The organism is Pseudomonas sp. CFBP 8771, assembly GCF_014841695.1.
Lineage (GTDB): Bacteria > Pseudomonadota > Gammaproteobacteria > Pseudomonadales > Pseudomonadaceae > Aquipseudomonas > Aquipseudomonas baltica.
Genome location: NZ_JACYUJ010000007.1, coordinates 342,068 through 385,204, shown reverse-complemented (window position 1 = coordinate 385,204; position 43,137 = coordinate 342,068). Strand labels below are relative to the sequence as shown.

34 protein-coding genes and 1 pseudogene (1 of these 35 running past the window's edge) are annotated in these 43,137 nt (G+C 57.0%); 24 read left to right on the top strand and 11 right to left on the bottom strand.

The features are described from left to right. Positions 1-46: 46 nt before the first annotated feature. The 3 genes from IFT80_RS18310 to IFT80_RS18300 all read right to left on the bottom strand — a co-directional run bounded on the left by IFT80_RS18310 (position 47) and on the right by IFT80_RS18300 (position 3,593). Positions 47-895: a DUF4123 domain-containing protein gene (locus tag IFT80_RS18310; protein ID WP_192138037.1), complete on the bottom strand. Its 849-nt coding sequence runs from the start codon at positions 893-895 to the stop codon at positions 47-49. Beyond that, the gene (locus tag IFT80_RS18305; protein ID WP_192138036.1) at positions 892-2,967 is read right to left on the bottom strand and encodes a type VI secretion system Vgr family protein; all 2,076 of its coding nucleotides are present in this window, start codon (positions 2,965-2,967) and stop codon (positions 892-894) included. The genes IFT80_RS18310 and IFT80_RS18305 overlap by 4 nt, the downstream gene beginning before the upstream one ends. Before the next feature lie 107 nt (positions 2,968-3,074). Next, a complete protein-coding gene (locus IFT80_RS18300) occupies positions 3,075-3,593 on the bottom strand; it encodes an Hcp family type VI secretion system effector (protein WP_192138035.1) in 519 nt (172 codons plus the stop codon). Between the two features lie 709 nt (positions 3,594-4,302). On the opposite strand from IFT80_RS18300, the gene tssA reads away from it, so the two are divergent. The 16 genes from tssA to IFT80_RS18220 all read left to right on the top strand — a co-directional run bounded on the left by tssA (position 4,303) and on the right by IFT80_RS18220 (position 24,788). Further along, positions 4,303-5,859 carry a type VI secretion system protein TssA gene (gene tssA / locus IFT80_RS18295; protein ID WP_192138034.1) on the top strand — a complete coding sequence of 519 codons (1,557 nt, stop codon included), beginning with the start codon at positions 4,303-4,305 and terminating at the stop codon, positions 5,857-5,859. 32 nt (positions 5,860-5,891) lie between these two features. Further along, positions 5,892-6,395, top strand: a complete 504-nt coding sequence (gene tssB, locus IFT80_RS18290; protein ID WP_192138033.1) for a type VI secretion system contractile sheath small subunit — start codon at positions 5,892-5,894, stop codon at positions 6,393-6,395. A 28-nt stretch (positions 6,396-6,423) separates the two neighbouring features. Next, positions 6,424-7,899, top strand: coding sequence for a type VI secretion system contractile sheath large subunit (tssC, locus tag IFT80_RS18285; protein WP_192138046.1), 1,476 nt, complete (start codon positions 6,424-6,426; stop codon positions 7,897-7,899). Positions 7,900-7,911: 12 nt separating this feature from the next. Further along, entirely contained in the window at positions 7,912-8,319 is a 408-nt protein-coding gene (gene tssE / locus IFT80_RS18280) for a type VI secretion system baseplate subunit TssE (RefSeq protein ID WP_192138032.1), read from the top strand. Between the two features lie 117 nt (positions 8,320-8,436). Then, positions 8,437-10,224, top strand: a complete 1,788-nt coding sequence (gene tssF, locus IFT80_RS18275) for a type VI secretion system baseplate subunit TssF (protein WP_192138031.1) — start codon at positions 8,437-8,439, stop codon at positions 10,222-10,224. Next, positions 10,188-11,195, top strand: coding sequence for a type VI secretion system baseplate subunit TssG (tssG, locus tag IFT80_RS18270; protein ID WP_192138030.1), 1,008 nt, complete (start codon positions 10,188-10,190; stop codon positions 11,193-11,195). The genes tssF and tssG overlap by 37 nt, the downstream gene beginning before the upstream one ends. A gap of 13 nt (positions 11,196-11,208) precedes the next feature. Next, positions 11,209-13,821, top strand: a complete 2,613-nt coding sequence (tssH, locus tag IFT80_RS18265) for a type VI secretion system ATPase TssH (protein ID WP_192138029.1) — start codon at positions 11,209-11,211, stop codon at positions 13,819-13,821. A 10-nt stretch (positions 13,822-13,831) separates the two neighbouring features. Beyond that, a complete protein-coding gene (locus IFT80_RS18260) occupies positions 13,832-15,352 on the top strand; it encodes a sigma-54 interaction domain-containing protein (protein ID WP_192138028.1) in 1,521 nt (506 codons plus the stop codon). Positions 15,353-15,439: 87 nt separating this feature from the next. After that, a complete protein-coding gene (locus tag IFT80_RS18255) occupies positions 15,440-15,580 on the top strand; it encodes a type VI secretion protein (RefSeq protein WP_159994257.1) in 141 nt (46 codons plus the stop codon). A 17-nt stretch (positions 15,581-15,597) separates the two neighbouring features. After that, positions 15,598-16,794 (top strand): type VI secretion system-associated FHA domain protein TagH, encoded by a 1,197-nt coding sequence (gene tagH, locus IFT80_RS18250; RefSeq protein ID WP_192138027.1) that lies wholly within the window; start codon positions 15,598-15,600, stop codon positions 16,792-16,794. Between the two features lie 5 nt (positions 16,795-16,799). Then, a complete protein-coding gene (gene tssJ / locus IFT80_RS18245; protein ID WP_192138026.1) occupies positions 16,800-17,300 on the top strand; it encodes a type VI secretion system lipoprotein TssJ in 501 nt (166 codons plus the stop codon). A 2-nt stretch (positions 17,301-17,302) separates the two neighbouring features. Next, positions 17,303-18,634: a type VI secretion system baseplate subunit TssK gene (gene tssK, locus IFT80_RS18240; protein ID WP_192138025.1), complete on the top strand. Its 1,332-nt coding sequence runs from the start codon at positions 17,303-17,305 to the stop codon at positions 18,632-18,634. A 5-nt stretch (positions 18,635-18,639) separates the two neighbouring features. Then, positions 18,640-19,515: a type IVB secretion system protein IcmH/DotU gene (gene icmH, locus IFT80_RS18235; RefSeq protein WP_192138024.1), complete on the top strand. Its 876-nt coding sequence runs from the start codon at positions 18,640-18,642 to the stop codon at positions 19,513-19,515. 13 nt (positions 19,516-19,528) lie between these two features. Continuing rightward, a complete protein-coding gene (gene tssM, locus IFT80_RS18230) occupies positions 19,529-23,056 on the top strand; it encodes a type VI secretion system membrane subunit TssM (RefSeq protein WP_192138023.1) in 3,528 nt (1,175 codons plus the stop codon). Then, positions 23,056-23,784 carry a PP2C family protein-serine/threonine phosphatase gene (locus IFT80_RS18225; protein ID WP_192138022.1) on the top strand — a complete coding sequence of 243 codons (729 nt, stop codon included), beginning with the start codon at positions 23,056-23,058 and terminating at the stop codon, positions 23,782-23,784. The genes tssM and IFT80_RS18225 overlap by 1 nt, the downstream gene beginning before the upstream one ends. After that, complete coding sequence (locus IFT80_RS18220) at positions 23,781-24,788, top strand: serine/threonine-protein kinase (RefSeq protein WP_192138021.1); 1,008 nt, start codon at positions 23,781-23,783, stop codon at positions 24,786-24,788. The genes IFT80_RS18225 and IFT80_RS18220 overlap by 4 nt, the downstream gene beginning before the upstream one ends. A 260-nt stretch (positions 24,789-25,048) precedes the next feature. Here the strand turns inward: IFT80_RS18220 and IFT80_RS18215 are convergent. The 3 genes and pseudogenes from IFT80_RS18215 to IFT80_RS18205 all read right to left on the bottom strand — a co-directional run. Next, positions 25,049-25,270: pseudogene (locus tag IFT80_RS18215) on the bottom strand (integrase core domain-containing protein); the annotation flags it as partial. Positions 25,271-25,284: 14 nt separating this feature from the next. Continuing rightward, positions 25,285-25,656 (bottom strand): type II toxin-antitoxin system VapC family toxin, encoded by a 372-nt coding sequence (locus tag IFT80_RS18210; protein WP_192138020.1) that lies wholly within the window; start codon positions 25,654-25,656, stop codon positions 25,285-25,287. Next, positions 25,650-25,877, bottom strand: coding sequence for a ribbon-helix-helix protein, CopG family (locus IFT80_RS18205; RefSeq protein ID WP_192138019.1), 228 nt, complete (start codon positions 25,875-25,877; stop codon positions 25,650-25,652). The genes IFT80_RS18210 and IFT80_RS18205 overlap by 7 nt, the downstream gene beginning before the upstream one ends. A 176-nt stretch (positions 25,878-26,053) precedes the next feature. Between IFT80_RS18205 and IFT80_RS18200 the strand changes: the two genes are divergently transcribed. Continuing rightward, positions 26,054-26,614: an MFS transporter gene (locus IFT80_RS18200; RefSeq protein ID WP_192138045.1), complete on the top strand. Its 561-nt coding sequence runs from the start codon at positions 26,054-26,056 to the stop codon at positions 26,612-26,614. 158 nt (positions 26,615-26,772) lie between these two features. Here IFT80_RS18200 and IFT80_RS18195 read toward each other — a convergent pair whose 3' ends face one another. The 3 genes from IFT80_RS18195 to prpF form a co-directional block, all read right to left on the bottom strand. Continuing rightward, positions 26,773-28,416 (bottom strand): acetolactate synthase large subunit, encoded by a 1,644-nt coding sequence (locus IFT80_RS18195; protein WP_192138018.1) that lies wholly within the window; start codon positions 28,414-28,416, stop codon positions 26,773-26,775. A 173-nt stretch (positions 28,417-28,589) separates the two neighbouring features. Beyond that, positions 28,590-29,318: a transporter substrate-binding domain-containing protein gene (locus tag IFT80_RS18190; protein ID WP_192138017.1), complete on the bottom strand. Its 729-nt coding sequence runs from the start codon at positions 29,316-29,318 to the stop codon at positions 28,590-28,592. Continuing rightward, complete coding sequence (prpF, locus tag IFT80_RS18185; protein ID WP_192138044.1) at positions 29,315-30,487, bottom strand: 2-methylaconitate cis-trans isomerase PrpF; 1,173 nt, start codon at positions 30,485-30,487, stop codon at positions 29,315-29,317. Before prpF ends, IFT80_RS18190 begins: the two co-directional genes overlap by 4 nt. A 157-nt stretch (positions 30,488-30,644) precedes the next feature. Between prpF and IFT80_RS18180 the strand changes: the two genes are divergently transcribed. From IFT80_RS18180 to IFT80_RS18170, 3 genes are all read left to right on the top strand, one after another. Then, positions 30,645-31,574, top strand: a complete 930-nt coding sequence (locus tag IFT80_RS18180) for a GntR family transcriptional regulator (protein ID WP_192138016.1) — start codon at positions 30,645-30,647, stop codon at positions 31,572-31,574. Between the two features lie 225 nt (positions 31,575-31,799). Next, positions 31,800-34,571 carry an aconitate hydratase AcnA gene (acnA, locus tag IFT80_RS18175; RefSeq protein WP_192138015.1) on the top strand — a complete coding sequence of 924 codons (2,772 nt, stop codon included), beginning with the start codon at positions 31,800-31,802 and terminating at the stop codon, positions 34,569-34,571. 315 nt (positions 34,572-34,886) lie between these two features. Continuing rightward, complete coding sequence (locus tag IFT80_RS18170) at positions 34,887-36,203, top strand: CitMHS family transporter (protein ID WP_192057964.1); 1,317 nt, start codon at positions 34,887-34,889, stop codon at positions 36,201-36,203. Positions 36,204-36,448: 245 nt separating this feature from the next. On the opposite strand, the gene IFT80_RS18165 is transcribed toward IFT80_RS18170, so the two are convergent. Together IFT80_RS18165 and IFT80_RS18160 are read right to left on the bottom strand one after the other, a co-directional pair. Then, positions 36,449-37,975 carry a CoA-acylating methylmalonate-semialdehyde dehydrogenase gene (locus IFT80_RS18165; protein ID WP_192138014.1) on the bottom strand — a complete coding sequence of 509 codons (1,527 nt, stop codon included), beginning with the start codon at positions 37,973-37,975 and terminating at the stop codon, positions 36,449-36,451. Positions 37,976-38,009: 34 nt separating this feature from the next. Further along, the gene (locus tag IFT80_RS18160) at positions 38,010-39,641 is read right to left on the bottom strand and encodes an MFS transporter (RefSeq protein ID WP_192057968.1); all 1,632 of its coding nucleotides are present in this window, start codon (positions 39,639-39,641) and stop codon (positions 38,010-38,012) included. A gap of 576 nt (positions 39,642-40,217) precedes the next feature. Between IFT80_RS18160 and IFT80_RS18155 the strand changes: the two genes are divergently transcribed. The 4 genes from IFT80_RS18155 to prpB form a co-directional block, all read left to right on the top strand. Next, positions 40,218-41,120, top strand: coding sequence for a LysR family transcriptional regulator (locus tag IFT80_RS18155; RefSeq protein ID WP_192057970.1), 903 nt, complete (start codon positions 40,218-40,220; stop codon positions 41,118-41,120). Between the two features lie 166 nt (positions 41,121-41,286). Then, positions 41,287-41,571 (top strand): YciI family protein, encoded by a 285-nt coding sequence (locus tag IFT80_RS18150; protein WP_192057971.1) that lies wholly within the window; start codon positions 41,287-41,289, stop codon positions 41,569-41,571. Positions 41,572-41,666: 95 nt separating this feature from the next. Continuing rightward, a complete protein-coding gene (locus tag IFT80_RS18145) occupies positions 41,667-42,587 on the top strand; it encodes an NAD(P)-dependent oxidoreductase (protein WP_192057973.1) in 921 nt (306 codons plus the stop codon). A 204-nt stretch (positions 42,588-42,791) separates the two neighbouring features. Next, on the top strand, positions 42,792-43,137 hold the 5' portion of the coding sequence (gene prpB, locus IFT80_RS18140) for a methylisocitrate lyase (protein ID WP_192138013.1). Its footprint extends 542 nt past the window's final position; only the first 346 of its 888 coding nucleotides appear in the window; it begins with the start codon at positions 42,792-42,794; the stop codon falls past the right edge of the window.

Below are 43,137 nucleotides of genomic sequence, written 5' to 3'. Positions count from 1 at the left end.
ATTAGGGCAAGGCAACTGCCGATAATCAAACTGTGAATGACGCGTTTCATACCGGGGCGTCTCCCTGCCAATACAGCGCTTCCTGATAAACCCGGTCAAAGTGCATCGTTGGAGTTTCGTTTGGCTGGGGTAGCCAGGTCTTGGGTGGGGTGTAACCCGACGCCTGCAAGCTTTGCGTCATCAAAAAATGAATGCTGTCAGGTTCTTGCCAGCCCCAGGAGTGCGCCAGGTCGAGTTGGCCGCGTAACCAGGTATCAATGTCTTGCTGCTGGGCCAGATCGAGCAACTTATCGGTGTGTTCGCGGACCAGGTAACGGCGCGTATTGTCGAACTGAATGCTCTTGAATGTGGCTTCTGGCGTAGGGGTATGACTCCAGGCGGGGTCTGTCGGCAGGGGATGAACACCAGGATTAGGGTTATCGGTGACCGTCCAATGCTCAGCCTGCCAGTAACACACGCTGGTCATGAGGCCGAGGTAGTCCGCACGCTGCTCGGGTTGCAGATAGGCCAGTGCACGCCCCAGTACGCGGTTGTCGTGAAACCGATAAAGCGCTTGATTCGGGCGCTCACCCGTCACTAGACGGTTCTGCCAATGCGTGGTCAACGCATCAAGGTCGGAGCTTGCAGCGCTCGCAAGCCAACCCCAGTGACGGTCTGGGGTATTGAGCAGGGCCCGAAGGACCGGATGTTCTGCTGCGCCTAAGTGAAATAGGTAGGGTGCAACGTTCGCCAATGAGTCAGCAGGTGTACCCGTATATAAGTTGCGGTACCGGTCAACTCCAACTTCGCTGACCAGCGTATTGCGTTCCTCGAGTTGGCCATCAGAGTCCAGTACCAAGTAAAGGTGTCGTCCCTGCTTGGTTTGCTCCTGTAGCCATTGTTCAAGGGTATTCATGCACTTTCTCCAATGCTGCATAGGCCGTCGTGACAGGCCTCGCAGAGCGGGCAGTAGTCGGCTGCTTGCTGCTTGGCGGCGATCGAGAGGGACAGTGGATTAGCGATAGTCGCCTGTGGTGCGCCGGCCAGCGCCTGTGCGGCTTGAAGCGAAGGAATACCTGCTACGGGCGCACCTCCCTGGACGATGGGCACGCTACTGAAAATCCCTCCTGCGGTGATGAGGATGTGCTGGCCACCGGCCTGCAGCGTCAAGCTCATTCCGGCATTGATTACCACGTTGGCGGCGGAGACATGGGCTTGTGTACCGGCCTGAATTACCAGCGTACCGTCTGCCGTAGTGCTGCTGTTACCGGTGATGCTGATCAGTTCGTTACCACCGATCACCGTGTTACGCAGACCTTGGGTGGTGTGCAGTTCGTCACCCTTGATCAAGCTGGAACTGTTGTTGTCCACTTGCTCAAAGCGGTCATGCCTGATCAGGCTGTGACTGTTGCGAGTAATTTGCTCGCTACGGTCGTTACCGATCTTGGTGTCGCTGTCGTTGAGGATCACCTGTTCCATGTCGCGCTGAGCACGCAGGTAGATCAACTCCTGGCCACTGCGGTCTTCAATTGATAACTCGTTGTAGCCACCACTGGCGGGCGAGCTTTGGCTACGCAGGACCGTTTTGGTTTTGTTCGCGGGCAACGGGTAGGGCACAGGCGTGACTTTGCTGGGCACGCAACCGGTAATCAACGGATTGTCGGGGTTACCTTCCAGGTAGGTCACCACCACTTCCATGCCGATGCGCGGGATGGTCACCGCACCGAAACCGTCTCCCGCCCAACTGGATGACACCCGTAGCCAGCAACTGCTCTTGTCGCTGCCCAGTTCGGCGCGGTCCCAATGGAACTCGACCTTAACCCGCCCGTACTCATCGCAATAGATTTCTTCCCCTGCAGGGCCGGTGACTCGGGCAGTCTGACTGACCAATATCGACTTACGCGTGACCAATGGGGGGCGGTAGAACACGTCCCAAGGAATTGCGCTGAAGCTATTGCGGTAACCTTGAGTGAAGCCGTCTTCGGATTTGACGTCGCTGGTGATCGCCTCCTCCAGTGACTGGGGCTGCTTGCCTGCGTGCGTCACACTAAGCAGCAGCCACAACGCGTTGCACTGCTGACGCGGGTGTTCAATCAGGTCGAAGAAGTGGCCACTGCGCAGAATTGGCTGGTCGCTTTTACCCTCGGCCAACTGATAGTCGGCGCGGTGCCGCTCCAGGGCCTGCCGGGCAATCTGTTTGCCGAGCTTTTCATTTTCGATCAGCGCCGGGTAACGGTAGTCTTCGAGAGCAGGGCTGAACTCGGCAGTGAATTGGCTTTCCAGCAACTGGCTTGGGCGTTTTAAATCATAGCCCCGGCGCGTGGTTGTGCTGGTCCGGGTGCTGAAGCGCATGGAGAACTGGCTGACGACCGGGTGATCCGCAGCCAGGCCAGAACCTTGCTGATACGAAGTTTCACCCAGCCTGGGGAAATAGGTCTGATCATCAGTGAATACCAACAGATGGCCATCCTGGCTGTGTTGGTGGTGCCACGAAATCCCATCTTCACTGCACAACCTCTGCAGGAACTCGAAGTCGTTTTCCCCATATTGAGTGCAGTATTCGCGCTCAGGGCTGGTGCTGACATTAAAGGTAAACGCATCGGCTTGGATGCCATGTTTGTTGAGTACCTGGGCGATGATTTGCGGCACCGTCAGGTGCTGGAAGATCCGCTGGTTGTGGCTGAACTGCAAATAGTGCAGAGCAGGCACCAAAGTCAGGTGATACCGGGTCAGACGTTTACCGGCCTCGCCGACGAACACATCTTCGATGCGCCCATGTATACCTTCGCCATTCAGGCCGAACTGGAGAAAAGCCAGCTGACTGAGCAGGCTCTCCAGATCGAAATCTGGGGATTCACTGACGAGTTCAACCTGAATCGCATACAAGCTGCTGATGGATTCGGTGCCCTTGAAGGCCAGCACTTTGAAATCGTTGCGAACAGAGGGAATCAGCAACGTGAAGTGTGCAGCATTGGCCGGCGCGAACATACGCTTATCCTTAGCTGAGAGAGGAGGCACAACGCGACGCCCACCTTAGACATAATGAACGGCATCAACCGTTAGAACGGTCGATGCCGCGAAACAGCTCGTTAGTTTCAGCCTGCGACGGGGATGCGCCAGTCATCAGAACCCGAGGTGCCAGACACTTCGTGGGTCCAGGTGATTTTCCTGTAGGTGAACTCAACGTCTTCCAGATGCGTGAAGTGCGAATTCGACGGGTCCTGGCAGTTATGCATGTAATCCCTGATGTCGACGACGATCGCGTCTTCGAGTTTGGTGGTGAAGTAGTGCTCTTGGGTACCCGCTGCCGAGGTGCGATACCACTGGATAGTAATCTCGGTCAGACGCTCGCCGGAAGTCAGTGCTGCCAGCAGCAGTGGCGAGGACTTGTCGAACACCTTGGTGATTTTGACCGGTTTGTGAACGCGTTGACCGGTCGGTTGACCTGATTGCGGATCGCGGGGAATGATCACTTCGTGGCTGAAGCCCTGAACCATGACCTGGTCTTCATGACCTTCCTGGTAGGTGTTGCCGACCGAATCGGCGGTGAAAGCACCGGCGGTGATTAGACCTTGCTTGGCGCCCGTGATGGACATATACGCTGGTGTAGCCATGAATGCTCTCCTTGCTGAAAATAATATAGGGGCCTGCAGGCATGTTTACGCTGCAGGTTCCAAAACGCTGATCAAGATCTATGCCAATAAGATTGAATTCATTATTTATCAACGATATGAGTCTTAATCTGTAGATTTGGCCAGCGTCTAACACAGGGATTATCAATAAAAGTGCGCAAGAAGTTGCGCAATGCTGCGCAACTTCTTGCGCACTTGCCTGTGAGTGCTTAAGTGCGCGCCATGCAGCGGTTTGTTCACAGGGTTATCCACAATTTAGTGCGCAACTCTTGGCGCATAGTGGCGATACGATGCCGCGAAAGACGCATCCATAACGCATTAGATTTTTTTTAGGAATTTTGGTGCATTCTCAGAAACGTCCTACATATTTACCCATCGCGATGGGTGTAGGGTATCCGAAGAAAAGGGGGGCGCGTTTGTTTTCGAGAGACTCTCGAGTCGCCAGAAAGATAAGAGGAGCGTTACAGAATGTATCTATATTTCATTTTATTAGATCCGGCTGGTGAGTGCTAGAGCATCAACGCGACGGCTCGGATTTTATAAATAAACTGGTTGACGTATGCGTTTTCGATGATTGCGCTGTGCGCACATAAATCGCGCGTGCGTAGTGCCGAATCTAAAGCCTCATTGGCTGTCCAGCACCGTTACCACTCCAATCGAGTGTGGTGTGGAACTTAATTAAAGGTCGTGGATGTCCTACTCCAGCAAACTTTCTGCTCATTATCTTGAACTCGCGAAAGCCGCTGTTTCTAAAGAGAGTTTCGCGGGCGAGGACGTTCGCTTTTCGAGCGAATATGAGGCACTGGAAACCGAGCTGAGTAAAGCCTCGTCCATGCACGAAAGCGGTCAGATCGATTGGCTGAAAATCTGCGAAAACAGCGAAGCCCTCCTGCGCAGCCTGTCCAAAGATTTACGAGTCGGGGCTTGGCTCACTTGGAGTCTGTACCAGCGCGAATCTTTCCAGGGGCTATTGGCTGGCCTCGGACTTCTGCAACATCTGTGTGAGAACCATTGGGCTGAGATTCACCCGAGCAAGGCTCGCACCCGCGCAGCTGCCCTCAGTTGGTTGGTGCCGCGTCTTGAGCAGGTGCTGAACGAAAATATCGCGCTCAAAGAGCAACTGCCGCTGTTTCGCCGGATGGTCGAACACCTTGAAGGCCTCGATACGGCCTGCACCGAACATTTGGGCGATGACGCGCCACTGCTACTGCCGATTTCCCGCCGCCTGAAAAACATGGTCCAGCGTGCCGCTGATAACCAGCCGGAGCCTGGCGTGGTGGGTACTGCGGTTGCGCAGGTCAAGCAGGCCACCACGCAGCTGTTCACTCCCGGCGCGCCGATCGATAACGAGAAGGAAGCCCACAAAGCCCTGCGTGCCCAGCAGGAAAACGCCCGTCCATTGTGCGCCTGGTGGCTCAAGCAGAAAGCCACCGACCTGCGCGCGCTGCGCCTCAATCGCACGCTGTTGTGGCTGCCCATCGACACGGTTCCTGAGCGCAACACCGAGCAGATCACCGCGTTACGCGGTTTGCCGGTCGACAAACTGAAGACCTATCAGGATCGCTATGATCAAGCCAAATACGCAGACCTGATAGTGGAGCTGGAGGCGAGTTTGGCGAAGTCGCCATTCTGGTTCGATGGTCAGCGAATGGTCTGGGAATGCTTGCAAGGGCTGAACGCTGAGGTGGCGATGCGCGAAGTGGAGATTCACTTCGCGCTATTTATTCAGCGCCTGCCCGGCATCATCGAACTGCGCTTCTACAACGGCACCCCTTTCGCAGATCCGGCCACTCGCGCCTGGATCAGTGCCAACGTCACGCCGCATCTGCAAACCTCCAGTGCACCACGCAAGGTTGAAGCAACCGACACCCAATTGGCTTGGGAGTTGGCCCTGGAGGAAGTCCTGCCGATCTTGCGCAAAGACGGCTTGAAGGCTGCCGTGCAGATACTCAAGCAGGGCCTGCAAAATGCTCACGGCGGGCGAGTTAGATTTTTTTGGCAACTTGCTCTGGCCCGGCTGTGCTTTGCAGCCAAGAAGTACGAGCTGGCCAAGACCCAGCTCGAAACCCTCGACCAAACATTATACGACTCGGGTCTGCAAGCCTGGGAGCCTGATCTTGTGCTCGAAGTGCTGGATTTACTGCATAGCTGCTGCGAGTTATTACCGCAGAACCATGCTGTGCGAGAGCGTAAAGAAGAGATTTATCGCAGGTTGTGCCACCTCGATCTCGAAGTGGTACTCGAATAGGCCTCAGGGCCACAACCGCAAGGAGAAAAGCCATGGCCAAAGAAGGCTCGGTAGCCCCCAAAGAACGCATCAACGTCACCTTCAAACCCTCCACTGGCGGTGCTCAGGAAGAGATTGAATTGCCGCTGAAGCTGCTGGCAATCGGTGACTACACCCACCGCAAGGACGAACGCAAAGTCGAAGATCGCAAGCCGATCAGCATCGACAAAATAACCTTCGACGAAGTGCTGGCCAAGCAAGAGCTGGAGCTGACACTGAGCGTACCGAACCGTCTTCAGGAAGAAGGCGACACTGAAGAGCTGTCAGTGAAAGTGCGCGTCAGCTCGATGAAGGACTTCAACCCGGCCTCGCTGGTCGAGCAAGTGCCTGAGCTGAAAAAACTGATGGAGTTGCGCGATGCGCTGGTGGCCCTCAAAGGCCCGCTGGGTAATGCGCCTGCGTTCCGCAAAGCTATCGAAGGCGTTCTCGCCGACGACCAATCCCGCGGTCGCGTACTGGGTGAGCTGGGCTTGAATGCCGCAGCCCATGACGCCTGAGTCTCTATCAGCCAAGGAAGCCAACACAATGAGCACTAGCGCAGCACAGCGAAAGAGCACGGAAAACGGCGAATACAGCATTCTCGACAGCATCATTGCCGAAACCCGTCTGACGCCGGACGACGAAGCCTACGACATTGCCAAACGTGGTGTGTCGGCCTTCATCGAAGAACTGCTCAAGCCGCAAAATAACGGTGAGCCGGTCAAGAAAGCCATGGTTGATCGCATGATCGCCGAGATCGATGCCAAGCTCAGTCGTCAGATGGATGAAATCCTCCACCACCCAGACTTCCAGTCCCTGGAGTCATCGTGGCGTGGCCTGCAGTTGCTGGTCGATCGTACTAACTTCCGTGAAAACATCAAAATCGAAATCCTCAACGTCTCCAAAGAAGACTTGCTGGATGACTTCGAAGACTCGCCGGAAGTGATGCAGGCTGGCTTGTACAAGCACATTTACACCGCTGAATACGGTCAGTTTGGTGGTCAGCCTGTGGGCGCGATCATCGCCAACTACTTTCTGTCACCAAGCTCGCCGGATGTGAAGCTGATGCAGTACGTGTCCAGCGTTGCCTGTATGTCTCACGCGCCGTTCATTGCTGCGGCTGGCCCGAAGTTCTTCGGCCTGGAAAGCTTCACCGGTCTGCCGGACCTGAAGGATCTAAAAGATCACTTCGAAGGCCCGCAATTCGCCAAATGGCAGAGCTTCCGCCAGTCCGAAGATTCGCGTTACATCGGCCTGACCGTGCCACGGTTCCTCCTACGTAATCCGTACGATCCGGAAGAAAATCCGGTCAAATCGTTCGTCTACAAAGAAACCGTCGCCAATAGCCACGAGCACTACCTGTGGGGCAACACCGCCTACGCATTCGGTACCAAGCTGACCGACAGTTTCGCCAAGTTCCGCTGGTGCCCGAACATCATCGGTCCGCAGAGCGGTGGCGCGGTTGAAGACCTGCCGTTGCACCATTTCGAAAGCATGGGCGAAATCGAAACCAAGATTCCTACCGAGGTTCTGGTTAGCGACCGTAGGGAATACGAATTGGCCGAGGAAGGCTTCATTTCCCTAACCATGCGAAAAGGCTCCGATAACGCCGCGTTTTTCTCTGCGAGCTCGGTGCAGAAGCCGAAGTTCTTCGGCATCAGTGCAGAAGGCAAGGCAGCAGAACTGAACTACAAGCTCGGCACCCAACTGCCGTACATGATGATCGTCAACCGCCTGGCTCATTATTTGAAAGTGCTGCAGCGCGAGCAACTCGGTTCGTGGAAGGAGCGCACCGACCTGGAGCTTGAACTCAACAAGTGGATCCGCCAGTACGTTGCCGACCAGGAAAACCCAAGTGCCGAAGTCCGTGGCCGCCGTCCCCTGCGTGCTGCCCAGATCATCGTCAGTGATGTTGAAGGCGAGCCCGGCTGGTACCGCGTTAGCCTGAATGTGCGTCCGCATTTCAAGTACATGGGCGCCGACTTCACCTTGTCGCTGGTTGGCAAGCTGGACAAAGAGTAAGCGGAGCGACTCATGACTGGATACGGCAGCCTTTTCGAACGCCTGGGTGGCGACACGGACAAACGCGTCGGCTGGAGCCGCGAGTTTTCCGCCATGGCGTCCGTGGCTGCCCATCTGACCAAGATGCTCAGCACCCGTGCGGGCAGCGTGCAAACGCTGTCCGATTACGGGCTACCCGATCTCAATGACATGCGTCTGAGCCTGCACGACTCCCTGAGTCAGGCCCGTCTGGCCATCGAGAATTTCATCGAAGCCTACGAGCCACGCCTGAGCAATGTGCGTGTCATCTCCCTGCCGCGTGATCACGATCAGCTTCGCCTGTCCTTCAACATTGAAGGCCTGCTGGAAGTTGATGGTTTCAAGCGTCAGGTCAGTTTTTCCGTGTGCCTGGATGGTAGCGGTCAAGTCAAGGTCAGCTAATGAGGCTCGTAGGCACCGACGTCCAAACAGGCAGGACGCGAATAATCATGGACACGGTTGATGCGCACGGCTACCTCGACGGTTTGTTCATGAACTCGAATACCAGGCAGGTACCCCGTGTCCTTTAACCACTACTACCAAAGCGAGCTCACTGCACTTCGTCAGTTAGGTCGTCGTTTCTCCGAGCGTAGCCCGGCGTTGGCGCCTTTCCTCGGCCAGGCCGGGCGGGATCCGGACGTGGAACGGTTGCTGGAGGGTTTTGCGTTCCTGACCGGGCGTCTGCGCCAGAAGCTCGATGACGAGTTACCGGAGCTCAGCCATTCGCTGATGCAACTGCTGTGGCCCAACTACATGCGGCCGCTGCCATCGTTCAGTATTTTGCAGTTCGATCCGTTGAAACGCTCTGGTCCGGCATTGATGGTCGAACGCGATACAGCAGTGGAAAGCGTTCCGATTGATGACGTGCGTTGCCGGTTTCGCACCTGCTATCCGACTGAAGTCCTGCCGTTGGACCTGACTGCGCTGAACTACTCGGTGAAGGGCGACGGCTCGCTGTTGAGCCTGCGCCTGGAAATGAGCGCCGACGGTCACCTCGGTGAGCTGGAGTTGAGCCGCTTGCGACTGCACTTTGCCGGTGAGCGCTACATCAGCCAGATGCTGTACCTGAGCTTGTTGCGTAACCTGGAAGGCATCGAGCTGATCCCGCTGGACGGCGCCGGCAACCCCGTTAATGGCGTCAACGGCACGCGAATGGCGTTCAAAATGCCCGGCGACCGCGTGCAGCCGGTGGGTTTTGCTGAAGAAGAAGCGTTGATCCCTTATCCGCTGAACACCTTCCGCGGTTATCGCTACCTACAAGAGTATTTTGCTTTTCAGGACAAATTCCTGTTTGTCGATATCAACGGCCTGGACCTACTCAAGGCTTTGCCGCCAGATATTCTCAAGCAGGTACGCGGTGTGGAGTTGCGTTTCGACATTCGCAAGAGTGGAGTCCTGCGCATGCGTCCGACCCTGGACAACGTGAAGCTTCACTGTACGCCCATCGTTAATCTGTTCACGCACGATGCACTGCCGATCCGCCTTGACGGTAAGCAAGACGAGTACCTGCTGCTACCCGCCGAGTACGACCTGGAAAACTGCGGTGTGTTCTCGGTGGAAACCGTGACTGGCTGGAAACCTGGTGGCCTCGGTTATCAGGAGTATGTTCCGTTCGAATCCTTTGAACATGACCCCAGTTTCGACGTACCTACTAGCCGTCCCCACTACAGCATTCGCCAGCGTTCTTCCTCCCTGCACAACGGCCTCGATACTTACCTGAGCTTCGGTATTCGCCACACCGAAGCCCAGGAAACCCTATCGGTCGAGCTGATGTGCACCAACCAAAACCTGCCGCGTAAGCTCAAGCTTGGCGACATCAGCCTGGCCTGCGAAGAAACGCCGGAGTTCCTGAGTTTCCGCAACATTACCCCCGCCACTTCGAGTTTCGCGCCACCGCTGAATCATGACTTCCTTTGGAAGCTGATTAGCAATATGTCGCTTAATTATCTGTCGCTGGCCGACGTCAACGCGTTGAAGGTAATTCTCGAAACCTACGACCTGCCGCGCTACTACGACCAACATGCTGAAAAAGTCAGCAAACGCCTGCTCGGTGGGCTCAAGTCGATTAAACATCAACACGTCGATCGATTGCACCGAGGGTTGCCGGTTCGTGGGCTGCGCACTGATCTGACCATGGACCCGCAAGGGTATATCGGCGAGGGCGACCTGTTCGTGTTCGCCTCTGTTCTTAACGAGTTTTTCGCGCTTTACGCCAGTCTCAATTCGTTTCACGAACTGCGGGTAAAAAGCACACAGGGAGAGGTGTACCAATGGACACCCCGTATGGGCCTCCAGCCGCTTCTTTAAGCGCGCTGACCCGAGGTATACGCGAGTACTCGCTGTTTCAGGCCGTGCTGTTAGTAGTTGACCGACTACGAGAAGCACACCCTCATCTCAGCCAGGACGATTTGTACGACCAACTGGAATTCCAGGCCAACCCGAGCCTGGGCTTCCCGGGTAGTGACGTTGATAGTGTGGAGTTTTTCCATGAGCACGGGCAGATGCGCGCGCGCCTGCGCTTCAACCTGATTGGCCTGGTGGGCTCCGGGTCGCCGCTGCCGGCGTTTTATGGCGAGCAGGCACTGGGCGATAGCGACGACGGCAACCCCACCCGTAACTTCCTTGACCTGTTCCACCATCGCCTGCAACGGCTGATGCTGCCGATCTGGCGCAAGTACCGCTACTGCGCGAGCTTCCAGAGTGGTGCCCTCGACCCGTTCTCCGCACAGCTTTTTGCCCTGATTGGCCTGGGCAGCGAAGAGATTCGCAAGGCCCGGGAGCTGAACTGGAAACGCCTGCTGCCGTACCTCGGCCTACTCAGTTTGCGTGCGCATTCGGCGGCACTGATGGAAGCCGTGCTGCGTTATTACTTCAAACACGCAGAACTGACCATTGAACAGTGCATTGAACGCCACGTGGAAATCCTCGGCGAACAGCGTAATCGCTTGGGGCGAGCCAACTCCACGCTTGGTGACGACGTGGTGCTGGGGGAGACCGTGCGCGATCGCAGCGGCAAATTCCGGATTCACATTCGCGAACTCGACTGGCAACGCTTCCATGAATTCCTGCCGATCGGTTTCGGCTACCAGCCGCTGTGTGCGCTGGTGCGGTTCACCCTGCGTGACCCGCTCGATTACGACATTCGCCTGGTCTTGCGCCAGGAAGAAATCCGCGAACTGCGAATCGGTGAGCAGAACGCTTGTTGCCTGGGATGGACTAGTTGGCTCGGCCGCGAAAAAGCAGACGGCGTGGTGACTCTGGGTAGCAAAATTCATTAAGGACAGATGGCAAATGATTAACGTAGACCTGCAACAACTCATCCAGGCGCTGGATGCCGAAACCCGTCGTGACCTGGAAAGCTCCGCCGAACGCTGCGTGGCTCGTGGCGGCAGCAAGATCCTTGTCGAAGACTTGCTGCTGGGTTTGCTGGAGCGTTCGCAAGGCTTGCTTGCCCGTGCGCTGCTGGATGCTGAAGTAGACGCTGGTGAACTCAGTGCAGCACTGCAATCACGGGTCGAGCCCAGCGCTTCGCGCAACCCCGTGTTCGCCCCGGAACTGGTGCAGTGGCTGCAAGACGCCCTGCTGGTTGCCAACCTTGAACTGGGCCAGACCCAGGTCGAACAGGCTGCACTGATTCTCGCGTTGCTACGTAACCCGATGCGCTACGCCGGCAGTCGCTACCAGATGTTGCTGGCCAAGCTGAATATCGACCGCCTGAAAGAGTTCGCTTTATCCCAGAAGGAGCCGTCGGCCACCGGTAAATTGAACGTGTCGAGTGAATTCCTGCTGCAACGCTTTACCCACAACCTGACCCAGCAGGCCCGCGACGGCAAACTCGACCCGGTGTTGTGCCGCGACGGCGCGATCCGGCAGATGGTTGACATCCTTGCTCGGCGCCGCAAGAACAACCCGATTGTTGTTGGCGAAGCTGGCGTTGGTAAAACGGCCATCGTCGAAGGCCTGGCCTCACGTATTGCTGCTGGTGAAGTGCCGCAAGCGTTGAAAGGCGTCGAGTTGCTGTCTCTGGACATGGGCCTGTTGCAGGCCGGCGCCAGCGTTAAAGGTGAGTTCGAACGTCGCCTCAAAGGCGTGATTGATGAAGTCAAAGCGTCGCCGAGGCCAATCATCCTGTTCATCGACGAAGCCCATACCTTGATCGGCGCTGGCGGCAATGCCGGTGGCTCTGACGCCGCCAACCTGCTTAAGCCAGCGTTGGCCCGAGGAGAGTTACGCACCATCGCTGCGACTACCTGGGCTGAGTATAAAAAGTACTTTGAGAAAGACCCGGCGCTGGCCCGTCGATTCCAGCCGGTGCAATTGCACGAGCCAACCGTCAGCGAGGCGGTGACCATCCTCCGTGGCCTGGCTCAGGTTTACGAGAAGAGCCACGGTATCTATTTGCGTGATGACGCGGTGGTCACCGCTGCCGAGTTGTCCGCTCGTTACCTGGCGGGTCGTCAACTGCCAGATAAAGCTGTCGACGTATTGGACACCGCCTGTGCCCGTGTGCGCATCAGCCTCGCCGCCGCTCCCGAAAGCCTGGAACGGCTGCGTGGTGAGCTGGCAGAGGGTGGCCGCCAACTTCAGGCCCTGCGCCGCGATGCCGAGGCCGGTCTGCTGATCGACCACGAAACGCTGGATACGCTGGAAGAACGCCTGGAAGAAGCTGAATCCGAAATGGTCGCGCTGGAAACCCTCTGGACCGAACAGAAAACCTTGGCGGAGCATCTGCTGGAACTGCGCCAACAACTGGCCGGGGCCCGTGAAGCCGCCGAATACAGCGCAATCGAAACCCTGCCGGTAGACGAAGCGCAAAGCGTCGAAACGCTGGGAGCCGCGCTCAAGGAAACTCGCAAAGCCCTGACCGAGTTGCAAGTCAAAGAGCGGCTGGTGAGCTTCGAGGTCTGCCCGCGGCTTGTGGCTGAAGTGATCAGCGCCTGGACCGGCGTACCGCTGGCGCAACTGGCCCGTGAGCACAATGCCAAGGTTGCCAGCTTCGCTGCTGACCTGCGTACCCGTATTCGTGGTCAGGAACAAGCCGTTCACATGCTTGATCGCTCGATGCGCGCTACCGCCGCCGGCCTGAACAGGCCCGATGCACCCGTAGGTGTGTTTCTGCTGGTTGGCCCAAGTGGCGTCGGCAAGACCGAAACTGCATTGGCCCTCGCTGATTTGTTGTACGGCGGTGATCGTTTCATCACCACTATCAACATGTCCGAATTCCAGGAGAAGCATACCGTTTCGCGCCTGATCGGTGCGCCGCCAGGCTACGTCGGTTATGGCGAGGGCGGCATGCTCACCGAAGCCGTACGACAGAAACCGTATTCCGTCGTGCTGCTCGATGAAGTCGAGAAGGCCGACCCGGACGTGCTCAACCTGTTTTACCAAATCTTTGACAAGGGCGTAGCTAACGACGGCGAAGGGCGCGAGATCGATTTTCGCAACACGCTGATTCTGATGACCTCGAACCTGGGCAGCGACCACATCAGCGAACTCTGCGAAAACGGCGCACGGCCATCGGCTGAAGTCCTCGAAGAAACCATTCGCCCGGTGCTGAGCAAGCACTTCAAACCGGCGCTGTTGGCGCGGATGCGTGTGGTGCCTTACTACCCGGTCGGTGGGCTGGTGCTACGCGAACTGATCGAAATCAAACTCGATCGTCTGGGCGAGCGCCTGAACCGTCGTCAGCTCGACTTCACTTACTCACAGGACCTCGTCGATCACCTGGCCGAACGCTGCACCCAAAGCGACAGCGGCGCACGCCTGATCGACCATTTGCTGGACCTGCACGTGCTGCCGTTGGTGGCTGATCGTTTGCTGGACGCGATGGTCACCGGCGAATGCCTCAAGCGCGTTCACGCAACGCTTGATGGCAACGCCAGCGTGATCTGCGAGTTTGCTTGAGGTGGGTGTGATGTTCAGTCAAGTGCCGCAACCCCTGGTCTATGCCGAAGCCTTACTTGCGCAGTTCGCCAGCCTGTCACGAGCGACGGATGGAACTGCGTTGCTGGGTGACTTCGTACGTGGACTGGCCGAGCTCAGCGGTTGTGAGTTGGCACAACTGTACCTGCTGGACGCTACCCATACCTGCCTCGGGATGAATGCGGAGTGCCTCAATGGCAACCTGCAACCCTGTGAAACGGCTAGCTTGCCAGCGGACTACAACGGCGAGCAACTGCTGCAGTTTGCTCTGTGCCAGAACCGCGTAGTGTTCATTGGTGAATTGAGCGGCAGTCTGCACGAGACCAGTTTTCTGCCGAGCCAGGCGAGGCCGTGGCAGTCACTGCTGTGCGTGCCGCTGGTCAATCAGCAGAAATCTGTGGAAGGGTTGTTGCTGTGTGCCAGTCATCAGCACATCGAACTACAAGGCTTCGCCGATTCGTTTGGCCGACTTGGCTCGTTCGTGTTGGGCCATATGCATTTGCTGCAGCGTTTACGACGGCCAAGCAGTAGCGCAACGCCAGCGCCGGTCTCCACTCCGAGCGCCAGCGGTTATGGCCTGACGGGTAAAAGCACAGCCATGCGTCAGGTCTATTCGCTGATCAGCAAAGTCTTGCACAGCTCCTACACCGTGCTGCTGGGTGGCGAAACAGGTACGGGGAAGGAGGTGGTGGCCCGGGCGATCCACGAATGCGGACCGCGTCGTTCCCAGGCGTTTATCGTGCAGAACTGCGCGGCAGTTCCGGAAAACTTGCTCGAAAGCGAGCTATTCGGTTACCGCAAAGGTGCCTTCACGGGCGCCGACCGTGACCGAACAGGGCTGTTCGATGCAGCCAACGGCGGGACCTTGTTGCTTGATGAGGTCGGTGACATGCCATTGTCGTTGCAAGCCAAGCTGTTGCGGGTTCTGCAAGAGGGCGAGGTTCGTCCGCTGGGCTCCAGCGACACCCACAGAATTGACGTGCGCATCATTGCCGCGACACATCAGGATTTATCGGTGCTGGTCAGCCAAGGGAAGTTTCGCGAGGACTTGTACTACCGTCTCGCGCAGTTCCCTATTGAGCTACCGGCCCTGCGTCAACGCGAAGACGACATCCTCGATTTGGCACGGCACTTCGCCGACAAGGCCTGTACGTTCTTGCAGCGTGATCAGGTGAGTTGGTCCAACGAAGTGCTGGATCTTTTGGCCCGCTACGCGTTCCCCGGCAACGTGCGTGAACTCAAGGGTTTGGTCGAGCGTGCGGTGCTGCTCTGCGAAGGCAATGAGTTGTTGGTGGAACACTTCTCTCTGTGTATGGAAACCATACCGGAAGACAGCAGCGGCCTGAACTTACGCGAGCGGTTGGAGCAGATTGAGCGCAGCTTGCTGATCGATTGCCTACGCAGGAACGAGGGTAATCAGACCCTCTCCGCTCGCGAGCTCGGCCTACCACGGCGCACATTCCTCTACCGCCTCGGGCGCCTGAACATCAACGTGGGAAATGTTGATGTGTAGGCCAAATATGCTTGATTTCAATCCCCCCGCTTTTAACAGCCTCAACCGTAAGGGCCGGCGCTTTGTGCCGCCCCTGGAGACCCTCTGATGTCTATTCGTCACTGGCAAGCTGTCCTGCTGACAGTTGTCGTTCTATGTGGCCTCGGCGGCTGCAGCGGCAATTACAAATACAACGACAACACCTATCGCCCATTGGGTGATCCGCAGTCGGTCAATCGCGGCAAGTGACCGCAAGGAGCATCACCATGGAACTGGTTTTCGAAATGCTGAACACCAAGCAGTTCGTACCTACGCAGCTGTGCCAGAAGACCTTCAAGCAGGCCGGCGGCGTGATTGGGCGGGGCAAGGATTGCGATTGGATCATTCCGGACCGCAAGCGTCATCTGTCCAACCATCACGCGTTGATCAGCTACCGCGAAGGCACGTTTTTCCTGACCGATACCAGCAGCAACGGAATCCTGAATAGTGCCAGCGGCGGACGCTTGCACAAGGGCGATATGGTACGTATCGAGCACGGCTGCGTATACGTGCTGGGTGATTTCGAGATCCGTGCACGGCTGGTTCACGCCCTGGCGACTTCCGATGTGGAGGTCGGTCGTCCGCAAGCCGCTGGCAGTATCATTCCTGATGATGCGTTCCTCGACCTCGACCCGCTAAATGCTCTAGACCAGCAGGAACGTGTGTATTCGGAAATCGACGAGCTGATCTTGCCACGCACGGCTCCGGAAGACACCCGTCAGTGCGCCGACTATGCGCGCATCGACATGGAAAGCCTGATGGTACCGGAACTGATCGATGCCCCGGCCGAACCTGCACCCACCCCGGCGCCGAAAGGGGTCGAGCGTCAGAGCGACGGTTTCTGGGAAAAGTTTGCTGGCGCCCTGGGTGTGGATCTCAACGTCCTTGATCACGATGCCCGCGAAGCCCTCGCGCTGAACGCTGCACGTCTGCTCAAGCAAAGTGTTGGCGGTTTGCAGCAGAGCCTGCGCACCCGCAGCGAGCTAAAAAACGAACTACGCCTGGCCCATACCATCGTTCAGGGCACCAACAAAAACCCGTTGAAGTTCGCCGTTGATGCCGGTGAAGCACTGGGCATTCTGTTGCAGCCGAACAAGACGGGGCAGTTGCCGGCAGAGCAGGCGATCTTCCGTGCGTTTCGCGATTTGCAGGCGCATCAGATCGCCCTGTTGACCGCTAGCCGCGCTGCCGTTCGCGGCACGCTGGAACACTTCTCGCCACAGCAATTGACCCTGCGATTCGAACGCGACAACAAGCCGTTGCTGGCCACGTCCGGCAGCCGCTGGAGGGCTTACGGTCGCTATCACCAGGCCCTGCGTCAGGACGATGATTGGAGCGAGCGCTTGCTGGCCCGTGACTTCGCCCAGGCCTACGAAGAACAGATCCGACTGATTTCTACCCTCCACACCGACCACCAAGGATGATGCGCATGTCTCGCCGCTCGACTGATTTTTTTAAGACGCTGACTGCGCTGACCGCCTGGGCACTGTTGGCCGGTTGCTCGGCGCTATCGCCATATTCCCACGTTACCAAACTCAACCTGAAGCTGACGGCCAGCGATCAGTTGAACCCGGACCTCAATGGTCGTCCGTCGCCTATTGTTGTACGCCTGTTTGAACTCAAACACCCGGTGGCGTTCGAGAACGCGGACTTCTTTAGCCTGTACGAGCGCGCCAAGGAATCCCTGGCTCCGGACATGGTTTCGACCGAGGAGCTGGAGCTGCGCCCGGGCGAAACCGTCGAACTCAAGCTTAGCGTCGAGGAGGGTAGCCGCTACGTCGGTGTACTCGCCGCCTACCGTGACCTGCCGGATACCAAATGGCGCTACACCCTGCAAGTCGCCCCGGTGGAAGTCACCGACGCCGATCTGACGCTCGACCAAAGCGGCATTCGCAATACCCATGAATTGCTAGTCAAGGCGGCTGACTGACCATGAACTCCCATAAAGTCATTTGGCAGGAAGGCATGTTGCTGCGTCCGCAGCACTTCCAGCACAACGATCGCTACTACGACCACCAGATGAAAACCCGCACCCAATTGTTGGGTAGCTACATCTGGGGCTTCCTCAACCTGGACATCGATTTGCAGTTCCTCAACATGGGCAAACTGGTGATCAGCCAGGCATCGGGGATTCTGCCGGACGGTAGCCTGTTCGAGTTGGGTGGTAACACCGAGCCGTTGGCCCTGGACGTGCCACCGAACACCGGCAACACGCCAATCTATCTGGCGCTGCCGCTGGTCACCGGCAACCACATCGAGTCCCGTCGCCCGGAGCAATCCGACGTGCTGGCGCGCTATACCGCGTACGAAGCGGAAGTAGCCGACTCCAACGCTGGCGACGACTCCGCCAGCCAGGTCAGCTGCGCCCGCCCGGACTTCAAGCTATTGCTCGGCGAGCAGCAAAGCGATCAGACGTACGTGAAGCTGAAGATCTGCGAAGTACTCGATACCACGCCGGACGGCGTAATTAGCCTCGACCCGGAATTCGTACCCACCTACATCCAGGCGCACGCCTCCAGCTACCTGCTGTCGTGCCTCAAGGAGGTGATCAGCATGCTCGGCAATCGGGGCGACGCCATTGCTGAGCGGATCCGTTCCAATGGCAAGGTGGGTGGCGCAGAAGTCGGTGACTTTATGATGCTGCAACTAATCAACCGTACCGAACTACTCCTGCGTCACTACCTCAGCTTGGAACAGGTTCACCCCGAAGAGTTGTACCGCACGCTGCTGACCATGCTCGGAGATCTGGCGACCTTCTCCAGCGACAGCAAGCGTCCGCGTTTGGACAGCTGTTATCAGCACAGCGATCAGGGAGCAAGCTTCCGTAAATTGATGGACGCGATCCGTCAGGTGTTGTCGATGGTGCTGGAACAGCACGCCATAGAGCTGGAGCTGCAAGCGCGTCAATACGGGATCATCGTCTCACCGTTACACGACCACAAGCTGCTGGGTTCTGCCTCGTTCGTGCTGGCGGCGAGTGCCAACTGCGATTGCGAAGAACTGCGCCATCGCTTGCCGGCGCACCTCAAGGTCGGTCCGGTGGAGCGTATCCGTCAACTGGTCAACCTGCACCTGCCAGGTATCAAGGTCAAACCGTTGCCTGTAGCCCCGCGGCAGATTGCGTTCCACTCCAACAAAACCTATTTCATTCTCGAGCTCAGCTCCGAAGACCTGGTGCAACTCGAACGCTCCGGCGGTTTCGCGTTCCATGTGTCCGGCGAATTCGCCGAGCTTGAACTGAAATTCTGGGCCATCAGGAACTGACCGACATGATCAAGGATACGGAATACAGCCAGGACGATAAAACCGTCCTGCTCGACCGTCAGGGACACGGTCCGGCTTCGAGCCCCCTGACGGACTTCGCGGCACCGCCACGTTTCGAGCAATTGGAGGAGCGCATGATCTACGCCGCGCGCTTGCGCCCGGCCGAGGCGTTCAACATCAGTCTCAACTCGCTGGTGGCCGCAGCCTCCGACCTGCTGTCGGAAGTGGTGCGACTCAAACACAGCGAAACCCTCGAAGACATGCTTGTACTCAAGAAGCGCCTGACCACCGGGCTGAAATTGTTTGAAGTCAGCGCCTTGCACAATGGCGCAGAAAGCAGCCAGGTGATGGCGGCCCGTTACGTGCTCTGCACCGTGGCTGACGAAGCTGTCGTCACCACGCCGTGGGGTAACGAAAGCGAGTGGTCGCAAATGAGCCTGCTCAGCAGCTTCCATAACGAAACCTTCGGCGGTGAGAAATTCTTCCAGTTGCTTGATCGGCTGTCGAAAAATCCGGTCAAGCACCTACCGATGCTGGAGTTGATGTACCTGTGCCTGTCTTTGGGCTTCGAGGGCAAGTACCGCGTACAGGCCCGCGGCATGCTCGAACTCGACGGCATCCGCGACGCCTTGTATCGCCAGATCCGTCAGTTGCGCGGTGATGTACCACGCGAGTTTTCGCCGCATTGGGAAGGCCTGAGTGATCAGCGCCGCAGCCTGGTACGTATCGTGCCGGCGTGGATGGTGGTGCTGTTCACCTGTGTTTGCCTGGTGGTGATGTATTCGGGCTTCGCCTGGGTACTGGGCGAGCAACGCGATACCGTCCTGCAGCCTTATCAGTCGTTTGATCCGGCAGCGGCCCAGCCGCAGTCGCAGCCGTAGACAGGGACCTGTGATGAAAAAGTTTTTCAAGAAAGTCGGTGCATTTTTGCGCATGGCCTGGGTCTTGACGCTGCTGCTGGTGCTGTTTGTAGCGCTGTTGGTTTGGTTCGCCGGGCCGCTGCTGGCGGTTGATGACTACAAGTTTTGGGAAGGTTCGACCTCCCGTTTGCTGACCATCAGCGTGCTGTTCCTGATCTGGGGCCTGACCATGGTCTTTGTCAGTTGGCGCGCGGGTCTGCGCAGAAAAGCGGTTGAGGAGAACGAAGACGGCCCGGATCGTATACGCCGGGATGAACAGATCGACGAAGAGCAGCAGGAACTGAAGGCACGCTTCAAAGATGCGCTGAAAACCCTGAAGACGTCGAGCCTGTATCGTGGTCGCAGCGAACGCTGGCGCAGTGACTTGCCGTGGTACCTGCTGATTGGTCCGCAAGGCAGCGGCAAAACCAGCTTGCTGGACTTCTCGGGGCTAGAATTTCCGATCAACAAGATTGATCGCAAGCTGACCCGTGACACCCTTGGCACCCGTCATTGTGATTGGTATTTTGCCGATCACGGCGTACTGATCGACACCGCCGGCCGTTACTTGACCCAGCCGGATGCCGACGTCGACGGCCGTGCCTGGAGCACGTTGCTCGACCTGCTGCGCAAGCGTCGCCGCAATCGTCCGCTGAACGGAGTACTGGTGACCATCCCGGTGGAAACCCTGTTGAGCGGCACTGAACAGGCGCTTGAAACCCTGGCCCGTCAGGTGCGTGGGCGCTTGCAAGACGTGCATCAGAAACTGCACGTTGATGTGCCGATTTACCTTGTATTGAGCAAGGCTGATTGTCTGCTCGGGTTCGATGAATTCTTCGAGCAATTGACGCGCGAAGAAAGCGAACAGGTGCTCGGTACCAGCTTCCGCAAGGAACAGAGCGGCACTGATGTGGCCGTGCTACGCACCGAGTTCGAAGCGTTGCTGCATCGCCTCAACAGCCAAGTGATCATGCGTATGCACCAGGAGCGTGATACCCAGCGCCGTGGCCGCATCCTCGACTTCCCGCATCAACTGGGACAAATCGGCGGGCGTCTGTGCCTGTTCGTCGATATGGCATTCACCGGCAACCGCTACCAGCGTGTCAGCCAGTTGCGCGGTTTCTACCTAACCAGCGCACCGCATCTGACTGAGGAAATGGACGCAACCACTGCCGGCATCGGTGCCAACCTGGGCATGAACGCCGGCGTGCTACCGACGCTGCGCAGTGGCCGTTCGCGCTTCATCCACCATTTACTCAGCCGGGTAATTTTCCCCGAGGCCGATCTTGCAGGCCTGGACAAACGCGAACGCAGCCGCATCCACTGGGGCCAGCGTGCGCTGTACGTGGGCGCACTGGCCGCACTGGCGCTATTTGGCATGCTCTGGGCGGGCGGTTTCTCCGCGAACTACGAACGCCTGGAAAACCTGCGTAGCCTGGCACAAACCTGGAGCCAACAGAGCTCGGCTCTCACCACACGTGATGACTCCATGACGGTGCTCAAGACCCTTGACACCCGCTACGCGGCGACTCAAGTGTTCCCGAAAAAAGGCGATGTGGGTTACCACGAGCGTGGCGGTCTGTATCAAGGTGAAGACGTTAATCCGGTGGTTAAGACTGCCTATGAACGTGAACTTGAAGGACAGCTATTGCCACGGGTCGCGACCCTGCTAGAAGGGCAGATTCGCGCCAACATGAAGGACCGCGAGCGCCTGCTCAACAGCCTGCGTGCGTACCTGATGCTGAACATGAAGGATCGCCGCGACGCGCCGTGGCTAAAGGAGTGGGTTGCCACCGAATGGTCTCAACGATACACCGGCAACACCGCGGTGCAAAACGGCTTGAACAGCCATTTCGAACGCTTCCTGAAGCAGCCGTTTATCTATCCGCTTAATGATCAGTTGGTGGCTCAGGCGCGTCAGGTTTTGCGCAGCGAGTCCCTGGCCAACGTGGTGTATCGGATGTTACGCGAGCAAGCCCGTAATCTGCCGGAATATCGCTTGAGTCAACACATCGGTCCGCAGGGGTCGCTGTTTGTTGGCACCGATTACGTGATCCCGGGGTTCTACACCCAACAGGGCTATCAGCAGTATTTTTCTGTTCAGGGCTTGATGCTGGTTACCAATATCCTGAGTGACAACTGGGTACTGGGTGAAGGCTCGAGTATCAGTGGTATGGACTTACGTCGCCTGATGGTCGAGCTCGAGCAGCTGTATTTTCGCGACTACGCCAACTACTGGGGTGAAGCGGTGGGGCGGATCGCGCTGCCGGTTATCAACGATTTCAGTGACGGCGCCGAGCAATTGGCGGGCCTGACATCTGCCAACTCGCCGATCCTGCAACTGCTGGTGGAAGTGCGTGAAAACACCCGATTCCCAGTGGTCGCTGACACGGCAGATGACGCCGCCGATGCAGCAGGTAAGCTGGCAGGCAAGGGCGGTAAGCTCGGAGAACTAGCGGTCACCGGGGCCGGCAAGGCGGCTGACGCCTTGGTGAAGAAATTGCCGGATACCGCGAAGAGGTCCCTGCAAAGTCGCTTCGAGCCGCTGCACCGTTTGCTGGATAACGACAACGGCCCAACCGCTGATCTGACCCCGGCACTGGCCGCTCTCAACGACCTGCAAATGCAGATGGCCAGCCTGGCCCGTGCCAGTTCACCAGAGCAAGCCGCGTTCGAAATGGCCAAGACCCGCATGAGTGGCCAGCGTGATGCGCTGAGCAACCTGCGCAATGCGTCGGGTCGTCTGCCGCGTCCGGTGAGTGTGTGGTTCAACGTATTGGCTGAAGATGCCTGGCGTCTGGTACTCAGCGATTCTTATCAATATCTGAATCAGCGCTATCAGAGTGAGCTGTATAGCTTTTACGGCAAGGCGATCAGCAAGCGCTATCCGTTCACCGCCCACAGCGCCAGTGACGTGGCAATCAGCGACTTTCGCGAATTCTTCAAGGCCCAGGGGATTGCCGACCGCTTCTTCGATAGCTACCTGCGTCCGTTTGTCAGCGGTGATCCGGGTAACTACCGCAAGCGCAGCGTCGATGGTCACAGCCTGCCGATTTCCAAGGTCTACCTTGATCAGATGGCCGTAGCGCTCGTGATCCGCCAGAGCTTCTTCGCCAACAACCCGGCCGAACCTCAGGTGCAGTTCAAACTGGAGCCTTACACCCTCGACCCGACTGTCAGCCGTTCCGAGTTCAGGTTTGGCGACAAGAACATCGAATACCGTCATGGCCCGATAGTACCGGTATCGTTCAAATGGCCAACCGACGCTGAAGACGGGCGTACCAGTCTGGTGCTCGACAAAATGGTTGGCCGCCCGCTGGGGATCGAGAAGAACACCGGCCCTTGGTCGTTATTCCGTCTGTTTGATTTGATGCAGACCGAATACCTGACCGGCCGTGACGTGCTGGTGCTCAAAGCTGACGTAGGTGGTCTGCGCGCCAACTACTTACTGACCAGCCAGCGCACGCCAAACCCGTTCGATATGGATGCATTGCGTACATTCCGCATGCCGGTACAGCTCTGATGCAGGTGGCCAGCTCCTGGCGCAGTGCTGCGCGCACCGATGCCGGCAAGGTTCGGGCGCGCAACGAAGATGCTTTTCTGAACGCCCCACAGCAGGGGCTGTGGGTGGTTGCCGACGGCATGGGCGGTCATCAGCGGGGCGATATCGCAAGCCAGTTGATCGTAGCCAGCCTGGCTGAATTACCGGCGCAGGATGATTTCGACGAACGACTCAAAGGAGTTCGCCAGTGCCTGCACTGGCTCAACCGCCGTTTGGGTCAGGAGTTGACGGTCACTGCTGGACGTCACGACAGCATCATCGGCAGCACCGTAGTAGTACTGCTGATTGAAGGCAATCGCGCGGCCTGCATCTGGGCCGGCGATAGCCGCTGCTACCTGTGGCGTGGCCAGCGTTTATATCAGCTGTCCAAGGATCATTCGCTGCAACAACAACTGATCGACAAACAACAAATGAGCGTCGAACAGGCCAAGGGCCATCCCGCAGCACATGCCCTGACCCGTGCGATTGGGGCAGCCGAACAATTGGCCCTGGATGTACTGGAGCTTGAGGTCTACCCTGGCGATGCGTTCTTACTCTGCAGCGATGGTCTGTATCAGGGGCTTGGCAGCGATGCACTCGGCGACGCGTTGAGCCTGACAGTGCCGCAGGTTGCACTGGAGCGATTGTTTGACGGCGCAATGCGTGGCTCGGCCAGGGACAACCTGACAGCGGTAGTAATCCGCCAATGACTGAACACATGCGGCCGATCAACGACCTGTTGAAGAGCGAAGAGCAGGACAGCAACCTGACCTACTTTGCGTTCGCCAAGTCGGACAAGGCTGAAGCCGTGGTGGCACCCACAAAGGCCAGCATCGGTGAACTACCCGATGTGCTTGCAGGCCGTTACCGAATCGAGCGCTTGCTCGGTGCCGGTGGCATGGGCGCGGTTTACCGTGCACGAGACTTGCTGAGCGAACAGTTCGGCGATCCCGACCCTTACGTCGCGCTGAAAGTTCTCAGCGAAGAATTTGCCGAGTCGCCGGACTCCAGCGCATTGCTCTACAACGAATTCGCCCTGACCCGGCGCCTGCGCCACGACAACGTGCTGCGTTTGCACACCTTTGAAGTGGACACTGACTGGCAACGAGCATTCGTCACCATGGAGCTCATGCGTGGCCTGACCCTGGATAACTTACTCTGCGAGCGTCCCCACGGCCTGCCGTGGGAGGAGTTGCGCGACATCGTGCTGCCGCTGCTCGATGCACTGGCGTACTCCCATGCTCGCGGTGTGTTGCATGGTGATGTCAAGCCCAGCAACGTGATGCTCAGCGAAGAAGGCGTGCGCCTGTTTGACTTCGGTCTCGGCCAAGCGGAGAAAGGTATCATGCCTGGTCTGCCGCACCTGAGTCGCGAGCGCTTCAACGCCTGGACTCCGGGCTACGCCGCGCCGGAGCTGCTCGAAGGACTGCCCCTATCTTCGAGCGCTGACGTGTACGCTGTAGCTTGTGTAATCTACGAGTTAGCGGGGGGGCAACACCCATTTCGCGGCTTACCCTTGGCCCAACCACGCAATGAATCTCTGGAGCGAGAGCTACGGGCACCTCAGAATTTACCGAAGCACTGTTGGCCAGCTTTGCGAGCGGCGCTGGCGTTCGACGTGGCAGACCGAACGATTACTGCTAAGCAATTACGTGATGCTTTTGCCGTCACTTCATCCTGGCTGCAACGGTTGATGCATTGGCGTAACGTATGACTACCGAACAGGGAGTAGGAACGATGAATAGCGACGCGAGCGCAGCGGGCCTCGGCTACCAGTATGAGCGAGCGCTACACTGGATTTTTCATAGCACTCACATAGACACGCGCTTTGGCATTGAAACAGCGGATGACGTCGAGGAGTAGATACCTCTCTCCAATTGGACGAAAGTCATTCTGGAGCAGGATAAGCTGACCATCGGCAAGAATCACTCACTCCAGGACAGCAGTAAAAACGTCTGGATCACCATGCAATGGTCAAGTGATCCCGGACAATGCGTTAAGTTTTTCCTCAACGGCAGGCGCTAAGGCTTTGTTGAACTGATGCGGTCGCCGCCAGTTGTACCGCTCCATCAGGAAACGACCGATATCTTGTTTAGCCAACACGACGCTCATGTAACCCACCGTTGGTATCCATTCAGTTTTCAGGCTGCGAAATAGCCGCTCCATCGGGGCATTATCATGGTAGTTGCCGCGCCGCATTCGCAAAACGCTTACAGGTGGTACTGCACACGCACGCCCAGTTCGGTCTCGGGGAAATCCTTGGTGTTGCGTGTTACCAGGACTGCGCCTGCCAGGCGCGCACTTGCCCAAATGATCGCGTCGGGCAATTTGATGCGGCGCTGCTGGCGTAGCAAGACAGCCTCATGGGCGATATCAAGCGACACCGGTACCACTTCGAATTGCTGTCCCATCCAATGGCGCAGGGTGTCGGCCTCCTTGGCATCACCTGCACCCACCAGTACCTCCATGTACGTGATCAAGCTGATCATGGGTCTGTGTGCAGCGTGGATAACCTGCTCGGCCAGGGGTCTGCCAGATAGGTGGTCGATCAGAATATTGGTATCAAACAGAGACCTCACCATTCGTTGCGCAGCTCCTGCTCATAAGCCAGGCCGTCCACGGCGCGATCCCTCCACAGCCCGAAAACGTCCGGGGCGGGGTGCTTCAACTCCTCATTCTTGACCGCAACGAAGGTGGCCACCGCTTCCCGGATCAGGGCTGCGCGCGACGTGTCCAAGGCCGATGCCAGTTGGTTAAGGTCTTCAAGTTGCTTGGGGGTGAGGTCGGCAAGAATCCGGCTCATTGGGTAATCTCCCGTGGTTGATATCAGTAGTGTATATCAGCCACGGGAAAGCGGTTGGCTCCGCTGGTCACTTTGCCGAGGGTGGTGCTACACATCCACCGGTGGGGGCCATTGATCCCGGACACTGTGTTGCGTCTTCCCCCAGCAGCGCAAGACGCTAAGGCCTTATTGAATTGATGCGGTCTCCGCCATGCGTACCGTTCCTTCAGTATGGTATTTCGCGCTTCCTGCTCGGTGCCGCTGAAGCGGGTTTCTTTCCAGGCGTTCTGCTTTACCTCACCACCTGGTTCCCCAAAGCGTACATGGCACGAATCGTAGCCGTGTTCATGGTCGCGGTACCGCTGTCCAATTTCATCGGATCGCCGCTGTCGGTTCTGTTGCTGAAAATGGATGGCATCTGGGACTACCGTGGCTGGCAGTGGTTACTCATGCTCGAAGCACTGCCTGCTGTGATCATGGGTATTGCCACGCTGTTTTTTCTTCCCAGCAAACCGTCTGAGGCTCGCTGGCTCACCGATGACGAAAAAAACTGGCTGTCAGGCCGTCTTGAAGATGAGCAAAAAGAGCGCGAGCAAAGCGAGAACAACAAGCCACACAAACACGGTGCGAGCAAGATTTGGGCAGCCATGAGCAACAAGTGGGTGCTGCTGCTCGCCGTGATCTATATGAGCATCTCGGCCACCAGCAATACCCTGTCGCTCTGGATGCCTCAGATTCTCAATGTTCTACATCGGTAGCCAGAACGCAAAGTCCCAGAAGCTTGCCCAAGCCTCTAGATAAAAAGCATGCGCAAAAAAAGCCCGGGTGCTGTGCTCAGCTACCCGGGCTTTTTGCTGCGTGGCAGTGGTATTCACCCACGAGCTTTTTGATGCTCTCGCGGATGAACCGCTAACGTCTAAACCGCCAGAGCGCGCTCACGCAGCTCGTAGTTCAGGATACGGTCGTTATCGCTGTAGTCGATGGGGCAATCGATCACGTGCACGCCTGGGGTCTTGATGCAGTGCTCCAGAAGCGGCAGAAAACCTGCGGCGCTTTCCACACGATAACCATTGGCCCCGTAAGCCTCGGCATATTTGACGAAGTCCGGGTTGCCGTAGTCCAGGCCATAGTCGGCGAAGCCCATGTTGGCCTGCTTCCAGCGGATCATGCCGTAACCATCGTCACGCAGGATCACCACAGTGATGTGCATGCCCAGACGGACTGCGGTTTCCAGCTCCTGGCTGTTCATCATGAAGCCACCATCACCACATACCGAGACCACCGAACGGTCCGGGTGTACCAGGTGTGCAGCCATGGCCGAGGGCAGGCCCGCTCCCATGGTCGCCAAGGCGTTGTCGAGCAGAACAGTGTTGGGCTTGTGCGCCTTGTAGTTGCGCGCGAACCAGATCTTGTAGATCCCGTTATCGAGCGCAACGATGCCTTCGGAGGGCAGGGCGCGACGAACGTCTGCCACCAGACGTTGTGGGTAGACCGGGAAGCGGTCGTCGTCGGCACCCTCGACGATCTGCGCTTCATTGGCTTCGCGTATGGCCAGCAGGCGGGTGAAGTCCCAGTGGCTGACGTCGGTCAGGGCTTCGCCGATCTGCCAGACGGCATTGGCGATATCGCCAATGATTTCGATCTGCGGGAAGTACACAGCGTCGACTTCGGCGGAGCGGAAGTTGATGTGAATCACTTCGGTGCCGCCTCGGACCATGAAGAACGGCGGCTTCTCGATGACGTCGTGGCCGATGTTGATGATCAGGTCGGCAGCCTCGACGGCGCGGTGCACGAAGTCGCCGGACGACAGTGCAGCATTGCCGAGGAAACGTGGGTGACGCTCGTCGACAACGCCTTTGCCCATTTGCGTGGTGATGAACGGAATACCCGTCTGGTCGATCAGCTGCTTGAGAACCTTGGCGGTCATTTTGCGATTCGCGCCGGCGCCTATCACCAGGATCGGGCTGCGCGCGGTATTGAGCTTCGCGACTGCAGCTTCGACGGCCTTGTGCTCGGCCAGTGGGCGACGTGCGAGGCTCGGCGGGATAGGCAGGCTGTCGGTCTGCTCAGCCGCGATGTCTTCCGGCAGTTCCAGATGCACGGCACCAGGCTTCTCTTCTTCGGCAAGGCGGAAAGCCTCACGCATGCGCGCCGGAACGTTGTCCGCCGAGGCAAATTGGTGAGTGTATTTGGTGATAGGGCTCATCATTTGGCAGACATCGATTATCTGGAACCGACCTTGCTTGGACTTCTTGATCGGCTTTTGGCCTGTGATCATGAGCATTGGCATGCCGCCCAGATAAGCGTAGGCGCCGGCGGTCACGAGGTTGGTTGCACCTGGTCCAAGGGTAGAGAGGCTAACCCCGGTCTTGCCTGTCAGGCGGCCATAGGTCGCCGCCATGAAACCGGCAGACTGTTCGTGGCGGGTCAATATCAACTTGATGGGTGATTTGCGCAGGGACTCGAGGAGGTCCAGGTTTTCTTCGCCGGGAATACCGAAAACGTATTCAACGCCTTCGTTCTCCAGACATTGCACGACGACATCTGCGGCCTTGGCCATTGGGTTTGAACCTCTTTTGGGGGGGGAGTAGAGAGAAACACCTGTCGCAGCCAGTCAGCCCTGCCCAGTGGAGCCTGCCAGCTCCATTACAAGCGCCGGGTTGATTATGGGCTACCGATTGCCGTTATGGCGATGCAGAGCTACGGCGCTGTGGAACACAGCGGCTTGCTTTGTCAGGGAACAGTTACGCCAGTAATGGAATGACGTGAAAGTGCCTGATGGATAAAGCCTTCGGCAATCAGGCCCCTGATGAAATCGTCGAGCCAAATGGATGCTTGCTGCCCTCGCGCCTTGGGCACGCCCATGGCTTGTCGGATCTGCATGAAAGGCTCTTCTATCAGCCTGAGCCCAGGCTTCGAACTGCGGTCGGCCTCCAATTGCTGGCGAACGCCAGCAGCAACCTCTAGATTCTGCTCAATGAAGGTGTTGACCACGGCCGGTGAAGACGGGGCGCGAACCAGCGTCGCATGCTGTATTTCACGAGTCAGGAACAGGTCATACGCGCTACCTTCACCCACTGCTATACGATTGCCAGCCACATCGATATCGCCCAGTGCGTATGCCGGGAAGTGCTCGCGCACCAAGTAGCAGCCCTCGATGATGACGTAGGGAGAGGTGAATGCGATCTGAGCACCTCTCACAGGATCAATGGCGAAAAAGCCAACGTCAGCCTCGCCGTTCTCGACGGCCTTGACTGCGAACCCTGCCGTGTCGACCGTTACCAAACGCAGACGCAGGTTCAAGGCCTGAGCCAGGCGCCGAGCGATATCGACAGAAACTCCCTGGGGCTCATCGCCCGATACCGGACGATGAGCCAGAATGGGGTTTCCATAGTTGATCACCACCCGTAGCTCTTCCGTAAGGGCAAAGGCCTGACGCAACTCGGAGCTGATCGCTTTCATATCGATAAGGTGTCCGAGGGAACCAGAACACTGCCTTCCATGAGGCGGCGCGCAGAACGGCTCATCACCGCCTTTGAAACTACCCATGTGCCTTCGGCCTGCCTCGCTTCTGCCCCTACAGCCAGGCTTCCGGACGGATGCCCGAAGCGAATCTGGCGGCCCGCGGAATCTGGCACCAGACGATTGATGACCGTGCCAGGAATGACGGCCGCAACAGCGATTGCAACAGCGCCGGTTCCAGTCATCGCGTGATGCAGCTTGCCCATGGAAAAAATTCGCGCATTGAGATCGAGCGTTGCCGGATCGACAACCTTGCCATCAGACGCCGTGTAACCTTCTGGTGCTGCAACGAAAGCCAATTTCGGGGTGTGAGGGCGTAACTGTGTCGCTTGCTCGGGGGACTCTGCCAAGCCCATTTTCACAGCTGCGTGAGCGCGGATCGCCTCGGCTTTGGCCAGCAATTCGGGATTGCTGTTGAGGTCTTTCTGCAGCTCGTTACCTCGTAGGCCCAGAACATCCGCATGTACGAAAATGGCTGGGTTCCCGGCATTGATCATGGTGAGCTCGACGTTACCGACGCCCGGTACAGAGAGAGTGTCCAACGCATTTCCTGTAGGAAACATGCCACTAGCGCCTTCTTCGTCGGCATCGCCACTGGGGTCGAGGAATTCGATTTTTATCTCCGCTGCCGGAAAGGTCACGCCATCCAGTTCGAAGTCACCTTCTTCGACGACCTGTCCGTCACGCATCGGGACGTAGGCAACGATCTTCGCATTGATATTGGCTTGCCAGATTCGGACGACCGCGATGCCATTTGCCGGCGCGTCCACAAGACCTTGTGCGATCGCGAAGGGGCCTACGGCAGACGTCAGGTTACCGCAGTTGCCGGACCAGTCGACCATCGGCCGATCTATCGCGACCTGACCAAAGCGATAGTCCACGTCACAGTCAGGCTCTTTGGATTTACTGACGAGTACGACTTTGCTGGTACTGGAGGTCGCTCCGCCCATGCCATCGATCTGTTGACCATAAGGGTCCGGGCTGCCAATCACGCGCAGTAAAATGCGATCTCGGATCCCTGGATCGTCTGGCAACCAATCCGTGCGGAAGAAGACCCCCTTGCTGGTGCCGCCTCGCATGTAAACGGCTTTGAAGGACTGTTGCGGCATGAGCACCTCAGGGGACAGTAATAGGTTTATGCGTTTATTCGACAACAAACGCAAAAATACCGCAAGTGGAAATTTTCCCAGCAGTTGCGCTTTGTCCCCGAATCGCTCTGCGGCGTGTATATTCGGCGCTCCGCCAGGCCTATTAAGCTCATAAGACATGACCCAGGATCTGACCAAAAGCCAGCGCAAGGCGTTGCGCGAGATCATCAGCTACGTTCGACGAGAGCGCTTGCCCAAGGGCACGCATCTACCTGAGTGGACGTTAGCCAAACTGATAGGGACGTCTCGCTCACCCGTCAAGGTGGCATTGGAGTGTCTGGTGAGCGCCGGACTGATGCGGTTCGACAAAAACCGGGGCTATCACGTGCATGGGGACGTCGACACGCTGCCACCAGAGTTGCAGGTTCATTTTCAGGAAATCGACGATCCGCTTTATCTGCGTTTGGCAGACGCGCGTTTTGATCGTTTGGTAGCTGACTCTGTAACGGAGGCTGATCTCACCCGGCTGCTGAACGTGTCGAGAAGCGAGATTGGCAAAGTGCTTTCGCGAGCACAAAGCGAAGGTTGGGTTGAAAAGGAAGTCGGTTACGGCTGGCGTTTTCTTCCGATGATTGACTCGCTGGAAGCCTATGAGGACATGTACTCGCTGCGACTGGCAATTGAGCCGGCCGGCATTTTAAATAGCAAGTTCAGGCCTGATTTGGCGCAGTTGCGCCTGCTGCGCGAAGAGCAGCAGGCGATTCTGGACGGCGGCTACCTGACCATGACCGCCATCGAGCGGTTCGAGTCCAATGCCCGCTTTCATGAAACGATAGCCGAATGGTCAGGCAACCGATTCGCGCTCCAGACGCTTCGTCGGCTCGACCAGGTGCGCCGCTTGGCCGAATACCGCCAGACCCAGTTGGATCTGCCGCGCCAGGCGCTCGCTGTAGAGCATCTACAGATTCTGGATGCCATCGAAGCGGGTGATAACCTCGGCGCCGCCAGCTACATGCGGCAGCATATCGAAGGTGCTTGGCGCAAGAAGGCGGTTTCCGCCGTATTCCAATCCACTGCAAAGGTGCAATCGGTGCCGGACACGATCTGACCCTGGCCTACTATCGTCCGTCCAGCAAAGCCACCGTATAGGTGGCTTTTTTATGGGATGGGTATTTTGTTGCGTTTATTGATTGACAAACGCAATCCGGCGGACCTAGTCTGACTGCACATTCGGCAGACAATAAACAATGTCCAGTTTTCATGGACTCAACGCTGCCGGACGAACGACTCCAGTTTCAACCGTGTACCTGATGAGTTGCCTAGAGAGAGCCACATGACCGACGCCAACAAGCTTTCAACAACAAGTCTGCGGTCGTTCAAGACGTCCGATGGCCGTGAACACCAATATTATTCACTGCCTGCGCTGCAGGCGACGGCTTATCCGAACTTGTGCCGTCTTCCTGTAGTGATTCGGATCCTGTTGGAGTCAGTACTGCGCAACTGCGATGGCAGCAAGGTGCTCCAGTCTCACGTCGAGGATCTCGCAGGCTGGCAGCCACAGGGCAGTCGGGAGCGTGAAATCCCGTTTGTAGTGGGGCGTGTCCTTCTTCAGGACTTCACCGGTATCCCGTTATTGACCGACCTGGCTGCCATGCGCAGCCAGGCGAAAAAGCGGGGTGGTGACCCCAAAGCTATTGAGCCACTGGTACCCGTTCACCTCGTTGTCGATCACTCGGTGCAGACAGAGTTTTCCAATGTGCCCGGCGCGCTTCGCAAGAACATGGAGGTCGAATTCCAGCGTAACCGTGAACGCTATGAACTGATGAAGTGGGGCATGCAAGCGTTCGAAACATTCAAGGTCATTCCTCCAGGCATCGGTATCTGTCACCAGATCAATTTGGAGTATCTGGCTCAAGGTGTCATCGAGAAGAACTCGCTCGTGTATCCCGATACGCTCGTGGGCACTGATAGCCATACGACGATGATCAATGGCATTGGCGTGCTGGGCTGGGGAGTGGGGGGTATCGAGGCCGAAGCTGGCATGCTGGGGCAGCCTGTGTACATGTTGATGCCGGATGTGGTCGGGGTTGAACTCAGCGGCGGCCTGCGTCCTGGAGTCACCGCCACAGATGCTGTGCTGCAGATAACTCAGACGCTGCGTGCTGCCAAGGTGGTAGGCAAGCTGGTCGAGTTCTTTGGTGAGGGGGCAAGCTCCCTCAGCGCGACCGACCGCGCAACGATTGCCAACATGGCGCCCGAATACGGCGCAACGACGGGGTTTTTTCCGGTCGACGACAAGACACTCGACTACTACAGCCAGACTGGGCGTAGTGCCGAGCAGATCGAGCTGATTCGCAAGTACTTCGAAGCCCAGGACATGTTCGGTACACCTGCTGTTGGCAGTGTTGATTACTCGACAGTGATCACGATCGATCTCGACCAGATCGTTCCGTGCGTATCTGGCCCCAAGCGTCCCCAGGATCGCGTTGACCTTACGGGCCTCGGGCGTCGGTTCGATGAAGTCATGGTCCAGGATGCCAAGAGCGGTGGCTATGCCAAGAGCAAGGACCAGCTTGAGCAGTTGTACCCAGTCACTGCCCAGCCTGCCGGCGCGGTTGGCCCGCAACAGACTTACGAAGTAGGGCACGGTCATGTGCTGGTCGCAGCGATCACTTCGTGCACCAACACCTCGAATCCCGAGCTCTTGATCGCCGCTGGCTTGCTGGCCAAAAAAGCAGTCGAGAAGGGCCTGGTCGCCAAGCCGTGGGTGAAGACGCTTTTCACACCGGGTTCGCGCGTCGTGACCGCGTACCTGCAGGATGCCGGCCTGACCCAGCCCCTGAGCCAGCTTGGCTTCGACATCGCAGCGTATGGCTGCGGCGCCTGTGTCGGCAATATCGGCCCGCTTGATCCTGCCTTGGAAAAGGTAGTGGTTGGCGAGGACTTGGTATGCAGCGCAGTGCTGTCGGGCAATCGAAATTTCGAAGCCCGTATTCACGGCAACCTGCGGGCAAACTTCCTTGCCAGCCCACCTTTGGTGGTTGCATTTGCGTTGGCAGGCTCCACGCGCTGTGACCTGACCACTGAACCGTTGGGCTATGATCGCGATGGGAAGCCAGTACTGCTGGCCGATCTCTGGCCAAGCAATGATGAAATCAAAGCGCTGAGCGTGAAGGCTGCAAACGCTGAACTGTACAAGAACCTCTATGCTGATTTGACCAAGGATCACGACCTGTGGAACTCAATCAAGACCAGCGAGGGGGAGGTGTACGATTGGCCTCAATCAACCTACGCCGCCGAGCCCGATTTCTTCGACACCACTCAAGCGGCTCGTCCCATCCTTGGCGCGCGTGCGCTGGCCATCCTGGGCGACTCCATCACCACAGACCACATCAGCCCGGCCGGCTCGATCACTCCTGATTCGAGTGCTGGAAAATGGCTCGCCGAACACGGTGTAGAGCGCAAGGATTTCAACACCTATGGTGCTCGCCGTGGTCACTTCGAGGTCATGGTACGTGGCACGTTTGCCAACGTTCGCCTGAAGAACCTGATGCTTGCGACGAAGGCAGATGGATCGGCAGACGAAGGTCCCTACACGTTACTTCAGCCTTCAGGTATTCGGACAACCTTGTTCGATGCGTCGCGCAGCTACATCGCTGCTCAAACGCCAACATTGATCTTTGCCGGCGAGGAGTACGGGTCGGGCTCCAGTAGAGACTGGGCGGCGAAGGGTACACGCTTGCTGGGCGTACGGGCTGTCATTGCCAAAAGCTTCGAGCGTATTCACCGCAGTAATCTGGCTGGACTTGGCGTACTTCCATTGCAATTCAAAGGCGCTGACGATGTGAGGTCCCTCGCGCTGGATGGCACGGAAACCTTCGACCTTCTCGGTGTGGAAAGCGGCGTAACGCCTACTCAAGATGTCACGCTTCGGATCACCCGCCAGAACGGCAGCCAGCAAGACGTGACTCTATTGGCCCGTATCGATACAGCGATCGAAGCGACCTATTTCGCCAATGGAGGCATTCTGCCTTTCGTATTGGCGGGCCTGCTGTCCTCCGCGAACGGGCAGTTGGTTGAAAAGACAACTGCAACGCAAGCTTGATCGCCTTCGGGCGTCGATTGGCTCGGCATTGATTTTTGTTCCGTACGTTTGAACCACAAAACAGTGCGAGCCTGATGGAGGTCGGGTTCGTCGCATAAGTAATGAGTCTTGGCGGTCAATACGCTATCGACAGCCTCCAATGATAAAAACAATGAATGAGGAAGTTTCAATGATTGCTATCAAACGATGCAAGTCGTCCGGTCATGGGCGTTGGAAAGAAAATCTTATTTTAATGGGTCGCAACTTAGTTAGTTCGCGACTACATGCCGGTGCGCCGTGCGCCTGAGCAATTCACATTAAAGATAGGGTATCGCCATGCTCGCTATTCTCGGCTTTTCGATGGTTTGTTGCTTCATGTATTTGATCATGACCAAGCGCATGACTGCCCTTATTGCACTCTTGTTGGTGCCTATTGTATTTGCGGCGATCGGCGGTTTCTGGACAGGGCTGGGCGCAATGATGTTGGATGGCATCAAGGCGCTTGCCCCGACAGGCGTGATGTTGACGTTTTCCATTCTGTATTTCGGCATCATGATCGATGCAGGCCTCTTCGACCCGCTGGTTCGTTTCATACTGCGGCTGGTAAAGGGTGATCCACTCAAGGTCGTCGTCGGTACAGCGGTGTTGACGCTGTTCGTTTCTCTGGACGGTGACAGCTCCACCACCTACATGATCGCTATCGCTGCCTTCCTGCCTCTTTACCAACGGCTGGGCATGAGTGTTCTAGGGTTGACGTGCGTGGTCAACATTGCGAGCGGGATCATGAACATCTCGCCGTGGGGAGGCCCTACCGCGCGGGCAGCTGCAGCGCTGCACGTCGATGCCCTGGATATTTTCCTGCCCATGATTCCAGCCATGCTGATGGCTTGCGCTGTGCTGATGCTCACCGCAGTCATCATCGGTCGCCGCGAACGGGCCCGGCTTGGCATCGTCGATGTCGAGGACTTTGCCAATGGTGAACTTGCGCTGGGTAACGGCGATGCAGAGGAATGCGCGAGGAATCGGCGTCCGAAAATGTTCTGGCCAAACCTGATACTGACCATTGGATTGCTGACCTGTCTGGTGCTGGGCCTCATGCCCATTCAAGTACTGTTCATGGTCGCTTTCGGTATTGGCGTAACATTGAACTACCCCCATTTGCAGCAGCAGAAGGAGCGCATCGCTTCACACTCCGCAAACGTGTTGGCCGTAACGTCGGTGATTTTCGCTGCAGGTATTTTTACCGGCATTCTTTCAGGCACCGGCATGGTCGATGCCATGGCGCAGAGCTTGCTGCACGTCATTCCAGACAGCTTCGGCCCGTACCTTGCGGTATTCACAGCCGTGGTCAGCTTGCCTTTCACGTTCTTCATGTCAAACGACGCATTCTATTTTGGCATCCTGCCAGTGCTGGCCCAAACGGCTACCACTTACGGGTTCACGACGCTGGAAATCGCGCGAGCTTCCATCGTCGGTCAGCCCGTGCACCTGTTGAGCCCCCTGGTGCCATCGCTCTACCTGTTGGTCGCGCTTGCCAAGGTCGACCTGGGTGACCACCAGAAATTTGCCCTGAAGTGGGCAGTGCTTGCGAGCCTGGCGCTGTTGGTGGGAGGGGTGTTGTTCGGAGGGTTTCCGTTACACCGCGCGCAGTGATGCCGGCCAGCATCGTTTGCAAAGCTTACTGAATTGCATCTGGAGGACGTCACGGTGTCCAGACATGGAAAAGTCATATCTGGACACCTGGGGGTAGGGATTCTGAGCGGGTGACTGGCCTCACTGCCGTGGTGCCTTCACGCTGATAGCCCGGACTTGGGAGACAGCGTGCTCGGTCAAATGCGGCCAGTGACAATACCAGGATGATGTACACCGCTGCCCGGCATCGAGCCGGGCATTACATCTCACTTCAATGTGATGGTCGTATTGACCCCCTCGCTGACGCTTTTGTCATCAAACCAGCGGCTTGTGATGGTTTTGGTTTGCGTATAGAACTGAATGACCTGCTTGCCATAGGGGCCAAGGTCACCGAGTTTCGAACCACGCGAACCGGTAAAGCTGAACGACGGTACGGGTACCGGGATCGGAATATTGATACCCACCTGACCGACGTCGATCTCGCTTTGGAATTTGCGGGCTGCGGCGCCGCTTTGGGTAAACAATCCCACACCGTTGCCGAAGGGATTGGCATTCACCAGGGCAATGGCATCGTCCAAGGTGTCGGCTTCGAGGACGACGAGAACCGGACCGAAGATCTCTTGGGTGTAGATATCCATGTCGGTGGTGACGCCTGAGAACAGGGTCGGCCCGATGAAATTGCCGTTTTCGAAACCCGGGACATTGATATTTCGGCCATCGAGTTCCAACTTCGCGCCCTTACGTACCCCGCTTTCAATCAGATCCAGGATCCTTTGTTTGGCACGCTTTGAAATGACTGGACCGATGTCGGTACCCGGTTCAGAGCCGGCGTTGACTTTCAGTTTCAGAGCCAGTTCCTTGATATCGGGCAGCCAAGTGCGGGCTTCGCCCACCAAGACGATCACCGAGGTGGCCATGCAACGCTGACCGGCTGCGCCGAAACCTGCGCCAACCAGTGCATTCAATGTGTGTTCGCGGTTCGCATCAGGCAGCACCACGGCGTGGTTCTTGGCGCCCATCATCGATTGAACACGCTTGCCGTGCTGGCTGCCCAGGTTGTAGACGTGGGTACCCACGTGCGTGGAACCTACGAACGAGATAGCCTTGATGTCTGGGTTGGTGCAGAGGGCATCGACGACTTCTTTACCACCATGCACCACATTAAGGACCCCGGCCGGAATACCAGCCTGCAGTCCCAGTTCGACCAGCATCATGGTGGACAGCGGATCCTGTTCCGATGGTTTGAGTACGAAGGTATTACCCGTAACGATCGCCATCGGAAACATCCACAGTGGAATCATGGCGGGGAAGTTGAAGGGCGTTATACCGGCACATACACCAATGGGCTGCCGCAGGGTATAAGTGTCCACACCCCCTGCGACGTTTTCGGCAAACTCGCCCATTTGCAGGCTGCCAATTGAACACGCGTGCTCCACGACTTCCAGGCCTCGGAAGATATCACCTTCAGCATCCGCGATGGTCTTGCCTTGTTCGGCGCTCAATACCTCAGCGATGCGCTTGGAGTTATCACGGATGAGCGCTTGAAGCTTGAGCATGATGCGCATGCGTGCGCCAAGCGGTGTTTTTTTCCAGCTGTGAAACGCATGCTCGGCGGCGTCGATGGCAGCTTTGACTTCCTCCTGAGTGGCCATCGGCACTTTCGCCAATACGGCTTGGGAGGCCGGGTTCACCACATCGAGCCACTCTTTCGTCTTGGAGTCGACCCATTCTCCGTTGATCAGCAATTTGACCTGAGCCACTGTAGTATTGTTCTTGTTCAATGAAGCATTCATGATGTCTCCTTGTTTACAGTTCTAAAGTCAATGCTTACTTCGAAGTTTCTACGGCATCGAGATCAACGTTTTTGGTCTCTCTGAGTGCAATGACGCCAATGACGAGACTGACGCCTGTGATGAGGACGGGGTACCAGAGGCCGTAGTAGATATCTCCTGTGTAAACCACAAGTGCGAAAGAGATGGTGGGCAGCAGTCCCCCGAACCAACCGTTACCGATGTGGTAAGGCAAGGACATCGAGGTGTAACGTATACGCGTCGGAAACAATTCCACCATCGTGGCTGCCAATGGACCGTAGGTCATGCAGGCGATCAGAATCAGAGCGACGATGATCGCGACTACCATGGGTTGGTTGACCTGCGCCGGATCAGCGCTGGATGGGTAACCCGCCGCCACGGTCACGTTCTTGATGGCTACAGCATCGAAACCCTTGAGCACCGTGCTGCCGACGGCAATCTCGATCTCGCTGCCAGCCGGGCTGGCAATGGTTTCATAAGGAATACCCATCTTGGCCAGGTAAGCCTTTGTCTTGTCGCAGGGGCTATCAAACTTGGCTTTGCCAACCGGGTCGAATTGGAAGGTGCACGATGCAGGGTCTGCAGTCACCGTGACGGGTGCCGTCATACTGGCTTGCGAGATCTGCGGGTTTGCATAATGGCTCAGGGCTTTGAACAACGGGAAGTACAGAACGGTAGCCAGTAGCAATCCCGTCATCAGAATGGGCTTGCGGCCAATTTTATCGGACAGCGATCCGAATATGACGAAGAACGGGGCGCCGATGACAACGCTGATGATCAGCAGTGTGTTGGCCTGTGCGGGGTCCATCTTCAAAAACTGAGTCATGAAGAACAGGACATAGAATTGCGAGGTGTAGAAAGTCACTGCCTGACCGGCATTGATCCCAAACAGCGCAATCAGTACAACCTTCAAGTTCTCCCAGGAACCGAACGAATCCCGGATAGGCGATTTACTTGTGGTGCCTTCTTCCTTCATTTTCTTGAAAGAGGGCGACTCGTGCATGCTCATGCGAATCCAGGCGGAGATACCTACCATGATCAGAGACAAGAGGAATGGGATCCGCCAGCCCCACACTTCGAATTGGTCACCGGTGAGTTTGCGACAGATCAAGATGACCAGCAGTGAAAGCAATAATCCAAAGGTCGCTGTTGACTGAATCCAGCCAGTAAACATTCCACGTTTGTTTCTTGGTGCATGCTCTGCGACATAGGTCGCGGCTCCGCCATACTCTCCGCCGAGCGCCAGGCCTTGAAGCATGCGCAGAACGACGAGAAGGATCGGAGCAGCTATACCCCAAGACGCATAAGTGGGAAGGATACCTACGAGGAAAGTTGATACACCCATGAGGACGATCGTCACCATGAATGTATATTTCCTGCCGATCATGTCGCCCAAACGACCAAACACAAGTGCGCCGAAGGGCCTTACCAGGAAGCCGGCAGAGAACGTCATCAGAGCGAAAATAAAGGCAGTAGTGTCGTTGACGCCGGAGAAGAAGTGCTTGCCGATAATGACCGCCATGGCGCCATACAGGAAGAAATCGTACCACTCGAATATAGTCCCGAGGGACGAGGCGAAAATAACTTTTCTGTCTTGGCGTCCTATTTCGGACGCGCCGACGCTTTCGGTGTGCGCAATATCACTCATTTGCAGTTCCTCGGCCCGGTGGGCTCATTTTGTTTTTGTTCTTGACTGCCGGCCAATTAGATAGGCCGCCATCGTTGGATCATTGGAGTTCACCCTCCAACAATTTAACTTTCAACCGATGGTTCATGCTTCTTACAACGGATGCTTTGTCTTCAAGCGCCAGCGGTAATGAGGCCGAGTCTATGAGCGCCTTATAGCGTGGCACAGAGCAGAATGTGCTCAACGGATGTGCAAAAAAGGCGGGATGGCCGGCATGTGACCCTCTATCCCTCGCACAGCCCAATGCAACGCGGCAGCGTCGTTATGGGCCGTGTGATCTCGCATACGGAGCAGCTACGTGAGACACAAAATCGGTGCGCGTTGCTCGAGGTACCCAAGCCTGGTGAGGAAGGGCGGTTTGCAGTTCCAATGCGGCTGGATCATGGCGCAGACTCCGGCCGCTACCTAGCCAAGCTTGCACCTGCGTACACTCGCGCGACCACAGACGTATTCATGAACCACACATTGCTCCGGCTTTCAGCAGGGAGTTGATGGCAGGAACCTCAAGAGGTTCGCACCAAGACCAGGAGCCGAGTGATGGCAAAGAAACAAAAAAAAGAGAACTGGGATGATTTTCGGTATTTTCTAGCCGTTGCCCGAGCCGGAACCTTGTCGGGCGCTGCCGAAACGCTGGGAACGGAACACACAACCGTTGCGAGGCACGTTTCTGCGCTCGAGGATGGGTTGAACATCAGGCTTTTTCACAAAAGCAATTCGGGCTACGAACTCACCCCTGAGGGGGAACGTGTGCTGAATGCGGTTGAAAGTATGGAAAGCATTCTGCTGTCCTACAAAAGTGACGAGAGTGACCTGGGGCAAATCTCCGGTCTGGTCAGAATCGGTGCCCCGGATGGTTTCGGCAGCGTATTCCTCGCCCCGCGCATGGCCGAACTGACACGGAGACACCCCAATCTTGAGGTCGAGATCTATGCCGCCGCTCGCGTGTTCAGTCTTTCCAAACGCGAAGCTGATATCGGCATCAGCCTGGCGACAGCGGAACACATGCGTGTAGCTTCTCGCAGGCTCACGGATTATCGCCTGCAGATCTACGCCACTCGTGAATACCTCGATAAGGCTGCTCCAATACGGACGCAGCAGGATCTGCAGCAGCACTCGTTCGTGGGGTACGTTGAAGAACTGTTGTTCGCACCTCAGCTCAATTTTTCGAGCGGTCTGAAGGTTGATCTGGTGTCGCGCCTGCGCAGTACCAATTTGTTGACTCAGTTGCACACGGTGCTGGGAGGGACGGTCCTGGGCATCCTGCCTGCCTACATCGCAAACTCCTTCCCCAAGTTGATTCCCGTACTGGCTGACGAGGTCAACATCAAGCGCTCGTTCTACATGCATGTGCATGAGGACCATCGCAAAGCTGCGCACATACGCGAAGTCGCCAGGTTCATCGCGGACGAGGTCGGTGCCAACCAGCAGCTCTTCCTGTAGTAGCACGGGTAGGCACCTTTGGACGTCAGTGATTTTTTGCACGCCGGATGTGTATTTATTGTGTTGTGAAGGCACAACCGGCGGGCGTAACGTCATTCCATCGAGCAGGATACTTCCTCGGAAGTCTGGCTTCGTTGGAACGTCTAAAAACAATAATAGGTGCAGCATGCTCTACGTCATCTACTGCAGAGATAATCCATCTACACCCACTTTGCGTGATGAGTTCTACGACGCGCATCGTGCTTACCTTAAAAGTGCATCGATCAAGATTCTGGTCGCCGGGCCCTACACGTCCACCGACAGCGAAAAGAAGATTGGGAGCATGCTGGTGGTGGAAGCAGAATCTCTCGAGCAAGCTACAAATTTTCAGAAAAATGATCCGTTTGCTCTAAACAATGTTTGGAGTGAAGTCAGCATCAACCCCTATATCAAAGCAATCGATCAGCGTTAATCCAAGCGTGCAGCGTAAACGCCTGTACTTGGACAACCTACGATAATCGCGCCTGACTGTTTGGCATAACCCTTGTAAAGCAATGGAGAACAAAAATGAAAACTATCGCTTGGATCGGTCTTGGTTTCATGGGCATCCCTATGTCCAAACATATGTTGAATGCCGGCTACACCGTCAGGGGTGTGGATATTGACGCTGCTGCCCGTGAAGCGGCTGTAAAAAACGGCGTCGAAGTTTGTGCGACGGTGGCTGAAGCCTGTAAGGGTGTCGATGCCGTATTCACCATGTTGCCTACAGGTACCGAGGTCAAGGAAGTCCTGACCGGTCCGAACGGTGTATTTGCCAGCATTGATCCAAGCACCGTGGTCATCGACTGCTCCACCATTGGCATTGAAAACGCCCGTGCTGTACATGCGTCTGCCAGGAAAGCCGGTCGAATCTTTGCCGAGGCGCCCGTCTCCGGTGGTACCGAGGGGGCCATAGATGGCAGTCTGACCTTCATGATTGGTTGTGAAGACCCGCACGTGGCCCGCGTCAAGGAGCTGCTGGGCCCGATGGGTGGTTACATCGCCCATGCCGGTGGTCCGGAGGCTGGCCAGGCAGCAAAGGTCGTCAACAACCTGATCATGGGGGTTTGCGTCGCGGTCAACTGCGAAGCCACTGCATTGGCCGAGCGCCTGGGTCTGAACCTGAAAGAGTTTTTCGAAATTGCCATTCGATCCACTGCCGATAACTGGACGTTCCGCGTCTGGAATCCTGGTGTGGGTGTAGTTCCAACTGCCCCCGCATCGAAGGGCTATAAAGCAGGCTTCAAGACCTGGCTGCTGGCCAAGGATCTCAGCCTTGCCATGGAGGCAGGCCGCGAAGTGGGTGCCACGATCGCCACAGCCGAAGCTGCCCACGCCATCTTGAAAAAACACATGGATAACGGCGGCGCAGACATGGATGCTACTTCCTTGGTGCTTAGCCTGAAAGACGCCGCTGAAAAAGCCGTACCACAGAAAGCTATCGCTTGATCGCAAGCGCTGTCCTGGAACATTGCGACATCCGGCCCGGAGTCTCAGCTTCGGGCCATTTCTGATTCACCTGTCATATGCAAATTTAAATAACCATCGCTGGTGTCCCTAAGTAACTGCGGTCTCATGAGGGCTGGCGCTTGGCGTTCGGCTGCGGCCTCGGTTTGCCGCATGAAGTCGCCCATAATAATAAGTGAGGTCGATATGACGATAACCTCTGCCGGTCAGCGCTTCCGTCAAGCGGTAGCGCAGGAAAGTCCGTTACAGATTGTAGGCGCGATCAATGCGAACCACGCGCTACTGGCGAAACGTGCTGGCTTCCGCGCCATTTACCTTTCTGGAGGAGGGGTAGCAGCTGGATCTTTGGGCATACCCGATCTCGGAATCAGCAGTCTGGATGATGTTCTGACCGACGTTCGCCGTATCACCGATGTGTGTGATCTTCCATTATTGGTCGACGTCGATACCGGCTTTGGTTCGTCGGCGTTCAATATTGCGCGAACGGTAAAGTCGATGATCAAGTTCGGCGCCGGTGCAATCCATATCGAGG

Bases quoted from the DNA above. Each gene is read 5' to 3' on its own strand.
- tssK (WP_192138025.1), top strand. From the start codon at position 17,303: ATGAACTCCCATAAAGTCATTTGGCAGGAAGGCATGTTGCTGCGTCCG.
- IFT80_RS18220 (WP_192138021.1), top strand. From the start codon at position 23,781: ATGACTGAACACATGCGGCCGATCAACGACCTGTTGAAGAGCGAAGAG.
- tssC (WP_192138046.1), top strand. From the start codon at position 6,424: ATGAGCACTAGCGCAGCACAGCGAAAGAGCACGGAAAACGGCGAATAC.
- tssH (WP_192138029.1), top strand. From the start codon at position 11,209: ATGATTAACGTAGACCTGCAACAACTCATCCAGGCGCTGGATGCCGAA.
- IFT80_RS18300 (WP_192138035.1), bottom strand. From the start codon at position 3,593: ATGGCTACACCAGCGTATATGTCCATCACGGGCGCCAAGCAAGGTCTA.
- IFT80_RS18190 (WP_192138017.1), bottom strand. From the start codon at position 29,318: ATGAAAGCGATCAGCTCCGAGTTGCGTCAGGCCTTTGCCCTTACGGAA.
- IFT80_RS18160 (WP_192057968.1), bottom strand. From the start codon at position 39,641: ATGAGTGATATTGCGCACACCGAAAGCGTCGGCGCGTCCGAAATAGGA.
- IFT80_RS18200 (WP_192138045.1), top strand. From the start codon at position 26,054: ATGCGGTCTCCGCCATGCGTACCGTTCCTTCAGTATGGTATTTCGCGC.
- IFT80_RS18145 (WP_192057973.1), top strand. From the start codon at position 41,667: ATGAAAACTATCGCTTGGATCGGTCTTGGTTTCATGGGCATCCCTATG.
- IFT80_RS18205 (WP_192138019.1), bottom strand. From the start codon at position 25,877: ATGAGCCGGATTCTTGCCGACCTCACCCCCAAGCAACTTGAAGACCTT.
- tssJ (WP_192138026.1), top strand. From the start codon at position 16,800: ATGTCTCGCCGCTCGACTGATTTTTTTAAGACGCTGACTGCGCTGACC.
- IFT80_RS18150 (WP_192057971.1), top strand. From the start codon at position 41,287: ATGCTCTACGTCATCTACTGCAGAGATAATCCATCTACACCCACTTTG.
- tssE (WP_192138032.1), top strand. From the start codon at position 7,912: ATGACTGGATACGGCAGCCTTTTCGAACGCCTGGGTGGCGACACGGAC.
- icmH (WP_192138024.1), top strand. From the start codon at position 18,640: ATGATCAAGGATACGGAATACAGCCAGGACGATAAAACCGTCCTGCTC.
- IFT80_RS18210 (WP_192138020.1), bottom strand. From the start codon at position 25,656: ATGGTGAGGTCTCTGTTTGATACCAATATTCTGATCGACCACCTATCT.
- tssM (WP_192138023.1), top strand. From the start codon at position 19,529: ATGAAAAAGTTTTTCAAGAAAGTCGGTGCATTTTTGCGCATGGCCTGG.
- tagH (WP_192138027.1), top strand. From the start codon at position 15,598: ATGGAACTGGTTTTCGAAATGCTGAACACCAAGCAGTTCGTACCTACG.
- IFT80_RS18260 (WP_192138028.1), top strand. From the start codon at position 13,832: ATGTTCAGTCAAGTGCCGCAACCCCTGGTCTATGCCGAAGCCTTACTT.
- IFT80_RS18255 (WP_159994257.1), top strand. From the start codon at position 15,440: ATGTCTATTCGTCACTGGCAAGCTGTCCTGCTGACAGTTGTCGTTCTA.
- IFT80_RS18310 (WP_192138037.1), bottom strand. From the start codon at position 895: ATGAATACCCTTGAACAATGGCTACAGGAGCAAACCAAGCAGGGACGA.
- tssG (WP_192138030.1), top strand. From the start codon at position 10,188: ATGGACACCCCGTATGGGCCTCCAGCCGCTTCTTTAAGCGCGCTGACC.
- IFT80_RS18155 (WP_192057970.1), top strand. From the start codon at position 40,218: ATGGCAAAGAAACAAAAAAAAGAGAACTGGGATGATTTTCGGTATTTT.
- IFT80_RS18305 (WP_192138036.1), bottom strand. From the start codon at position 2,967: ATGTTCGCGCCGGCCAATGCTGCACACTTCACGTTGCTGATTCCCTCT.
- IFT80_RS18195 (WP_192138018.1), bottom strand. From the start codon at position 28,416: ATGGCCAAGGCCGCAGATGTCGTCGTGCAATGTCTGGAGAACGAAGGC.
- acnA (WP_192138015.1), top strand. From the start codon at position 31,800: ATGACCGACGCCAACAAGCTTTCAACAACAAGTCTGCGGTCGTTCAAG.
- tssB (WP_192138033.1), top strand. From the start codon at position 5,892: ATGGCCAAAGAAGGCTCGGTAGCCCCCAAAGAACGCATCAACGTCACC.
- IFT80_RS18170 (WP_192057964.1), top strand. From the start codon at position 34,887: ATGCTCGCTATTCTCGGCTTTTCGATGGTTTGTTGCTTCATGTATTTG.
- prpF (WP_192138044.1), bottom strand. From the start codon at position 30,487: ATGCCGCAACAGTCCTTCAAAGCCGTTTACATGCGAGGCGGCACCAGC.
- IFT80_RS18225 (WP_192138022.1), top strand. From the start codon at position 23,056: ATGCAGGTGGCCAGCTCCTGGCGCAGTGCTGCGCGCACCGATGCCGGC.
- tssA (WP_192138034.1), top strand. From the start codon at position 4,303: ATGTCCTACTCCAGCAAACTTTCTGCTCATTATCTTGAACTCGCGAAA.
- IFT80_RS18180 (WP_192138016.1), top strand. From the start codon at position 30,645: ATGACCCAGGATCTGACCAAAAGCCAGCGCAAGGCGTTGCGCGAGATC.
- IFT80_RS18165 (WP_192138014.1), bottom strand. From the start codon at position 37,975: ATGAATGCTTCATTGAACAAGAACAATACTACAGTGGCTCAGGTCAAA.